This window comes from Ventrimonas faecis, assembly GCF_040096075.1.
GTDB classification, from domain to species: Bacteria; Bacillota; Clostridia; order Lachnospirales; family Lachnospiraceae; genus Brotaphodocola; species Brotaphodocola faecis.
Window position 1 is genome coordinate 1 of sequence record NZ_JBBMFJ010000029.1, and the last position, 52,434, is coordinate 52,434.

51 protein-coding genes, 1 tRNA gene and 2 pseudogenes are annotated in these 52,434 nt (G+C 48.7%); 26 read left to right on the forward strand and 28 right to left on the reverse strand.

Annotated features, from left to right (window positions below):
- Positions 1-129: 129 nt before the first annotated feature.
- A pseudogene (locus WMO41_RS12565) lies at positions 130-291 on the forward strand (relaxase/mobilization nuclease domain-containing protein); the annotation flags it as partial.
- A 26-nt stretch (positions 292-317) separates the two neighbouring features.
- On the opposite strand, the gene WMO41_RS12570 reads toward WMO41_RS12565, so the two are convergent.
- Genes WMO41_RS12570 through WMO41_RS12580 form a run of 3 tightly spaced genes read right to left on the reverse strand, consistent with a single transcriptional unit; the run spans position 318 to position 1,978 of the window.
- Positions 318-500, reverse strand: coding sequence for a hypothetical protein (locus WMO41_RS12570; RefSeq protein ID WP_349230090.1), 183 nt, complete (start codon positions 498-500; stop codon positions 318-320).
- Positions 501-558: 58 nt separating this feature from the next.
- Complete coding sequence (locus tag WMO41_RS12575; RefSeq protein WP_349230046.1) at positions 559-1,254, reverse strand: DUF6017 domain-containing protein; 696 nt, start codon at positions 1,252-1,254, stop codon at positions 559-561.
- 22 nt (positions 1,255-1,276) lie between these two features.
- Entirely contained in the window at positions 1,277-1,978 is a 702-nt protein-coding gene (locus tag WMO41_RS12580; RefSeq protein WP_349230047.1) for a hypothetical protein, read from the reverse strand.
- A gap of 36 nt (positions 1,979-2,014) precedes the next feature.
- Here WMO41_RS12580 and WMO41_RS12585 point away from each other — a divergent pair, with 36 nt between their 5' ends.
- Positions 2,015-2,326: a Fic family protein gene (locus WMO41_RS12585; RefSeq protein WP_349230048.1), complete on the forward strand. Its 312-nt coding sequence runs from the start codon at positions 2,015-2,017 to the stop codon at positions 2,324-2,326.
- 972 nt (positions 2,327-3,298) lie between these two features.
- Here the strand turns inward: WMO41_RS12585 and WMO41_RS12590 are convergent.
- Positions 3,299-3,952, reverse strand: coding sequence for a DUF4230 domain-containing protein (locus tag WMO41_RS12590; RefSeq protein ID WP_349230049.1), 654 nt, complete (start codon positions 3,950-3,952; stop codon positions 3,299-3,301).
- Between the two features lie 14 nt (positions 3,953-3,966).
- Positions 3,967-4,620 (reverse strand): DUF4230 domain-containing protein, encoded by a 654-nt coding sequence (locus tag WMO41_RS12595; RefSeq protein WP_349230050.1) that lies wholly within the window; start codon positions 4,618-4,620, stop codon positions 3,967-3,969.
- A 375-nt stretch (positions 4,621-4,995) separates the two neighbouring features.
- Between WMO41_RS12595 and WMO41_RS12600 the strand changes: the two genes are divergently transcribed.
- Positions 4,996-5,916, forward strand: coding sequence for an AEC family transporter (locus WMO41_RS12600; protein ID WP_349230051.1), 921 nt, complete (start codon positions 4,996-4,998; stop codon positions 5,914-5,916).
- A gap of 60 nt (positions 5,917-5,976) precedes the next feature.
- On the opposite strand, the gene WMO41_RS12605 is transcribed toward WMO41_RS12600, so the two are convergent.
- Positions 5,977-6,636: a YczE/YyaS/YitT family protein gene (locus tag WMO41_RS12605; protein ID WP_349230052.1), complete on the reverse strand. Its 660-nt coding sequence runs from the start codon at positions 6,634-6,636 to the stop codon at positions 5,977-5,979.
- Positions 6,637-6,660: 24 nt separating this feature from the next.
- Positions 6,661-8,019, reverse strand: coding sequence for an MATE family efflux transporter (locus WMO41_RS12610; RefSeq protein ID WP_349230053.1), 1,359 nt, complete (start codon positions 8,017-8,019; stop codon positions 6,661-6,663).
- Positions 8,020-8,413: 394 nt separating this feature from the next.
- Here WMO41_RS12610 and WMO41_RS12615 point away from each other — a divergent pair, with 394 nt between their 5' ends.
- A complete protein-coding gene (locus WMO41_RS12615) occupies positions 8,414-8,788 on the forward strand; it encodes a zinc-ribbon domain-containing protein (RefSeq protein ID WP_177291868.1) in 375 nt (124 codons plus the stop codon).
- A 13-nt stretch (positions 8,789-8,801) separates the two neighbouring features.
- On the opposite strand, the pseudogene WMO41_RS12620 reads toward WMO41_RS12615, so the two are convergent.
- Positions 8,802-9,044: pseudogene (locus WMO41_RS12620) on the reverse strand (helicase-related protein); the annotation flags it as partial.
- Positions 9,045-9,391: 347 nt separating this feature from the next.
- On the opposite strand from WMO41_RS12620, the gene WMO41_RS12625 reads away from it, so the two are divergent.
- Together WMO41_RS12625 and WMO41_RS12630 are read left to right on the forward strand one after the other, a co-directional pair.
- A complete protein-coding gene (locus WMO41_RS12625) occupies positions 9,392-10,642 on the forward strand; it encodes an ATP-binding protein (protein WP_349230055.1) in 1,251 nt (416 codons plus the stop codon).
- Between the two features lie 27 nt (positions 10,643-10,669).
- Entirely contained in the window at positions 10,670-11,197 is a 528-nt protein-coding gene (locus tag WMO41_RS12630; RefSeq protein ID WP_349230056.1) for a hypothetical protein, read from the forward strand.
- Between the two features lie 19 nt (positions 11,198-11,216).
- On the opposite strand, the gene WMO41_RS12635 is transcribed toward WMO41_RS12630, so the two are convergent.
- The 4 genes from WMO41_RS12635 to WMO41_RS12650 all read right to left on the reverse strand — a co-directional run bounded on the left by WMO41_RS12635 (position 11,217) and on the right by WMO41_RS12650 (position 14,367).
- The gene (locus WMO41_RS12635; RefSeq protein WP_349230057.1) at positions 11,217-11,591 is read right to left on the reverse strand and encodes a hypothetical protein; all 375 of its coding nucleotides are present in this window, start codon (positions 11,589-11,591) and stop codon (positions 11,217-11,219) included.
- Positions 11,588-12,472 carry a LysR family transcriptional regulator gene (locus tag WMO41_RS12640; protein ID WP_349230058.1) on the reverse strand — a complete coding sequence of 295 codons (885 nt, stop codon included), beginning with the start codon at positions 12,470-12,472 and terminating at the stop codon, positions 11,588-11,590. The genes WMO41_RS12635 and WMO41_RS12640 overlap by 4 nt, the downstream gene beginning before the upstream one ends.
- A gap of 66 nt (positions 12,473-12,538) precedes the next feature.
- The gene (locus WMO41_RS12645) at positions 12,539-13,702 is read right to left on the reverse strand and encodes an alanyl-tRNA editing protein (RefSeq protein WP_349230059.1); all 1,164 of its coding nucleotides are present in this window, start codon (positions 13,700-13,702) and stop codon (positions 12,539-12,541) included.
- On the reverse strand, positions 13,699-14,367 hold the full coding sequence (locus WMO41_RS12650; protein WP_349230060.1) for a Crp/Fnr family transcriptional regulator: 669 nt from the start codon (positions 14,365-14,367) through the stop codon (positions 13,699-13,701). The genes WMO41_RS12645 and WMO41_RS12650 overlap by 4 nt, the downstream gene beginning before the upstream one ends.
- A gap of 132 nt (positions 14,368-14,499) precedes the next feature.
- On the opposite strand from WMO41_RS12650, the gene WMO41_RS12655 reads away from it, so the two are divergent.
- The 7 genes from WMO41_RS12655 (at position 14,500) to WMO41_RS12685 (ending at position 19,692) form a co-directional block, all read left to right on the forward strand.
- On the forward strand, positions 14,500-15,273 hold the full coding sequence (locus tag WMO41_RS12655; protein WP_349230061.1) for an ATP-binding protein: 774 nt from the start codon (positions 14,500-14,502) through the stop codon (positions 15,271-15,273).
- A 198-nt stretch (positions 15,274-15,471) separates the two neighbouring features.
- Complete coding sequence (trmB, locus tag WMO41_RS12660) at positions 15,472-16,107, forward strand: tRNA (guanosine(46)-N7)-methyltransferase TrmB (protein ID WP_177291859.1); 636 nt, start codon at positions 15,472-15,474, stop codon at positions 16,105-16,107.
- A gap of 286 nt (positions 16,108-16,393) precedes the next feature.
- Positions 16,394-16,702, forward strand: a complete 309-nt coding sequence (trxA, locus tag WMO41_RS12665) for a thioredoxin (protein WP_177291858.1) — start codon at positions 16,394-16,396, stop codon at positions 16,700-16,702.
- 173 nt (positions 16,703-16,875) lie between these two features.
- Positions 16,876-16,948 (forward strand) — tRNA-Lys (locus tag WMO41_RS12670).
- Positions 16,949-17,056: 108 nt separating this feature from the next.
- Positions 17,057-17,740 (forward strand): TIGR01906 family membrane protein, encoded by a 684-nt coding sequence (locus WMO41_RS12675; protein WP_349230062.1) that lies wholly within the window; start codon positions 17,057-17,059, stop codon positions 17,738-17,740.
- 61 nt (positions 17,741-17,801) lie between these two features.
- On the forward strand, positions 17,802-19,544 hold the full coding sequence (locus WMO41_RS12680) for a D-alanyl-D-alanine carboxypeptidase family protein (protein ID WP_349230063.1): 1,743 nt from the start codon (positions 17,802-17,804) through the stop codon (positions 19,542-19,544).
- 4 nt (positions 19,545-19,548) lie between these two features.
- Positions 19,549-19,692, forward strand: coding sequence for a hypothetical protein (locus tag WMO41_RS12685; protein ID WP_349230064.1), 144 nt, complete (start codon positions 19,549-19,551; stop codon positions 19,690-19,692).
- Between the two features lie 65 nt (positions 19,693-19,757).
- Here the strand turns inward: WMO41_RS12685 and WMO41_RS12690 are convergent, their stop codons facing one another.
- Positions 19,758-20,837 carry a 3'-5' exonuclease gene (locus WMO41_RS12690; RefSeq protein ID WP_349230065.1) on the reverse strand — a complete coding sequence of 360 codons (1,080 nt, stop codon included), beginning with the start codon at positions 20,835-20,837 and terminating at the stop codon, positions 19,758-19,760.
- Between the two features lie 161 nt (positions 20,838-20,998).
- On the opposite strand from WMO41_RS12690, the gene WMO41_RS12695 reads away from it, so the two are divergent.
- The 12 genes from WMO41_RS12695 (at position 20,999) to WMO41_RS12750 (ending at position 35,106) form a co-directional block, all read left to right on the forward strand.
- Complete coding sequence (locus tag WMO41_RS12695) at positions 20,999-21,937, forward strand: SH3 domain-containing protein (protein ID WP_349230066.1); 939 nt, start codon at positions 20,999-21,001, stop codon at positions 21,935-21,937.
- 257 nt (positions 21,938-22,194) lie between these two features.
- Positions 22,195-22,506, forward strand: a complete 312-nt coding sequence (locus WMO41_RS12700) for an ATPase (RefSeq protein WP_177291853.1) — start codon at positions 22,195-22,197, stop codon at positions 22,504-22,506.
- A gap of 4 nt (positions 22,507-22,510) precedes the next feature.
- Positions 22,511-23,554 carry a V0D/AC39 family V-type ATPase subunit gene (locus WMO41_RS12705; protein ID WP_349230067.1) on the forward strand — a complete coding sequence of 348 codons (1,044 nt, stop codon included), beginning with the start codon at positions 22,511-22,513 and terminating at the stop codon, positions 23,552-23,554.
- Between the two features lie 60 nt (positions 23,555-23,614).
- Entirely contained in the window at positions 23,615-25,618 is a 2,004-nt protein-coding gene (locus tag WMO41_RS12710) for a V-type ATP synthase subunit I (protein ID WP_349230068.1), read from the forward strand.
- Positions 25,619-25,658: 40 nt separating this feature from the next.
- On the forward strand, positions 25,659-26,090 hold the full coding sequence (locus WMO41_RS12715; RefSeq protein ID WP_118731768.1) for an ATP synthase subunit C: 432 nt from the start codon (positions 25,659-25,661) through the stop codon (positions 26,088-26,090).
- Between the two features lie 3 nt (positions 26,091-26,093).
- A complete protein-coding gene (locus tag WMO41_RS12720; protein ID WP_177291849.1) occupies positions 26,094-26,402 on the forward strand; it encodes a V-type ATP synthase subunit F in 309 nt (102 codons plus the stop codon).
- A gap of 80 nt (positions 26,403-26,482) precedes the next feature.
- The gene (locus WMO41_RS12725; protein WP_494338467.1) at positions 26,483-27,088 is read left to right on the forward strand and encodes a V-type ATP synthase subunit E; all 606 of its coding nucleotides are present in this window, start codon (positions 26,483-26,485) and stop codon (positions 27,086-27,088) included.
- Complete coding sequence (locus WMO41_RS12730) at positions 27,081-28,847, forward strand: V-type ATP synthase subunit A (RefSeq protein WP_349230070.1); 1,767 nt, start codon at positions 27,081-27,083, stop codon at positions 28,845-28,847. Before WMO41_RS12725 ends, WMO41_RS12730 begins: the two co-directional genes overlap by 8 nt.
- Before the next feature lie 12 nt (positions 28,848-28,859).
- Positions 28,860-30,314 (forward strand): V-type ATP synthase subunit B, encoded by a 1,455-nt coding sequence (locus WMO41_RS12735; protein WP_349230071.1) that lies wholly within the window; start codon positions 28,860-28,862, stop codon positions 30,312-30,314.
- 12 nt (positions 30,315-30,326) lie between these two features.
- Positions 30,327-30,944 (forward strand): V-type ATP synthase subunit D, encoded by a 618-nt coding sequence (locus WMO41_RS12740; RefSeq protein ID WP_349230072.1) that lies wholly within the window; start codon positions 30,327-30,329, stop codon positions 30,942-30,944.
- A 394-nt stretch (positions 30,945-31,338) separates the two neighbouring features.
- The gene (locus tag WMO41_RS12745; RefSeq protein ID WP_494338468.1) at positions 31,339-32,880 is read left to right on the forward strand and encodes a C40 family peptidase; all 1,542 of its coding nucleotides are present in this window, start codon (positions 31,339-31,341) and stop codon (positions 32,878-32,880) included.
- A 516-nt stretch (positions 32,881-33,396) separates the two neighbouring features.
- Entirely contained in the window at positions 33,397-35,106 is a 1,710-nt protein-coding gene (locus WMO41_RS12750; RefSeq protein ID WP_349230074.1) for a carbon starvation CstA family protein, read from the forward strand.
- Positions 35,107-35,426: 320 nt separating this feature from the next.
- Here WMO41_RS12750 and WMO41_RS12755 read toward each other — a convergent pair whose 3' ends face one another.
- From WMO41_RS12755 to WMO41_RS12780, 6 genes are all read right to left on the reverse strand, one after another.
- Positions 35,427-35,834 (reverse strand): PTS sugar transporter subunit IIA, encoded by a 408-nt coding sequence (locus WMO41_RS12755; protein WP_349230075.1) that lies wholly within the window; start codon positions 35,832-35,834, stop codon positions 35,427-35,429.
- 64 nt (positions 35,835-35,898) lie between these two features.
- Positions 35,899-37,122 (reverse strand): hypothetical protein, encoded by a 1,224-nt coding sequence (locus tag WMO41_RS12760; RefSeq protein ID WP_349230076.1) that lies wholly within the window; start codon positions 37,120-37,122, stop codon positions 35,899-35,901.
- A 124-nt stretch (positions 37,123-37,246) separates the two neighbouring features.
- Positions 37,247-38,068 (reverse strand): PTS system mannose/fructose/sorbose family transporter subunit IID, encoded by an 822-nt coding sequence (locus tag WMO41_RS12765; RefSeq protein ID WP_349230077.1) that lies wholly within the window; start codon positions 38,066-38,068, stop codon positions 37,247-37,249.
- A complete protein-coding gene (locus WMO41_RS12770; protein WP_021868645.1) occupies positions 38,061-38,831 on the reverse strand; it encodes a PTS mannose/fructose/sorbose/N-acetylgalactosamine transporter subunit IIC in 771 nt (256 codons plus the stop codon). Before WMO41_RS12770 ends, WMO41_RS12765 begins: the two co-directional genes overlap by 8 nt.
- Before the next feature lie 18 nt (positions 38,832-38,849).
- Positions 38,850-39,335, reverse strand: coding sequence for a PTS sugar transporter subunit IIB (locus WMO41_RS12775; RefSeq protein ID WP_349230078.1), 486 nt, complete (start codon positions 39,333-39,335; stop codon positions 38,850-38,852).
- Between the two features lie 9 nt (positions 39,336-39,344).
- Positions 39,345-42,113 carry a PRD domain-containing protein gene (locus tag WMO41_RS12780; protein WP_349230079.1) on the reverse strand — a complete coding sequence of 923 codons (2,769 nt, stop codon included), beginning with the start codon at positions 42,111-42,113 and terminating at the stop codon, positions 39,345-39,347.
- Between the two features lie 310 nt (positions 42,114-42,423).
- Between WMO41_RS12780 and WMO41_RS12785 the strand changes: the two genes are divergently transcribed.
- A complete protein-coding gene (locus WMO41_RS12785) occupies positions 42,424-43,248 on the forward strand; it encodes an HAD family hydrolase (protein ID WP_349230080.1) in 825 nt (274 codons plus the stop codon).
- 216 nt (positions 43,249-43,464) lie between these two features.
- On the opposite strand, the gene WMO41_RS12790 is transcribed toward WMO41_RS12785, so the two are convergent.
- From WMO41_RS12790 to WMO41_RS12830, 9 genes are all read right to left on the reverse strand, one after another.
- On the reverse strand, positions 43,465-45,765 hold the full coding sequence (locus WMO41_RS12790; RefSeq protein WP_349230081.1) for a sensor histidine kinase: 2,301 nt from the start codon (positions 45,763-45,765) through the stop codon (positions 43,465-43,467).
- Positions 45,766-45,774: 9 nt separating this feature from the next.
- On the reverse strand, positions 45,775-46,470 hold the full coding sequence (locus tag WMO41_RS12795) for a response regulator transcription factor (RefSeq protein WP_349230082.1): 696 nt from the start codon (positions 46,468-46,470) through the stop codon (positions 45,775-45,777).
- A gap of 174 nt (positions 46,471-46,644) precedes the next feature.
- Positions 46,645-47,397: a phosphotransferase family protein gene (locus WMO41_RS12800; protein ID WP_349230083.1), complete on the reverse strand. Its 753-nt coding sequence runs from the start codon at positions 47,395-47,397 to the stop codon at positions 46,645-46,647.
- A gap of 184 nt (positions 47,398-47,581) precedes the next feature.
- Complete coding sequence (gene glgB / locus WMO41_RS12805) at positions 47,582-49,501, reverse strand: 1,4-alpha-glucan branching protein GlgB (RefSeq protein WP_349230084.1); 1,920 nt, start codon at positions 49,499-49,501, stop codon at positions 47,582-47,584.
- Between the two features lie 4 nt (positions 49,502-49,505).
- Complete coding sequence (locus tag WMO41_RS12810; protein ID WP_349230085.1) at positions 49,506-50,840, reverse strand: alpha-amylase family glycosyl hydrolase; 1,335 nt, start codon at positions 50,838-50,840, stop codon at positions 49,506-49,508.
- A gap of 37 nt (positions 50,841-50,877) precedes the next feature.
- Entirely contained in the window at positions 50,878-51,120 is a 243-nt protein-coding gene (locus WMO41_RS12815; RefSeq protein WP_349230086.1) for a DUF2508 family protein, read from the reverse strand.
- A 54-nt stretch (positions 51,121-51,174) separates the two neighbouring features.
- Positions 51,175-51,513, reverse strand: coding sequence for an ArsR/SmtB family transcription factor (locus WMO41_RS12820; RefSeq protein ID WP_349230087.1), 339 nt, complete (start codon positions 51,511-51,513; stop codon positions 51,175-51,177).
- Between the two features lie 267 nt (positions 51,514-51,780).
- The gene (locus tag WMO41_RS12825) at positions 51,781-52,038 is read right to left on the reverse strand and encodes a hypothetical protein (protein WP_349230088.1); all 258 of its coding nucleotides are present in this window, start codon (positions 52,036-52,038) and stop codon (positions 51,781-51,783) included.
- A gap of 206 nt (positions 52,039-52,244) precedes the next feature.
- Positions 52,245-52,434 (reverse strand): hypothetical protein (locus tag WMO41_RS12830; RefSeq protein ID WP_349230089.1); only part of this gene is annotated, 190 nt, incomplete at its 5' end.

A 52,434-nucleotide genomic window follows, 5' to 3' on the forward strand; every position in this document is an offset into this window, starting at 1 on the left:
GACAAGCCTGATTCACAAGCTTATCGCTCTTAATTATCATAGAAGAATCTTATTTACAGAGATTTTCTCATACTCTCTGATTTGCGTTCTTGGAAATCTGCTTACAAATGTTGTGTCCTATGTGATTGGCATATCGACAAATCCCACATTCACAACCATATCATTTATAATTCCACCTCGCTGGATGCCACACGGAAATTCAAAAACTTCTTTCTTTCTGGTCTGGCGGTGCAAAGACTTAGTGATATGGTTTGCCTGGAACACGGACTGTCAATTATTACACCGAAGCCGTATCGGGAGCGCCAGAAAAGAACTGTTTATCCTAAGAAGCGTACCCACTGTTGCAATGTCAAAGCAATCACTGCGCACATTATGAAAATTGCATTAATCAAAACCGCTGCCAGATAATGTATTTTCGATAAGATACTGACTGTAAAAGATAAAGCAATCAAAATCACCATTACTGGCAATACAATCAATTTTGCAAATATTTTTAACATTTTATGCATCCTCCTCTTTTCTGATTTATTTCCCAGCTGCTGATCGAACAGCCAATTATTATTTATCATTTGCGGCATACTGCGGCAGATCATGGTTTACTTCTGCCTGATAATAGCCGCTGATGGTACTCGGTGCATTAAACAATGCCGCCAGCAGATATTTTTTGATATTATGTATTTTTGAGGTATTCTTTCTTATGCAGTCCATCGCATATTCCACATGGAACATATTCAGTTTTAGAAATTTGCTTCTGACCAATTCCGCCGGATACTCACTGGATGCAACAACGATGGATTTATTCTTACAAAGAACAGTTTCCAGAATCAGATCAAAGATACCTGTCAGCAGTTCTCTATCATAAGGGTACCGTTCTAAGAGAATATCCAGTTCAATATTCTCTTTGATTATTTCCGTGTATGCTTCCACATCGAATCCCATCCCATCATTTCCCGATATGATATGATTAGATTCAGTATTACTTAACTCAGTATTATTTATATTATTCTTATTAGTGTGTAATTTTTTCACTTCTGGATGTGTAATTTCTTCACTTCTGGACATGTCATTTTTACACTTCAAGACATGTAAATTCTTCACTTCTGAAATTGCTGATTTTTCTCCAGAAATGTAATTATTACACTTCTGAGCATCCTGGATCATAAACTGTTTCAGATAGATCATGGTTGGTTTTCCCTGTCCCTGGCGCTTCTTTTCAATGAGTCCAATTCCAGATTCTATATCCAGTTCTTTCATTATGGAAATGGCTTTTTTATTACTACATCCCATAGGCTTGTTTTTTCTCAACCAACAACCGGTTAAATTCCTCATGCAGAGCCTGACGGGAAGGAACCTTTTGCCCATCCAACTGATCAAAGGCTTGCTTTGCCGCCTTATGGAGCATCAGCTCGTCACGATGTTCTTCAAAGAACTTTTTGCTGTACCCGGACTTGCGGTATGCTTCGTAGGTCTTTCTGGTCTTGGAGTAATTATTGATGTGCGTCTGCAATGCTCCAATCTCAACCATCCGTTTCTCAGCCGCCTTAATGGAATCGGAAAGCTCAGAGAAGCGAGAAGTCAGCTTATCCGTAAGGGCAACCAAATCTTCATAACTGTCCACGCCTTTTTCTTTCAGTAGGATTACCGTTCGGGCAGCTTCTTTTCGGTTGAACTTCTTCGCCCACTTTTCATAACCGACCGTCTTGCCCTCGGCCATCTTTGCCTGAATATCAATCAGCATCTGAAACTGCTTCGGGGCAGGAGCCTTGGCAGAGCTGCCTTTTGATTTGTGCAGGTTCTTGCCGGAGATAACAGCTTGAATTTCCTCTTTGCTATATCCTTCGCCCAGGGAACGCAGCCGAATGAAACGCTTCTGATTCTTACCCTTGAACGCAGGCTGCTTTCCATCCTTGAACTCAAATCCCATGTCAGTCAGAGCCTGAACAAAGCCATCAAAGCTCTTTGGTTTCTGCTTCAGCACCGCATCAATCGCATCACATAATTCATCACGCTGTCGTTGCTTGAAAGTAAATCGAATGAGCTGAGCAGAAGCCAAATCATTGAATTAATTGCAGATATTCACCATAGGATTACGGTTATTCATCCGTTTCCAGATGGAAATGGGCGAACAAGCAGAGGGTTTATGATTAAAATGCTGATCCGCTATGGTATGCCACCGTTCTATATTGATGTTGAGAGAAAAGAAGAATATTATAATGCATTAGAAATTGCCGACAAAGAGAATGATTTCAATGCGTTGTATGAATATATTTTCAAAGCATTGATTAGAGCCCATGTTGAACTGGAGACCCGTCCGAAAACCATATAAGGTATCCAGTGTAAAGGCAAGAAAAAATACTGCATTTGCGGTCAAGTTGTTGTCGACAGTTGACCGCAAGCACGGTATAATAGACATAGATCTAATAAGAAAACCAAATAATCATTACTGTAAAATGTCAGGTAATGGTAGTCATCATTTATAATTGGAAGGAACAGGTTGGCTTTACCCTAATGGTGGAAAATCCACCATTTTTCCACCCAAACTGTAATTCTTCAGATGAAAACAGGTTTTCTTATCTTTTCTGAAATTGACAGAAAAAGCAGTAAAATCAAGGCTTTGAATGACTTTGGTTGACATAGAATGCAAGCTGTTTTCTGTACCAGGATGAACTCCTAAGCGAAAGGCCGCTGGTTCGACTCCAGTCAGGGACGCCAGACCATTATTGCGGAGGATTTTAAAAGAATCTTCCGCTTTTTTTCTAACAAAGATAGAAGTCCGTTAGTTGATTTCTAAAAAAACAGGGTGCTTTTCTAATGGGTAAAACAGCCAGGTCAGAGCACTACTTCTAAAAAAGGCGCATGGTTCCGTGTTAACCGGTGTTTTTCTGGGTTCTCCGGTGCATAATCTGTCAGATTCGGACCGAAATTTCTAAAGGCGTTAGAAATCCGGAATGTGAAAAGTTAGAAATCCAACAACAAAGACCTACGTTAGATAAAATTCATATGATACTTACATAGCCTCATGGTGACGAAAAATCATCATGGGGCTTTTGTTGTTTCTGCAGATTGCAGAAGCAGACTAAACATGTGGAGGTATCGCAATGAGAAAAACCAAAAGGCCAAAAGTTATTATGATTGACGGGGGTAGCTACTATGGCGATGTCATAGATTGGCTGCTTGAAAAATAAACTCCCAATTCCCTTTTGTGTTCCCGGAGTATGGTTAGACTAATCTAATGTAGATTTATTCATTTAGAAACAAAAAAGAGGCTCCACCCGGAAAAAGTGGAGCCTCTTTGAGATTATTCGGTAGCTTCTGGCGTTGCTTCGGGTTCTGGTTCGGTCGTAGAGGTGCTAACGGAATTTCCGTTAGCATCTACATAAATCCACTTGATGGAGTAGTCTTTTCCAACGGCGGTTCCGATGTTGGAAATGTAGCCGTCGAGCAGGTCTTGCGCTCGTTGTTGGGCTCCCGCTAACAAGGCTTTGTCGCTGGACGCCGTTTCCTCTAACTTGCTTTGAGCTACTTCAAACGCCTTCACTTCATCTTCGGCTTCAATATCAGCAGAGTCTTTGTCCACGATGAAGGAGTCCTTGGTAAGGGAAGCAGAGTCAACTTTACAACCAAGAACTTTCGCTTCTGGCAAGGTAATTGTTACTTTAGTATCTTCGATTTCAACGGTGACCAAAGATACATCTATGCCCAGTTTTACAACGCCACTATACTCTATCCAGAAATGCTTGTCCTTTTTCCACCATAGCATCCCTTGGGCGTCTTCCTCTGTAAACTTTGCCACATTATGATAGTAACAATCCATTACTGCCAACTCACAGATCGCTTTCATCTGTGATACTTGTGGTTCCATGTTCAACGGCTCTTCTTCAGCGGGAGCGGCGCAGGATGCACACATGAATGCCATTACTAAAGCTAGTATCACGCTAACGATTTTCTTCATTGTTACGCCCCTCCTCAATCAATCACCAATGTGTATTCTGAGTCTAACTGCTCAACGATTGGTCTGGTTAGGGCTGTCAGTACATTCTCAGCGTTCTGTTGCGCCAACTCAAAGATTGCGGCTTGTTGCTCGCTTTCCCTCCGCACATCCTCTTCACACGCTTTGAATGCCTCTTGGGTGACTGTGGATGTATTGGCTTTCTTGTTATAGAAGATGAAATCTAGCGAAGAAATATCTACATTGACTTCCGTGATATACACTTCCGGAATGTCAATGTTGATTGCTTTTGCTTCACTATCTACTGAAATTTCAATCTTTTCAAAGTCGATACCAGCGTTTACCCTTGCTTCGTATGAAACATAGTAGTCCGTTTCCTCAGGCTTCTTCTCGTTCATCACCTGTGCAATGCCGTTGTAAACGGCGGTGAATGTAGAAAGCTTACTCACATTGATTATCTTTTCCAATGTGGATACCGTGATTACTTCTGGTTCTGGCTTTGAACTGCTAAGTATTTTGGGAACTACCAGTATCCCTGCTACAATCGAAACCAGAACTATGCCCGCTACAACTGCAAGAAACTTCTTGTTCTCCGGAATTTTCTTCTTTGCCTTGTCCCCTGTCTCAGCCGCCTTTTCCAGCTTTTCTTCTGGTATAGTTGTCTTTTCCATGCTCTCATTCTCCTTTGTAGGGTTAACCCCTGTTCTCATAACAGCGATTGTAAATTCTGCGGAAGAACATTGGAAGAATATCACAATTCACATTGTCAGCTTACCATCTTTCGACAGATAATACAAGGCAAAAAGGAAGGCTCAGAAGCCGGTTGACCTCTGAGCCTTGTTATCATTCCATTGATTTGATTGTTTTTTCTATGTAGTCAGTTTCTTCTGGGGTTAGGTCGTATTTCTTATATAGCATTTCATCTGTCCAAGGATGAGAGAAGTCTTGAGTTATTTTTGGCAGCAATGATGAAGAAAATCATTGCTGCTTTTTTCATTTTCATTCATAATAGAAGCAGATGGGTCATACAGAAGGAGGAAAGTCAGATGGCTGGAATTGTTTTAGAAAAGATTATAGAGATGGCGGTGATTCTGCTGGCGGGTGTGCTGGCGTATAAGACCGGGCTGATTGATAAGACGTCAACGAAGAGTTTTTCGAATGTCCTTTTGATGCTGGTGTCACCGCTTTTAGTCTTTCAGTCGTATCAGATGGACTTTGAGCCCAGGCTTTTTTATGGATTGCTACAGACCTTATTTGTTTCGTTTGTGACATTTTTCGTCTGCATTATCCTGGCTGAGATTTTCATGAAAGGGGATCCGGCACGGCAGCAGATCGAAAAAATGACCGCGATTTATTCAAACTGCGGATTTATCGGAATCCCGCTGATCAATGGAATTCTGGGGACTGAGGGCGTTTTTTATATGACGGCTTACGTCACAGTTTTCAATGTTCTGTTCTGGACGCATGGCGTCTGGCTGATGGGAGATCGGGGAAGACTGCGGGATGTCTGGAAGAATCTCTTTACGCCGACGATTGTTGCGGTGGTGTTTGGCCTGATCTTTTTTATCTTTCAGATCCGGCTTCCAACGACGCTGTCTGAGCCGGTCCGCATGATTGGAAGCATGAATACGCCGCTGGCCATGATCATTGCCGGGGCAAATCTGGCCCAGGGAGATGTGCGAAAGAGTTTGAAGAATACCCGTCTGTACTGGATCAGCTTTTTGAAACTGGTGGCATCTCCGATCATTGGCCTTGGAATTTTGTTCCTGATGCGGGTTGATTTCACGGTTGCGTTTACGGTGTTTATCGCAATGGCATGCCCGGCGGGGGCCATGACCATCATGTTTGCGGAGCGATATGGAAAGGATGTATTCTATGCCACGGAAGGCTTTATGATTACCACGGTGCTGTCTGCAGTCACAATTCCGCTGCTGACCCCGCTGGCACTTCTGATTCTGAAACTGTGACGGAATTATCATACAAATGGCGGGTCAGCAAAAAACTGACTCGCCATTTTTTTCAATAATTTATCTGGTTGTTTTCTCTCCCAATGCCCGGATTTTCCCAATCCCCGGCAGGTAACGGTTTACAAAAGAAATCATTGGTCCGATCAGCACGGCAGAAATAATAGTCCCCAGTCCGATTCCGTTTAACCGGTGGAAGAAAAGGAAGGACAGGATCGTGGCAATGATGATCAGAGTCACATCAAAACGGATCTTGACTTTGCCGAATTCCATGTCGGACACTTTGGCCATGGCGTGGACGATGCCCTCGCCCGGGACTTTGATGACATCTGGGGCAACCTCAACACTGATGCCGACAGCAAGGATTGCGCAGCCAACAAGCAGGCTCAGGGTGCGCAGGGGAATGGTCTGCGGGTTCAGGCCGCTTAGCAGAGTCATGCTGACATCAATGAAGAAGCTGAACAGGATATTGGCAAAGACCTGTAAAAACTGGATGGGACGAAAGTCTTTTTTCAGGATCAGGATCTGAATGATGATGAACAGCATATTAAATAAAAATGTGGTCTGTCCAAAGGACAGGTTCGTAAATTTCAGGCTCAGCACATAAGGAATGCTGGAAATCTGGGAAGTGCCAAGGGCGCTTTTGGTGATGAACGCGACACCAAAAGAGTTGATGATGAGTCCCAGGATAAAGAAAAAGTATCGTTTGATCAGTGTTGACATCTGAAAATCCCCCTTATCTTTTGTTTATGCGGTTTCCCCGAACAGCACCTTCAGTTTTTTCATGCAGTGGAAGAAGGCCGGGAGCAGGAATGCATCCGCGAAGATCCATGCGAGCGGGCTGGCAAAGCATGCCGGAAGAAATCCGAACACCGGAACCAGACAGAATCCCACCAGAGATCTTGCTGCCATCTCGCAGACTCCGGCAAGGATCGCAAACGTGGAAAAGCCCATTCCCTGGATGGTGAAGCGGACGACGTTGACAAAGGTCAACGGGATATAGAACATGCTGTTTCCAGTCAGGAACATGGCTACCCGGCCGATGATCTCGGTCTGGTCTGCGTCCATGAAGAGGAGCGCAATGTATTTGCCGCCAAAGAACAGGATCACAAACGCAATTACAGAATAAATAATTCCGATCAGGCTTGCGGCTTTCAGTCCCTCTTTTACGCGGTCTAATTTCTTAGCGCCGACATTCTGGCCTGCGTAGGTTGCCATGGTGCCGCCCAGTGCGTCAAACGGGCAACAGAAGAACATGCTAACCTTGCTTCCGGTTGATACCGCCGCTACAGCCATGGAACCAAGGGAGTTTACCGCTGTCTGAAGCACGACACTTCCGATGGCCGTGATGGAATACTGAAGGCCCATGGGGATGCCCATGCCGCAGAGGGCACGAAGCATCCGGCTGTCCGGCTGCCATTCTCCCTGTTTCATATGAAGAATCGGATAATGCCGGATCATATAGATCAGGCAGAGCACGGCAGAGATTCCCTGGGAAATGACGGTGGCCAGTGCCGGTCCGCGGACTCCCATGCCCAGCACCAGGATTGTGAAGAAATCCAGGGCAATGTTCATGAGAGAGGAAAGCAGCAGAAAATAGACCGGAGTCTTGCTGTCGCCTAGGCTTCGAATAATGCCTGCAAGTATATTGTAAAGGTATGTGACTGGAATTCCAAGGAAAATTACAAATATGTAATCATAGGCACCCTGGATGATATCCTCCGGCGTATTCATCCACTGTAAAATGTGCATGCACAGGAAGCCGACAATGGTGGTCATGACGGCTGCGAATACGGCGGACAGCCATCCGGCGTTGGCCACGAATTTTCGCATGCCTTCATAATCACCGGCACCGAATTTCTGCGCCACCGGGATCGCGAAGCCGCTGCAGGCGCCGGTGCAGAAGCCGATGATCATAAAGTTGATGGAACCCGTGGATCCAACCGCTGCCAGAGCCGACACGCCCAGGCATTTGCCGACAATGATGGTGTCCACCATGTTGTAAAACTGCTGAAACAGGAATCCAAAAAGCATTGGAATTGCAAAACCTAGGATCAGCTTCATCGGAGATCCGACGGTCAGATCTTTTACTTCATTCTTTTGCATGAGAGTCTCCTTGTATGTATCGTTTTGAAATCATAATGTAGTCAGTGATAAAACCTGATGTATTATAAAACAGGTAGGAAGAAATGTATAGATGACAAAATACCGAAAAGATAAAAAATAAAAAGGAAATCGAGGCGCTGATTTACAATATGGACCATGCTCTAAAATGAGGTTGCGTTTGTGCGTGGAAAACAGCTATAATATAACGAGCGCAAGAGAGCCAGAAACGTGCTTGCACGGTTATGGCGAACGGCGAGGCAATTGAGTGACGCGAGTCACGAGAACGAGCGCAAGAGAGCCAGAAGCATGCTTGCATGGTTATGGCGAACGGCGAGGCAATCGAGTGACAACGTCACGAGAACTACATCATGACGAGAAAAGAAAGTGTGACATTATGTTTTTTATGATGGGAATTACAGACGGAAGAAAGCAGCTTGATTTCACACAGACTGTAATCTGCGGAGTATGCGGAAAATACGGGCGGTATCAGGTATTCATGACCTATACGGTACTGTCGCTGTTCTTTATTCCATGCTTCAAATGGAACCGGCATTATTACGTGCAGATGAGTTGCTGTAATACTCTGTATGAGTTGGATCCAGAAGTTGGAAAAGGCATTGCCCGTGGGGAGCAGGTGGAGATTCTGCCACAGCATCTGACGCTGGTAAATCAGGGCCGGAGTGGATACGGATACCGGCGCTGCTGTCACTGCGGGTATGAAACGGCAGAAGATTTTGAGTATTGCCCGAAGTGCGGGAAACGGTTTTAGAAAAATGGGTGGCAGATCTGTTTGATAATGATCTGCCGCTGATGCTTTCACCAGATAGAATCTCTTCGGCCAGATCCTGTTTGCTTTTCTGTAGTTTCTGGATCTGTTCTTCAATTGTGTGTTCCGCAATCAGTTCGTAAACTGTCACGGTGTTTTCCTGTCCGATCCGGTGTGCGCGGTCAGTAGCCTGATTCTGCGCGGCTACATTCCACCATGGATCGAAGTGGATGACGATGTCCGCGGCGGTCAGGTTTAAAGTATAAACGTTCATAAGGAATAGGCTCCTTTATCTGTTATCGTGTCATTGGTAGAATATCATGAAGTGGAAAAGATAACAAGAACGGATGGAGTTCTTCATTTACTTTTCAATAAAAAATAAAACCATATGAGGTTGAGATACGAGGAGAATGAGGAATGAAACGATTTGTGTGCGGCATGACTGCAGTTTTGCTGACAGCAGCCGCGATGATGACGAGCTGTGGAGTTGGTGGACATGCTGATTGCAAATAGACAATAAATGAAGCGCAAATGGAACGTAAAATTTTACGTTCCATTTGCGCTTCATTTATGATATGATAAAGAAAAACGGACAGGGTGATTATTGTGAAAGAAAAAAAGAATCTGGAATTTAAATCTACAATTACAAACACATTTTTAAAAACAGTCAGTGCGTACAGTAATTTTGGAGATGGCGAAATCTGGTTCGGAATTAACGATGATGGATCGGTATGTGGTATTGAACATCCAGAGACGGTATGTATCGATATAGAAAACCGAATCAATGATAGTATTTCACCTAAACCAGAATTTGAAATGAAAGTTGATACTTCAAAGAATATCATTTGCCTTACCGTTCGGGAAGGAGCGTATAAACCATATTTATATAAAGGCAAAGCGTATAGAAGAAGTGATACCGCATCCATTGAGGTAGATCAGGCTGAATTAAAAAGGCTGGTTCTGGAAGGCAGTAATCTGTACTTTGAGGAATTGCCATCGGAAAAACAGACGTTGAGATTTGAAGAATTGAGCAAAAAACTGATAGAAAAGTTGGAAATCCAGACCGTTTCAGAAGATGTACTGCGTACACTTGGCTTTTATACAAAGAACAGGGAATACAATAATGCGGCGGCATTGCTTTCGGATGAGAATACATTTTATGGAATTGATATGGCGCGTTTCGGAAGTTCTATTAATGAAATTATGGACAGGGAAACATTTTCACGTATATCGATACTGAAACAATATGATGCGGCTGTTAATATGATAAAACGGTATTACCAGTATGAGGAAATAAACGAAATAGAACGGAAAAAAGTGGACCTGATCCCGGAAACAGCTTATCGTGAAGCGATTGCAAATGCTTTGGTTCATCGGGACTGGAGTATTCCGGCACATATTCGTATTCTCATGTTTAAAGACAGAATTGAGATCAAATCACCAGGTGGACTGCCGAAAGAAATTACAGCGGACGAGTATTTGAATGGAGAGATTTCCTGTTTGAGAAATCCAATTTTGGGAAATTTGTTTTTCAGACTGCAGTATATAGAGATGTTTGGGACAGGTATCCGGCGTATTCAGTATTCATACAGAAATGCATTGATAAAACCGAAGTTTGAGGTTACAGATAATGTAATCAGTGTGGTATTGCCTGTGCTCAACAGCCAGTACCAGGTAACGAGTGATGAACGAAAAATCATAAATGAACTGGGGCAGGGAGGTCAATTGTCCAGCAGTGAAATTGCAAAACGTACAGGTATGAAAAAATCAAAAACATTGCGATTAATTGAACATTTGAAAGAAAAGGGCTGTGTCCGGGTAATTGGAAATGGACGAGGAACAAAATATACATTATAACAAAGGGATTAGAGAGTGAGTGATTATATGAATAAAATGGAAAATACCGGCAGCCAGCTGGAACTTACCAGCCTGATGACGGAATACGAAAACCAGTTTGACCGCAGCAACAAGCTGGACAACAAGGTGTACATCACCATCACGTTCTGCGGTTTCCTGTTTGTGTTTATCATTGGGCTGTTTAACGGCATTTCCCAGCTGGTAAAGCCGGAGGACAGGCTGCAGCTGTTTGTGTCGGCGCTGTATATTCTAAGCTGTATTGCAGTGATGGGGGCGTATGCCTATGTGCTGGTGTTCTTCATGCGGCTTTTGCAGCCAGAGCAGATTGCCCGGATGGACCCGGAGATTATGCAGCGAGAGCACCTGGAAGAGATGGAGGAGGAAGCAGCAAGACTGCGCCTCATTGCGCTGTACCGGGAGACGGTGAATGGGAATCTGGTGAAGCTTCACAGACGGTGCGATGAGTTTGTGAAGGGACTGAAATTCATTGTACCGACGGTGCTGCTGGCATTTGTATGTTATGCGCTGCAGATCATTTTACAGATTGCGTGGTAGTCTAAGGGCAGAATAGCGGTTATGCCGCGAGGGGCGGCATGGAAGGAAAAGCGGACAAAGCAGGAGTAATAGGATGGCTGGAATCAAAATTGTGGCGGGACAGTTTGGCGATGAGGGCAATGACTGGGTCCGCAGACTGAAGAAAAACTATGCGGATCGCAAGTCCGTGGCCGCCTACCAGCCAGTTCTCCTGATGCAGGGCGCTTGCCTTGTCACCGTAGAGGGTTAAGTAGTTCATGGCGGTGAAGGAACCGGAGATGCCGATCTCCATCGGGCATACCTTTGCGCAGTAGTTGCAGGTGGTGCACGGGATCAGCGGGATGCGGTTTAACTCTTCCTGAGCCTTGCCAAGGGTTTCTTTCTGTGCAGCGGTCAGGCCGGTGAAGTCTTTCATGTAAGATAAGTTATCCTGCAAGAGCTTTTTATGAGCTGGTGAAATAGTGCGGCGGTTTCCGTTTTGGGGTCTGTTTTGCAGCAGGCCAGATAAAATCTTTTCGTGGATGGCAGCACCAGCGTCCGGTATTCCGGATTTTTACAGCCGCGGCACCAGGCATGGGTGAGATATACCCCTTCATCCTGTGCAGTCAGGTCCAGAATTGTGGATAAATTGGCTGCAAAACGGATTTTTGGTGCAAAACCGAAGCGTTGGAAAAGCGGGTAGAGATTCTGGCTGCTTTGCAGGGAGGTATCGGCTTCGGAAAACAGGAAGGTGTCGTTTCGGAAGTCGGAAATGTCCGGGGCTTCGGGGCGGGTTGATGCGTAAAGCAGAACATGCGGAACCTCGGGAAATGGGTACACGGACAGTGGATGGCCCGCTTCATCCGGGCGGATGCCAGTCAGAATCAGGTCAGCTTTCCCATCGTTCAGCAGATTTGCCAGTTCTCCTTCTGGATAACAGGAAAAATCCAACCGGACCGGCTTTTCCATAGAAGCTGCGGCAGCCTGAATTTTATCACGGAAATAAGACGGATCCACATCGTCCGGATATGCCACCTGGATGATGATGGTGCCGTCTTTTTTCTGTCCTTCCAGCCGGTTTTTCAGAAGGTCGAGTTGAAAGCGGCATTGCTGAAAGTAGGCATGGTATGCCTGTCCGGCTTCGGTCAGGGAAAGTGCACGGCCGGAGCGGGCAAACAGGCTGCAGCCAAGCTCCGCCTCCAGCTGCCGGATCTGTTTGCTGATGGCTGGCTGGCTGACAGAGAGTGCCTGGGCAGCTTCGGTAAAGCTGCCATATTTGACAATGGTGAGAAAATACTGTATTTCCAGACTGTTCATGAACGTCCTCCGGGATTATTTTCGTTAATTCGTAACTGTTCAGTACCCTCACAGTTACGTTAATTCTTATTTTAAGGCAGATTCCATATAGGTCCGGATCATTTCTTCCGAACCGGTCACGGTTCCCTGAATCATCTCCGGTTTGCCGCCGCCTTTGCCGCCAAGCGTTTCATGAAAACCTTTGGAAAATACCTTTAAATCTACGGATTCACTGCCGAGAATGTAGCGGTAGCCATCTGTATCATTTCCAAGGAAGATTCCGCAGATACCGTGGCATTTGCCTTTTCCTTCATCCACGAAGCGGCGTGCCACGTTCTTATCCACATCTTCTTCAAAAAGAAAATAGTTTTCCACATCCCCGGAAAGGTTATCCAGAATCTGCTCCATGGCGTGGATCTGGACGCGGACAAGTTTTTCTTTCCACATGCGTGCCTCGTCCTGAAGGCGGTGTACGGCCTGGGCGCTTTCTTCCGGTTTGGCGGAGAGCTGGCGGGAGATTTCGCGCATATTGTCTTCCTTCATGCGGTAGTCCTTCAAGGCGCGAAAGCCGCATACCATGGTCACGCGGGTGCCGCCTTTGTATTTTACAGCATCGATCAGGCGGATGATTCCGACCTCGCCGGTCAGCTTTACGTGGGGCGCGCAGCAGGCACAGACATCGTATCCGGGAATCTCTACGATACGAATCTGGCCGCTCAGTTCCTTTTTGCTGCGGTAATCCAGCTGGTCCAGTTCCTCTTTGGACGGATAGGTGACAACGATTGGAAGGTTTTTCACTACTGCCTCGTTGGCTTCGTATTCTACCTGCTGGAGCTGTTCTGGTGTGAAGGTGCCGTTAAAATCCATGGTCACCAGCTCCTGGCCCAGATGAAATCCTACATTATCGTATCCGAAGGTGCGGTGCACAATGCCGGAAACGATGTGCTCTCCCGTGTGCTGCTGCATTTTGGAGAAACGCTCTTCATAGTTAATGCTTCCGTCCACCTCTGTGCCGGGCTGCAGTTCTCCATCTGTGTAGTGGATGATGAGATTGCCTTTTTCCTGCACATCCAGTACCTTCACGCCGCCCAGAACACCGGTGTCTGCGTACTGGCCGCCGCCTTCTGGGAAGAATACGGTCTGGTCCAGAACCACCTCATAGCACTGTTTTTTTTCATTCCACTCGCAGGACAGTACCGTTGCGTGACAGCTGTCCTGATGACTGTCTTCATAATATAATTTCTTTGTCATTTGTCCTCCTTTGTTTTTAACACAAACTGGTTTTTCCAGAAATCCAGCAGTCCTTCTTTTTTCATTTTGCCAAGTTCCGCTGACAGCGCACTCCGGTCCACTTCCAGATAATCGGCCAGCTGCTGGCGGTTAAAGGGAATCGAAAAGCTCTGGCTTCCCTGTCTGGCCGCCTGGGCCGAAAAGAAAGAAACCAGCCGTCCGCGGATGGACTTCGGTGATGTATGCATGATCCGCTCGGAAAGACCGAGATTTTTGCGGGCCGATGCCAGAAGCAGGTTCTGGATCAGCATGCTGTGATGGGTGCAGGTGGTCTGGCAGGTGGTCAGTACCCGGCCAATATCCAGAAACAGGATATCCGTTTCCTCGTCGGCCACCACATTCACCATGAGCGGTTCCCCGGGAACGCAGGCATAGGTTTCCGCAAAGATCTGTCCCGGCCCGGCATGACCGAAAATGCTGCGGTTTCCCAACAGGTCATCCCGCTCAATGGTCACGCTTCCCGACAGCACAAGTCCAAGATCCTTTACCAGATCTCCCATATACAGGACAATCTCGCCCTTGTGGTAATGTTTTTCCCTTGCGTAAAAGCACTTCATCATTTCTTTTACCTGATCCGGTTCGCTGCCCTGAAACAGCGCCGTCCGGGAGAGAAACTGATAATCCATAGCGCCACCTTTCTTAAAACGTTGTTGAAACAACATATTTATCAGATTCATTATAGTATAATCAGCTTGTACAATCAAGAAACCGCGAAAAGAACATTCACATATTTATTTTTTATCAGGAGGAAGAGTTTTATGGTTCGAAGAGTCATTCACATTGATCAGGAGAAATGCAACGGCTGCGGCATCTGTGCCAATGCCTGCCACGAGGGAGCAATTGGTATTGTAGATGGAAAGGCACAGCTTTTGCGGGACGACTACTGCGATGGCCTGGGCGACTGCCTGCCGACCTGTCCGACCGGTGCCATCACTTTTGTGGAGCGTGAGGCAGCGGCTTACGATGAGGAAGCCGTAAAGGCGCATATGGAGCGCAGAAAGCAGGAGCAGGCCGCTGGTCACGGCAGTGTTTCCCATACAGAGCCAGCAAAGGAGGCTGTAGCATTCACGGGATGTCCGGGAAGCCGTGCCCGGCAGATTAGCCACGAGGAGACTGACGCAGCGCAGAATGAGGCACCGGCAGCTCCGCTCCACTTACAGTCCCAGTTGACGAACTGGCCGGTACAGATTAAGCTGGCTCCGGTCCGCGCGCCGTACTTTAATAAGGCACGCCTGCTGATTGCCGCAGACTGCACCGCTTACGCTTACGCAAACTTCCATCAGGAGTTTCTGAAGGGCAAGGTTGCCCTGATCGGCTGCCCGAAGTTAGACGATGTGGACTACAGCGAAAAGCTTACCGAAATTATCCAGAACAATGATATCCAGAGCGTGACCATTGTCCGCATGGAGGTTCCGTGCTGCGGCGGACTGCAGCATGCAGCCATGACCGCGCTCCAGAACAGCGGTAAATTCATTCCGTGGCAGGTTGTGACGATCTCTGTTGATGGAAAGATTCTGGATCAGGCCTTTTAACGAAACTTTTTGCTCAGTCCGGCCGGCGGCTTCTCCTTGCAAACTGTCTGGCACGATGATAGAATGAATGCAGATGCCGCAGAAATGCGGTATCTGCAAATGACTGCCTGTACAATCCGGGAGCAATGCAGCTGTTCCGCATCTTTGCAGTTACAGAGCAGTCATATATCAGTAACAGACAAAACGGAGGAAAAAACTATGAGATTACGCCACATCCGGGGCGCAGAGGAAGCCATTGAGACCAGTCCTTTCGTCATCCAGAATCCGAAAGAGCACCGCGGCCATTTCTGCGATCTGTTTGGCAATACAAACCCGATTCAGATTGAAGTTGGAATGGGAAAGGGAAAGTTCATCATGGAGCTGGCCCAGAAACATCCGGAGACGAATTTCATCGGCATTGAGCGTTACTCCAGCGTGCTGCTGCGGGCGCTTCAGAAGCGGGAAGAGCTTGAGATTCCCAATATATATTTCATGTGTGTGGACGCGAAAGAGCTGGGGGAGATCTTTGCGCCGGGCGAGGTCGAGAAGATTTACTTAAACTTCTCTGATCCGTGGCCAAAAGACCGCCATGCAAAGCGCCGCCTGACTTCACCGGATTTCATGAAGGTGTATGACCAGGTGCTGGCAAAGGACGGACGCGTGGAATTTAAGACGGATAATCAGGATCTGTTCACCTACTCTCTGGAGGCAATTCCGGAGGCCGGCTGGACCATTGAAGCGTTCACCCGCGATCTGCATCACAGCGATATGGCAGAAGGCAACGTCATGACCGAGTACGAAACCAAATTTTCCGCTATGGGAAATCCCATCTGCAAACTGATCGCAAGCCGTTAGGTGAGTGGAAAAAAGTTCATCTGCATATACTACCGGTAAGAAAACCCATCTGGTGATGTATATGACGCTGAAACAAAAAATTGTCCGGTGCCTGCGCTGTGCTACCTGCGACAAGGAATCCTTAAACCGCTGCCTTTTAAAGTGGTGCAAATGCTTTAAGGAAGTGGAAAAGGAACTGAACCGCTGTAAAAAATGCTGATGGTGCGATTCCAAAGCGGAAGTCTGGCGGAAAATCCCTGCATGCAGAAGGCCGGGGGCGGACCGGAAGAAAAGGAGAACGTAACTTATGGAAAAGAAATTTACATCTGAGAATTTTGAAGCTGAGGTATTAAAATCTGAAAAGCCGGTTCTGGTAGATTTCTACGCAGACTGGTGCGGTCCGTGCAAGATGATGGCTCCGGCTGTTGAGGAACTGGCAAATGAGCAGGATGATGTGATTGTCGGTAAACTGAACGTAGACTTCGCACCGGAGCTTGCCCGTGCATATAAAGTAATGTCAATTCCGACCCTGATTCTGTTTAAAAACGGAGAAGCAGTGGAAAAACGCATCGGCGTTCAGAGCAAGGCAGAGCTGGAAGCACTGATTAAGCAGTAGCTGTAAATCGCAAAAACCGCATAAAATAAGGCTTTGCGGCCCCATCAAAAGTCAATTGAAAAATTTTAAAAAAAATTTTAAAAAAAGTGTTGACTTTTGATGGGACATGCGATAGAATAATGACCGTGCCGCTGATACAGCAACACACAAGCGGGACAGAAAAAAATAAATAAGCGCCTTTAGCTCAGTTGGTAGAGCAGTAGACTCTTAATCTATTTGTCCAGGGTTCGAGTCCCTGAAGGCGCACTATAAAGGCACTGATTTTGCAGACAGAGAGCTGCGGGGTCGGTGTTTTTTGCTATATAGATTTTTACTATATGAATTAAACGGCATTTGAGAAAGGACCTTTTATTTATGAAGATTCTGCACAACTTTCTGGGTATCCTGTGCGGCTTTGCGCTGATGATCATTCTGCTCATCACCTCTATTGAAGCTGTCACCTACTGGACGCCCGGCTACTACGAAAAAGAATACGCGAAATATGGAGTTTTAAACGATGTCCACATGGAAATGGATGACCTTCTGGACGTGACAGACGAGATGATGGCATATCTGCGGGGCAACCGGGAAGATCTTCATGTTCCGACCATTGTGAATGGCCAGCCGAGAGAATTCTTCAATGACCGGGAGATTGCCCATATGGAGGATGTAAGGGGACTGTTTGTAGGCGGACTTTTACTGCGCCGCATCAGTATTGGGCTGATTGTGGCCTGCGTGGCTTTGCTGGTGGCCCTGAAAGCAGATATCCGCCGGGTGCTGCCGAAGATGATCTGCGCAGGCTCAGCACTGTTTTTCGCGATTCTGGCCGTGCTGGCGGGCATCATATCCACAGACTTCAATAAATATTTTATCATTTTCCACCATATCTTCTTCAACAATGACTTATGGATGTTAAATCCGGACACGGATCTTCTGATCAACATTGTTCCGGAGCCATTCTTTATGGATACGGCCGCGCGCATTGCCGCAACTTACGGCGTATCGGTTCTCGCAGTATTTGCAATTTGTCTCATTATCCTGTATTATAGAAAAAAATAAAAACATTGCCGGATCCGGGAGCACACAAAGCTCCGGACCGGCTTTTTCAGGAGATATCGATATGAAACGAATTCTGACCCTGCTTTTGTGTATTGTGCTGATCACGGGCACGCAGGTCACCCCGGCATATGCAGCTCCGGAATGGCCGTCCAATGTCTCGGTGGAAGCGGAAGGCGCTGTCCTGATGGACGCCCGCTCCGGCGCTGTGATCTACGGAAAAAATCTGCATTCCGTGTATTATCCGGCCAGTATCACCAAGATCCTGACGGCGCTGATCGTCATTGAACACTGTAACCTGGATGATATCGTGACCTTTTCTCACGATGCCATCTACAACGTGGAGCAGGGCAGCAGCAGCGCAGGTATGGATGTGGGCGACAAGATGACCGTGCGGGACTGCCTGTATGCTATGCTGTTAAAGTCGGCCAACGAGGTGGCGAACGCCCTGGCAGAGCACACAGCGGGTTCTGTGCAGAACTTTGCGGTGCTGATGAATGCCAAGGCAAAGGAGCTGGGCTGCCAGGAGAGCCATTTCAACAATCCCAGCGGCTTAAATGACCCGCAGCATTATACCTCAGCTTATGATATGGCCCTGATCGCGCAGGCGGCCTTTCAGAATGAGACCTTTGTTACCATTGATTCCAGTCTGTACTATGATCTTCCGCCGACCAGGCACAATCCGGACGGTTTCCGGGTGTACCCGGGCCACCGGATGTTAAAAAAGAACGCGCCGCAGTATTATCCCGGAGTCATTGGCGGTAAGACCGGTTATACCATGCTGGCGGGCAACACGCTGGTGACCTGCGCGGAGAAAAATGGCATGAAGCTGATCACGGTCATTTTAAACGGACATCAGACTCATTACAGTGATACGAAAGCGCTTCTGGATTTTGGATTTTCCAATTTTCAGTCGGTGAATATTGCGGATGCGGATGGCACATACTCCTCCGTTTCCAACGACATGACCATTGCCGGACTTCCGGCGGCGGATCTTTCGGTGCTGCATATGCAGAAGGATTGTTATGTGACACTGCCGAAAACAGCGGATATTTCCGATGCCCAGTCTGCCATCAGCTATGAACTGCCGGAATCTGCGCCGCCGGCGGCAGTGGCACGCATCACGTACCAGTACAATGACCGGCAGATTGGTGCCAGTTATCTGCTGCACAAGGTGGCAGGCGAGGATTCGGATGCTGCGGTGAGTGTACAGGCGGATGACGCGGCAGCAGGCGGGCAGGCAGTGCGTGTGGCTGAAGGAGCCGGAACAGGCGCTCAGGCGGATTTGGCAGGAGTGAATGCGGGGGCGGCATCCGGTGAGTCCGGAGCTGACGGCTCTACGCCGGAAAACGGTGCGGAGTACGGCACAGATGCCGCTTTGTCCGGCGCGGTAGATGGAGAATCATCCTTCAACCAGGACCCGCTGGCTCTGGCACAGGCCGATCCGTTGGCTTCCTCAGAAAGCGCAGAAAAGAAAACGCTCTCCGGAGTCCGGAAGCCTGGCATTCACCTGAATATTCCGCCTGCATTCTGGATCATTGTGGGTGTCGCTGCGGTGGCGGCTATCATCGGTTCAGGGCTTCTCACGGCGAAATACCGCATTGAAAAGCGGGAAGAGGAAGAACGCTCCGAGCGCTATGAGCGCCGGAAACAGCGCCTTCAGGATATTGGCATGACGACATCGGAATTTGATATGATGCTTCAGCAGAAGCGTTCGGATTCCGCCCTGAAACAGACGAAACCGCATAAGCGGCCCAAAAAGCATAAATCATTTTTAGACAATAAAAACTTCCGTGACCACGAGTGATACCATGTTTAAAGGCGCAAAGATTCTGAAGGATGAAGTCATGACCGATGTGGATGTTCTGTCCGACTACATCAATACGCATCTGGGCGGTAATGTAGGCGCAGAGTACGCGAATCCGGCAGGTCAGGGCCGCATTACATTTAAGTAGGAGTTTGTGAAGACAGGCAATATGGTTTAAAATAAGAAAGACGTGTGAAACATGATGGTTCATTTTCACACGTCTTTTGTTGTTATGGAAGATTTGGATTTTCGTCTGCGGCGGCTGGAAGCAGAACGTCCGTCAGCAGGCAAGGCAGTGGCCGCTTTTTTGACAGCCTGCTTCTGCTTACGCTTCATGCGGTTGCGCTCCGCACGTTTTTTACGGACATCCTCTTTCCGCTGGATAATGGACTGGGCACCTTCTTCATCGGTCAGCTTCAGGGTCTTGACTACAAATACGGATTCGTCCTCCACCTTTTTCATGCGGATCCTTCCTTTTAGGTAGCCGTGATCCGGGCAGCAGGCCAGAGCAAAGTAAGTTTTCTGGTTTGGGGTAAACCAGCGGATCTTCTTGCGTAGCATGCGTCCGCATCGGTAGCACATCATCTCCGTAACGCCCTTGTCTGCCATGGCATCTTCCTTGGAGTCAAAGACGCGGGAGACATACTTGGAATATCCCGGGAAGGTCATACGGATCTCTTCTTTTTTGTCGGATGGAAGCCGGTAATAGTCCACGGACTTAAACGGCAGGATAGCATCCGGTCCGGGCGTTTTCCCCAGCATAGTGAGAAGCTTTCCGGTGTAGTAGGCATCGTCCAGGGCGCGGTGGAAGGGACGGTCTTCCATGAGGTTCTGTTCTTCCACGGCGGAATCCAGGGAGATTCGTGCGTTCTCCCGGCAGAAAAGGCCGTAGAGCTTCTGCACATCGTAGTAGAGAAGTGGCTTGGGAAATGGATTTTCCATGTGGTAGTGATCCATGTTCCGCTGCAATTCTAAAAGATCCATGTTGCCCCAGGTACAGAACACGGCATCCCCGCCGCACCAGGCAAGGAATTCGGCTGCGGCATCCGGGAAAAGCTCCCCGCTGCTTCGCAGTTCCTTCATATTCATATGGGTCACCTCGGAGATGGCATGATGCATCTGGGTGTATACCTGCGGGCGGACAAGGCGGTGGAACTCACCGGTCATCTGAAAGTTTTCGTTCAGCTTTACCGCGCCGATTTCAATAATTTCGAATGGAAAATGCGGAACAGACCGCTCTTTTCCATTGGCACTCTGATTCCATTCTAAGTCAAATACAATGTAGTTCTTCATAATGGAGATATTATAGCATATGGACTGCGGTTTGCCTAGAGTCGGGACAAGTCACCTTACAGTTTCCTTACAATATAAAAATATCCTCTTTTTTGAGTGCGCAATTTCAAAGATTATAGTATAATTGTAGAAGAAACGTAACTGTACAAAGGAGGATCTTTATGGCATTGGGTGGAAACAGCAGCTGGGATAAGATCCAGCAGGGCGTAAAAGATACCGAGCGGCTGATTGTTCAGAGAGAATACAATGCGTCTATGATCAAGGCGCGGCAGACTCTGGAATTTATGGTAAAGAACCTGGCAGATCAGGCCGGTATCATGGATGAAAGCGATTTAAAGGGCATGATCGATGTGCTCTACGAAAACCGGTGGATATCCAAGGCCACCTGTGAGCACTATCATAAGATCCGCATGATCGGCAACAAGGCGGCCCATGAGGGAGACGCCAATGCCTATAGCGCAAACCAGGCATATCATATGCTCTCTCAGGAGGTTTACACGTTCGCGGATGATTACCGCAATGCCAAAAAGGGAAGAAAGCCGCTTACCAGACCGGCGGTACCGGGCAGCAGCCAGAACCGCACCGGCGGTACCCGGGAGAATGGCGCAGGAGCACCCCAGCGGAGTCGAACGGGCAGCAATTACAGTGGAAACCGTGCAGGCGGAAGTTACGGTGCAAACCGCGGCAGCGGCTCTGCGGCGGCCCGGAGCCGGAAACGTTCCGGCAGCCAGAGCTCTTCCTTCTCCTTATATACTCTGTTAAAGCTTCTGGTGCCGGTGCTCTGCATTGTGCTGCTGATCCTGGTGGTGAAGCTTGCAAAGCCGGGAAGCGAGACAAAAGAGACCGAAGGCCCGACTGCAGTGGAGACCATGGAATCAACGGAAGCGGCAGAGCAGGAAACCGAAAGCACCGGACCGGTTTACCGTACTACCGATGTACTGAATGTGCGGCCGGAGCCGAGTACTTCTTCTGAACGCATTGGCCAGCTGAATGCGGGAGTGACCGTGGAATATGTACGTGCCCATGACAGTGACTGGGCGGTCATCCTCTACAATGGCCAGGAGGCATATGTGGCCAGCCAGTATCTGACAACGGAATAACGAGATAATGAATAAACAGGGACCGGAAAAATCTGCCACAGCAGGTTTTCCGGTCTTATTTTCTATATGCGCGAAAATTCATTTCGTCATTGTGACAAAAAAAGATCGTTAAAAAATTGTTATTCTTTCATTTTTCACCATGACTTTCGTGGGAAACGGGAGTATGATGGTAGCTGAAAGCTTATATGCCGTATAATTTCACGCTTATGGTGGAATGGCTAAGGCATACGCTTACCAGATGGACAAGGAGGACAACGATGGATACCGTAATCAAACGGATATCGGAGATCGAAAAAGCGGCTGTGACAGTCATGGACGATGCCGCCGCCCGCAAGAAAGCCTTTGCTGCCGAGATGGAAGAAAAGACCCGGCAGTTTGACCAGACCGCAGAGGAAGAGACCGAAAAAAAGGTGAAAAGTCTTCGCCAGGAGATGGAAACCCGGATGAACTCTGAATTGTCTGAGCAGAAGGCGGAAGCAGAGGAGCAGCTTGCGCGGATGGAAAAAAACTATGAGCTTCATCACGAATCTTACGTGAAGAAGCTGTTTCAGGAACTGATAAGGGAGTGATCGTATGGGGCTTTTGGCCTACAGCGGTATTACGACAAAGGTGCGGGCCATGGAGAGCCGCCTGTTAAAGCCGGAGCAGTTTCAGCAGATGGCGGAGCTGGAGGATGTCCGCAGCGCGGCGGATTATCTGAAGGGGCAGCCGGCGTACGCGGAAGTCTTTGATGGTCTGGATGACACCAGGCTGCACCGTGGTTATATCGAACAGATCCTGACCCAGTCGGAATACCGGGACTTTACCAAGCTTTACCGTTTCTCCAGCGTGAAACAGAGAAAGTTCCTGGATCTTTATTTTAAGCATTATGAAGTGGAAGTGATCAAAAAGCTTCTGCGGCATATGCTGGGAGGACGGGAAGGACAGCCGGATCTGTCCATGTTTCAGGAGTTCTTTGAGAAACATTCCAGTCTGAATCTGGAGGCGCTCTGTAAGGCCAGAAACTTTTCGGAATTTACGGAAGCGCTGGAAGGAACCGTATATGGGGAACTGTTAACGCAGATGCAGGAAAAGGGCCAGACCGGTTTATTTGACTGCGAACTGCGGCTGGATCTTTTCTATTTCCAGTCTCTCTGGAAGCTGCGGGGAAGGATTTTAGGCAAAGAGGAACGGAAAATTCTGGATACCTGCTTTGGAAGCCGTCTGGATCTGTTAAATATCCAGTGGATTTACCGGGCGCGCAGTTTTTACCGGTTATCCCCGGCTGAAATCTATGCGCTGCTGATTCCGGTTCATTACCGACTCCGGGCAGACAAGGTGAAGCAATTGGTGGAGGCGGATGATGACGCAAGGTTCTTTGCTGTGTTAAAGGAAACGCCTTATGGAAAGCAGGAAGAACTTCAGGCTGGAAAGATGCCGGATATCCAGCTTTTGTCAAATCAGATGTTAAACCAGATTTATGGAAAGACCGGGCGGTGTTATCCGCATTCTCCGGCGGTGCTGGATTCGTATCTGTACCGGAAGGAACTGGAGATGCGAAAGATTATTACGACGCTGGAGGGGATCCGGTACGGACTTCCGGCAGCAGAGATTATGGGGTTGCTGGCAAAGCAGTAAAATTGAAGCAGCGGTTTGACGCGATGAGCGCCAGGCCCCTGCAGACAGGAGGAGTTACTTGTGATAGAGAAAATGAAGTTTTTAAGTATCACAGGTCCGAAGGATGATATTGACCGGGTGGTGGAACAGTATCTCTCCAAGTATGAGATTCAGCTGGAAAACGCTCTGTCGGAGTTAAAAACGGTGGCGAATCTGCGGCCGTATCTGGAGATCAATCCTTACAAAGCGGAGCTGCAGACGGCAGCGGCGCTGATGGAAGAGATTCAGGGAGCTGTGGATGTTCATGATGCACAGGAGGGCAAAGCCGCTGGAGCTTCGAAGCAGGCTGGAAGTCAGGGGATTTCGGCACTGCAGGCCGATCAGACCGGGCTCTCCGTGGAGGATGCGGTAAGCACCATCCACAGCCTGGATGAGCAGATCAAATCTCTTCGGACGAAGAAAGAAGCGCTGGAAACGCAGGCCCAGGACATCGAACAGTCCATGGACCGGGTGATTCCCTTTACGGATCTGAATTATGACCTGAAAGACATCATGCATTTTCAGTACATCAAATTCCGATTCGGACGCATGACCCACGAATATTACAACAAGTTCATGGATTATGTGTACGACACCATCGATACGGTGGTGCACAAGTGTCAGGAGGACGCCGACTATGTGTGGCTGGTGTACTTTGTGCCGGAGCCGCTCTGCGACAAGATCGACGCAATCTACGCATCCCTGCATTTTGAGCGGTTTTTCCTTCCGGATGAATACGAAGGAACGCCGGTGGATGCCACCCACGAGCTGGAATATCAGCTTGCCGGAATTTATGAGCAGATTCGTGGAATTGATGAACAGATCCGGACCGTGCTGGAGTCCCACACGGAGGAACTGCGGGCAGCGTACCGGAAACTGGAAACCTACTCAAAGAACTTTGATGTGCGAAAACTTGCGGCCTGCACGAAGGATAAGGACCACACCTTCTACATCCTCTGCGGCTGGATGAGCGAGACGGACGCGAAGGCATTCCGAAAGGAACTGGAGCAGGATGACAAGACCTTCTGTTTCGTGGAAGAGGATCATGACAACATCATCAGCAGACCGCCGACCAAGTTGAAGAATCCGGGGCTGTTTAAGCCCTTTGAGATGTTTATCCGCATGTACGGGCTTCCTTCTTATGAGGAGATTGACCCGACCATCATTCTGGGCCTGACGTACTCGTTTTTGTTTGGTTTCATGTTCGGTGATGCCGGGCAGGGCCTGTGCCTGATGCTTGGCGGATACCTGCTGTACCGGGCAAAGAAGATGAACCTGGCAGCCATCATTTCCTGCTGTGGGTTCTTCTCCACGATATTTGGTTTCCTGTTTGGAAGCGTGTTCGGCTTTGAAAATGTGATCAAACCGCTGTGGCTGCATCCGAAGACCGCCATGACGAACCTTCCCTTTGTGGGAAACTTAAATACCGTATTTATTGTGGCCATTGCCATGGGTATGGGAATTGTTCTGATGACGATGGCGCTCAATGTCATCAACAGCCTGAGAAGCCACGATACGGAGAAAGCATTCTTTGACACCAACGGCATTGCGGGCATCGTATTTTACGGCGCGCTGGCTGCAACCATTGTCCTGTATATGAGCGGCCATGTGCTTCCGGCCACCGCGGTTTTAGTGGTGATGTTTGTGATTCCGCTTCTGGTGATCTTCTTTAAGGAGCCGCTTACGGCGCTGGCGGAGAAGCATGCGAAGATCATGCCGGAGGAAAAGGGCATGTTCTTTGTGCAGGGCGTGTTTGAACTGTTTGAAGTATGTTTGAGTTATTTTTCCAATACCCTTTCCTTTGTCCGTGTGGGAGCCTTTGCGGTGAGCCACGCAGCTATGATGGAAGTGGTTCTGATGCTGGCCGGTGCCGAGGCGGGAACGCCGAACTGGCTGGTGGTCGTACTTGGCAACCTGTTCGTGTGCGGCATGGAGGGACTGATCGTGGGCATTCAGGTACTTCGTCTGGAGTATTATGAGCTGTTCAGCCGTTTCTACCGGGGAACCGGACGGGAGTTCAAGCCCTATGGAAAGCAGAATGGATGACAAAATACACAGAATTTAAAATAAAAAGGAGAATCCGATCATGACAGTATTAGCAAAAATCACACTGGCAGCAGCCTTACTCTTAAGCATTGCAGTTCCGTTTGGCGCATTTGCGGCAGGCGAGAAGACAAAGGGACGTTATAAAACCGCCATCGGCGTGAACGTGTTCCTGTTTATGGCCACCATCGGCGTGGCAGCGGGTCTCATGTTCACCGGCCATGCGTTTGCGGCAGAGGAGACAGCCAAGGCCGTGAACAGCGCGGCTGGCTGGGGCTATCTGGCAGCAGCACTTTCCACCGGTATGAGCTGCCTGGGCGGCGGTATCGCCGTATCCGCAGCAGCATCCGCAGCGCTGGGAGCCATCAGCGAAGACGGCTCCATCCTTGGTAAATCCCTCATCTTCGTAGGTCTTGCCGAAGGTGTCTGCCTGTATGGACTGATCATTTCTTTCATGATCCTTGGTTCCCTGTAAGATATGAAGATGTATCTCATCAGTGACAACATCGACACCTGGACCGGCATGCGTCTGGCTGGAGTAGAGGGTGCGGTGGTGCACGAAAAAGAGGAACTGAAGGCGGAGCTTGATAAGGTCCTGGCCGACAAGACCATCGGAATCGTCCTGCTGACGGAAAAATTCGGGCGGAAGTTCCCGGAGCTGGTGAATGAGGTGAAGCTTAACCACCGGCAGCCGCTCTTTGTGGAGATTCCGGACCGTCATGGAACCGGCCGCAAGCCGGACTTTATCACGGCCTATGTAAATGAAGCAATCGGACTGAAGTTATAGAAATAACAGTCGGGCTGCGCATTGACCGGAAACGGGTGCGGCAGCAGGACTGCGAGAATCGAAAAAGGAAGGTGACCAACTTGACCACCGAGGAAAAATTACAGCATTTTCTGGACACCTGCATGGAGGATGCCAGAGTCCGCAGCGGGCGGATGCTGGATGAATATATGACAGCTCTGGAAAAGACATTTGAGGAACATAAGGCAGATACCCGGAGACGGGAGAAGCTGCAGCTTTCACAGGAAACAGAGAAGATTGAGCGCGAGATCAACAAGCAGCTGGCCGTGGGCCAGATTGACATCCGCCGGACTCTGGGCAGAAAGCAGGAAGAGTTAAAGGATAAGCTGTTTGTGGAGCTTCGCGATATGCTGGCAAACTACCTGGAGACCCAGGATTACCAGAGGCTTTTGGAGCGGCAGGTGAAGCATGCCGTGGAGTTTGCCGGAGACGACCAGGTGATCATTTATCTGGATCCGGTGGATGAGGATAAATTAAACCGGCTTGCCCTCCACAATGGCAACGCGGAGCTTCGCATCAGTGAGTATTCCTTTACCGGGGGAACCCGCGCGGTGATTCCGGCGCGGCACATCCTCATTGATAATTCGTTCCAGACCAAGCTGGAGGAAGCCAGAGAGAAGTTCCACTTCGATCTGAGCCTGACAGAAGGAGGAAACGGCCATGTCTAAGACGGGTGTGATCAGCGGGATCAACGGCCCGATCGTCCACGTAAAGGGCAATCCGGGCTTTACCATGAATGAGATGGTCTATGTAGGCCATGACAATCTGGTGGGGGAGGTCATCGGCTTAAAGGCCGGGGACACTATCATCCAGGTGTACGAGGAGACGGCCGGAATCCGTCCGGGCGAAGTGGTGACGGGAACCGGAGCGCCGGTGTCAGTAACGCTGGCACCGGGAATTCTGACGAATATTTTTGATGGCATCGAGCGGCCCTTAAGCGAGATCGCGAAAACCGGCGGCGCCTACATCAGCCGGGGCGTGAATGTCAGCGCCCTGGATACGGAAAAGAAATGGCAGACCCACATGACGGTGAAAAAAGGTGACCGGGTTTATGGGGGCACCATCATCGCAGAGGTGCCGGAGACTCCGGCTATCCTGCACAAGGTCATGGTTCCGCCGGACAAAGAAGGTTATGTGCTGGATGTAGTGGAGGATGGAGAGTATACCATCAGTGATCCGCTGGTAACGATCCAGCATCTGGATGGAACCGAGGAAAAGCTGACCATGACCCAGAAGTGGCCGATCCGTGTGGCAAGACCGACGGCAAAGCGGTTCCCGGCTACAAAACCGCTGGTAACCGGCCAGCGTATTCTGGATACGCTGTTTCCGCTGGCCAAGGGCGGCACGGCGGCGATTCCGGGCGGATTTGGTACCGGAAAGACTATGACCCAGCATCAGATCGCCAAGTGGTCGGACGCGAACATTATCATTTATATCGGCTGCGGTGAGCGCGGAAATGAGATGACCCAGGTTCTGGAGGAGTTCTCTGAGCTGATCGACCCGAAGACGGGTAACCCGCTGATGGATCGCACCACGCTGATTGCCAACACGTCCAATATGCCGGTGGCGGCCCGTGAGGCGAGCCTGTATTCCGGCCTGACTCTGGCGGAGTATTACCGGGACATGGGCTATCACGTTGCCATCATGGCGGATTCCACCTCCCGATGGGCAGAGGCGCTGAGGGAGCTGTCCGGACGTCTGGAGGAGATGCCAGCGGAGGAAGGCTTCCCGGCCTACCTGGCCTCCAAGCTGTCGGCCTTTTATGAGCGGGCAGGCATGATGCAGAATCTAAACGGCACCGAGGGCAGCGTGACCATCATCGGCGCGGTATCGCCCCAGGGCGGTGATTTCTCAGAGCCGGTGACCCAGAATACGAAGCGTTTCGTGCGCTGCTTCTGGGGCCTGGATAAGAATCTGGCTTATGCGAGACATTTCCCGGCCATTTCCTGGCTGACCAGTTACTCGGAGTACTTAAATGATCTGGGTTCCTGGTACACGGAAAACGTGGACAAAAAGTTTGTGGACTACCGCAACCAGATCGTTTATCTGCTGTCCCAGGAGAGCAGCCTGATGGAAATTGTTAAGCTGATCGGCGGCGATGTGCTGCCGGATGACCAGAAGCTGATCCTGGAGATTGCCAAGGTGATCCGAGTGGGATTTTTGCAGCAGAATGCCTTCCACAAGGACGATACCTGCGTCCCAATGGAGAAGCAGTTTAAGATGATGGAGATCATTCTGTACCTGTACCGGAAGTCCCGGTCGCTGATTTCCATGGGCATGCCGATGTCGGTGCTGAAGGAAGATCCGATTTTTGACCAGGTCATTGCCATCAAGTACGATGTGCCGAATGACAATCTGGCGCTGTTAGATGACTATAAAACAAAGATTGACGCCTTTTATGAGGGTGTCATTGAGCGGAACGCGTAGGAGGGCTGTGAAATGGCAATTGAATATTTAGGTTTGAGTGCGATCAACGGCCCGATGGTGGTTCTGGAGGGCGTTTCCGGCGCGGCTTACGATGAGATCGTGGAAATGACCGTGGACGGAAACAAGCGGAAACTGGGCCGTATCATTGAGGTATATGAGGATAAGGCCGTGATCCAGGTGTTTGAGGGCACCGAGGGCATGGGCTTAAACAACGTGCACACCCGTCTGACGGGGCATCCCATGGAGCTGGGAGTGTCCACAGAGATGCTGGGGCGCACCATGAACGGTATCGGTGTGCCGATTGACGGACTGGGTGAGATTCTGCCGGAGAAGATGCTGGATGTAAACGGTAAGCCGTTAAATCCGGTAACCCGTGAGTATCCGCGAAACTATATCCGTACCGGCATTTCTGCCATTGACGGCCTGATGACCCTGATCCGGGGCCAGAAGCTGCCGATCTTTTCTGGCAACGGACTTCCCCACGACCAGCTGGCGGCACAGATCGTCCAGCAGGCATCCCTGGGGGATGATTCTGACGAGCAGTTTGCGATTGTCTTTGCGGCCATGGGCGTGAAGCACGATGTGGCAGAATTCTTCCGCCGGACCTTTGAGGAGAGCGGCGTTTCCTCCCATGTGGCCATGTTCATGAACCTGGCCAATGACCCGGTGGTGGAGCGTCTGATCACGCCGAAATGCGCGCTGACGCTGGCTGAGTACCTGGCTTTTGAGAAAAATATGCACATCCTGGTTATCTTAACGGATATGACCTCCTTTGCGGAGGCCATGCGTGAGGTATCCTCCTCCAAGGGAGAGATTCCGTCCCGAAAAGGCTTCCCGGGATATTTGTACAGTGAACTGGCGGCGCTTTATGAGCGCGCGGGCATTGTAAAGGGTGTGAATGGTTCCGTGACCCAGATTCCGATCCTGACCATGCCAAACGATGACATCACCCACCCGATTCCGGATCTGACCGGTTACATCACCGAGGGGCAGATTGTTCTGGACCGGGAGTTAAACGGCCAGTCGGTTTATCCGCCGATTAACGTGCTGCCGAGCCTGTCCCGTCTGATGAAGGACGGCATTGGTGAGGGCTACACCCGGGCAGATCACCAGGCGGTGGCGAACCAGTTATTCTCCTGCTATGCGAAAGTGGGAGATGCGAGGGCGCTGGCATCGGTTATCGGTGAGGATGAGCTGTCACCACTGGATAAAAAGTACCTGGTGTTTGGCCGGGAGTTTGAACACCGCTTTGTGGGACAGGACCCACACGATAACCGGAACATCATCACCACGCTGAATATTGGCTGGCAGCTTCTGGGCCTGCTTCCGAAAGAAGAGCTGGACCGGATCGATACGAAGATCCTGGCGCAGTATTATAAGGCAACGAAGCTGGACGAGAACGGGGATCTGGTGGATGCAGAGACCGGAGAGAGCGCGGCTGACGCCGGGGCTGCGGCGCAGCGATAAGGAGGGATCCGTATGAATCTGAATACTTTCCCGACAAAGGGCAATCTGATCCTGGCGAAGAATTCCCTTGCGCTGGCCAGCCAGGGCTACGAGCTGATGGACAAGAAGCGAAATATTCTCCTGCGGGAGCTGATGGGGCTCATCGATCAGGCCAAGGACATTCAGGCAGAGATCGACACCACCTTTACCGAGGCCTACAAGGCGCTGCAGAAGGCGAATATTGAGCTGGGAATCGGCTTTATCCAGGATATTGCCGGGACGATTCCGGTGGACGATACCATCTGCATCAAGACCCGCAGCATCATGGGAACCGAGATTCCGCTGGTGCAGCATGAGCCGGTGCCGCTGACGCCCGGTTATGCGTTCCTTAGCACCAGCCCGGCCCTGGACGAGGCCCGGATGCACTTTGAGAAGGTAAAGGAGCTGACGGTGAAGCTTTCCATGGTGGAAAACTCCGCCTACCGCCTGGCCTCCAGTATAAGAAAGACCCAGAAGCGGGCCAATGCGTTAAAGAACATCACGATTCCGACGTACCAGAATCTGGTAACGACGATCGGGAATGCGCTGGAGGAGAAAGACAGGGAAGAGTTTACGCGGCTGAAGGTAATTAAAAGGTCAAAAACAGGATAAGACGAAAAGTCCGGGCATGAATGACAACGGCTTCCGGCATTTTCAGCATATCTGGTTGTTTGCATCTTGAACACAGATGTCCGAATGCAGCGGATAAAAATCCGATGCAGGCGAACATCTGTTGTGAAAGCAAGCAAACAACGATATGTGAAAATATTAGGAAGCCGTTGTCATTCATGCCCTGCGTTTTTGGCGGTACTTTACAGGTTGTTTGCGCGAAGCACTTCACAGAAATTGTGAACTGTGATAAAATATAGGTCAACTGGGGGTTCGAAAGGGAACCCCTTTGACATTTAACACAGGAAGTGAGGTCAGAATTTTGACAAGTGGAAATACACACAGAAACTGGAAAAGAAAGGTACAGTGCTTTGGCGCAGCGCTTCTGACAGTGAGTATGCTGGCGGGCTGCGGCGCATCCCAGACCGCAAACCAGGCGGAGAGTGAGAGCACCGAGGAGAACCTGGTGCTGATGGAGGAAACGCTTCCGCAGACTGCGCCAGATGAGACCGTTATGGCGCTTTCGCCGGATGGTCCGCTGCTTCCGTCTGTTGCAGGTGTGGACGCAGAGTATAGTGAGCCGATTCCGGATTATCTGCGTATCGGTGAGAAGCATCCAATCGTCTTAAAGCTGCAGCAGCGCCTGATGGACTTAGGCTTTATGGATAACGATGAACCGACGGATTATTATGGTGAAGTAACCCAGAGTGCGGTCAAGATCTATCAGCGTCAGAATCAGCTGGCGCAGGATGGCATCATCGGCCCGGATACCCTGGAGGCCATTCTTTCCCCGGATGCGAAGTATTACGCAGCCCAGAAGGGCGATGAGGGTACCGATATTACCCGTATCCAGAGCCGTCTGTATGAGCTGGGCTATCTGGCCAGTGACAGCCAGGTAACAGGAAGTTTTGGTGACGCCACCGAGGAAGCTGTCATGAAGATGCAGAGCGTCAATGGCCTGGACCAGGATGGTAAAGTGGGAAGAAAGACCATGAACCTCCTCTACAGCGAGGATGTAAAAGCAAACATGCTGGCTTATGGTGAGAAAAGTGATCTGGTTCTGGCAGCGCAGAAGCGCTTAAAAGAGCTGGGGTATATGACCACAGAGCCGGATGGCAGCTACGGAAATGATACGATTATTGCGGTGAAGCAGTTCCAGTCCAGAAACGACCAGATCGTGGATGGTTACTTAGGACCGGCAACCCGTGTGGCCTTAAACAGCTCTGACGCAGTTCCGAACGGCTTAAGCCTGGGCGACAGCGGAGACAATATTCAGCGGGTGCAGAACCTGTTAAGCCAGCTGGGATACTTAAAATCTGCCAATGTCACCGGTTATTACGGCGAAGTGACAGAAGACGCGGTGAAACTGTTCCAGCGCACCAATGGACTGAGTGCGGATGGTACCGTGGGCGTAATGACCATGGCGAAGCTGACTGGTGGAGATGCCAAGAAGGCACCGGCCCAGCCGAAGACCAATACCAGCAAGAATAACAGCAAAAACAACAGTAAGAATAATTCTGGCAGTGGCAATAAGGGCAGCTCTGGCGGCAGTTCGGTTCCGAATACCGGCGGTGCCAGCGGCGGCGCAAGTGCTCTGCTTGCAGTGGCAAGCTCCAAGCTTGGCTGTCCGTATGTATGGGGGTCCAAGGGCCCGAACTCCTTTGACTGCTCCGGTTTCGTATACTGGTGCTTAAACCAGGTTGGTGTGCGCCAGAGTTACATGACTTCTTCCGGATGGAGAAATGCAGGAAGATATACCCGGATCAGCAGCTTCTCCAACCTGCGCGCCGGTGATATCATCGTTGTAAGCGGCCATGTCGGAATCGTGGCAGGCGGCGGAACGGTTATTGATGCTTCCTCCGGTAACGGCAAGGTTGTGCATCGTTCTTTAAGCTCCTGGTGGGCAAATAACTTTATCTGCGGATGGAGAATTTTCTAAATAACAGGATTGAAAAGCCGGAAATCTGAAAAGGGTTTCCGGCTTTTTGATTGTACCAAATCAAAAACTTTTCAAAAAAATAATTGACAAATGAAATAATGGTACTATAATGGCAGTTATTCAAAGATTCACATCCAAATGCGTTGAACAGGACAAGGCTTTTTTGTCAGATGCGTTTTCAGAGAGCTTCCGGCCGGTGTGAGGAAGCAGCGCGGCAGATCAGTTATCCCCTGCAAGCAGATTGTCTGAAATGCAAAAAGTAACTTCGGTGATACCGGGCGAAAGCAGACAGTAGGACAGTACGGAAACCCACCGTTAACAGGGCTCGTATTCATCCGGACTGAGAGACGGAGGATATGGTCAGAGAGGCTGGCACATGGTCAGCAAGGGAAGTGGTAACGCGGAGCGCGTATTTTATGATTAGCATATATGCCTTCGTCTTCCTGCGGAGAAATTCTGCGGGAAGACGGAGGTTTTTCTTTTTTCCGCGTTATGGTTTTGGGAGGAGAGATAATTATGAACACACTTGTTATTGTATTGATCGCGGCTGTGTGTCTGTTCTGTGGATACACATTTTACGGCCGCTGGCTGGCAAATAAATGGGGCATCGACCCGAAGGCAAAGACACCGGCAGTTGCGTTAGAGGATGGACAGGATTACGTGCCGACCGATGGCTGGACTGTTTTCGCCCATCAGTTTTCGTCCATCGCGGGCGCAGGCCCTGTCACCGGTGCCATTCAGGCAGCCGCATTCGGCTGGGTTCCGGTGCTTCTGTGGGTTATCCTTGGCGGCATCTTCTTCGGTGCGGTAACCGACTTCGGCGCACTGTATGCCAGCGTCAAGAATGAAGGCAAGTCCATGGGACTTCTGATTGAGAAATACATCGGCAAGACCGGACGGAAGCTGTTCCTTCTGTTCTGCTGGTTATTTACCCTGATCGTTATCGCAGCATTTGCTGATATGGTTGCAGGTACCTTTAATGCCTACACGGTAGCAGATGGTGTTACCTCCCTTTCCCCGGCGGCACAGACCAACGGCGCGGCAGGTTCCATCTCCCTGATGTTCATCGTATTTGCTATGGTATTTGGTGTAGTACAGAAACATCTTCACCTGACCGGCTGGAAAGAAACCCTGGCCGGACTGGCATGCACCGTTGCAGCCTTTGCAATCGGTATGGCATTCCCGGTTGTAGCAGGCAAGGACACCTGGTCTTATCTGACCTTTGCTTACATCTTCCTGGCAGCAGTTATGCCGATGTGGCTCTTAATGCAGCCGCGTGATTTCATGACCACCTTCATGTTCGCAGGCATGATCATCGGTGCGGTTGTTGGCCTGGTGGTTGCACATCCGACCATGAACCTTCCGGCTTACACTGGATTTAAGAACGCCAAGATGGGCGATATGTTCCCAATCCTGTTCGTTACCGTAGCGTGTGGCGCGGTTTCCGGATTCCACAGCCTGGTATCCTCCGGAACCTCTTCCAAGACGGTTTCCAATGAGAAAGATATGCTGAAGGTTGGCTACGGCGCTATGGTATTAGAGAGCCTGCTGGCTGTCCTGGCTTTATGTGTAGCCGGTGCGGCTGCTGCAGCAGATGGTACCGCAGCAACCGGAACTCCGTTCCAGATCTTCTCCGCAGGTGTTGCCGGATTCCTGGAGATGTTTGGCATTCCGGTTTATGTGGCACAGTGCTTCATGACCATGTGCGTATCTGCCCTGGCTTTAACCAGCCTGGACTCCGTAGCACGAATCGGACGTATGTCCTTCCAGGAGCTGTTCTCCACTGATGATATGGAGCATGCAGAGGGCTGGAGAAAGCTTCTTTGCAACAAGTACTTCTCCACCGTTGTAACCCTGGCCTGCGGCTTCATCTTAACCAAGATCGGTTACTCCAACATCTGGCCGCTGTTCGGCAGCGCAAACCAGCTGTTAAGCGCACTGGTACTCATCACCCTGTGTGTATTCTTAAAGGTAACCGGCAGAGAGAATAAGACCCTGTTCCCGCCGCTCATCATCATGCTGTGTGTAACCTTTACCGCACTGGTAGAGAGAACCATTGCTCTGGTACATGCTTTTGGCGCTGGAACCGCAGTCTTCATGGTAGAGGGATTACAGCTGATCATTGCAATCCTGCTGATGGTACTGGGTGTCATCATTGTGTATACATCCGGTAAGGAACTGTTTCAGAAGAAGAGTGTGAAGAACGCGCAGGTAAAGAATGCGTAAGAAAAGATAAAATCGTATGAACGTGGTGTCTGGCTGTTAGGCCAGGCACCATTTTTTCGTTCGTGCTACAATCTGAGATTCCATTTTATTTACGGGATTACCTGGGTATACAGCTGTCGCGGCACTACCCGTTTTTTTGTTTCATGTATATCCCTTCTTTCGTTCCCTGTTTTATCATTTTTTTCAAATAAAATCAATTTGTGTTTTTCACACTTCTGACTTTATATATTCCTGCTTTTTCTACGAAAAAAGCAGCTGTTGGAAAAAATGGTCAGCTGCTTCTTTTATGTCTGTTCAATGAAGTGGATTTTTACAATTTTTTACTCATCATCCTCATTTGATCCATCATTATACTCATTTACATAGATCAGATGGTTTCTGGATTCTTCTACAATAGTCCGGATGGTCTCTGCAGTAAGAGGCATATCCTGAGGCTGTAATACCAGGCTTAAGGCACATGGAAGATTAATACCACAGATCAGGTGACGATGATCGTTTACATATGGGCAGAACTGTTGGTTTACACTGCCACCTAACATATCAGTCATCATGACTACTTCATCCTCCGGGTCAAAGGAATCAAATAATTCTTTGATCTGGGTTGGAAGATCGGTGTCATCCATATAGGCACTGATATCAATGATGCCGTCCATGGAAGTAAGAAAATTTAATGTGTCTTTCAGGCCGTGGGCCAGTAAATGATGGGAGGCGATAATATATCTTCTCATAACGCTTCTCCTTATAGTTTTATAGTTATAGTTATATTTATAATAGTGTGGCGGGGATCAGATACTATAGGGATTTGATCAGATGATCTACGTAAAGTTCTGCTTCTCCCTGGAGGAAAGGAGTCTGCATGCTTTCATAACCTTTTCCGAATTCATCTTTCTCTACGATATAACCTGCACTGTAGTTTGCATAACCCCATACGATGCGCATAGGAGCATTAAAGTTCTTTTTGATCTCCATTCCGAAGGTGGAGAACAGCTCTCCGGGGATCGTGATCATTTCCAGGTCGCCTAAATGGAAGATAACAGAGCGGAGCGTAACATTGATGCCGCCTGACTGGATCTTTCTTCTCATATGGCGGACACCGGACCAGAGAAGCTTTTTATCATCCTCTGTAACAGCAGCAGCCAGCTTCTTTTCATCTTCAGCTAACTGTGCCTTCATGGCATCCAGATCATAAGTCTGGTGGATGGTGTATTCTGCAGTTTTTACAGAGCCAGCTTTTAACTCCATAGGAGTTTCCGCTTCTGCGAAAACATTTACCTGCTTCATTACTTCATCACGTACGCGCCACAGCTCGTTTTCGTCATTTCCCTGACGGTACTGGCGGTTGCCCATATCACCGCAGGCTCCCTGCATGGTAATGAAAATAGTATTGTATTTTTCATCTAGGGCCTTTCCTACATTTCCTAAAAGATCAGAGCTGAGCTTCATGTTGTGGATGCCAAGGACAGTTGGATGGCAGGTAAACTGGAACATACCTGCAACTACATGGTTTTCATTGCGGAACAGGATCATGTTGATATCTTTATCACTTGGTTTGTCAATATAATTGCGGTTTCCGTATACACCTTCTATTGTTCCCTTTACCATATAAGGTGTTACCTCTAAGAAACCACGGTCAAAGCATTCATCTACAGCGTCAAAAAGCTGTTTCATTACCAGTTCCCTGTAAACTGCCTTGCAATGATTTCTGTCTTCCCCTTCATCTTCAAAGCTGATATCAGGGCCAGAGTGTGTATGAATGGTTCCGATAATGATATTTTCCTTTGGAATAGAATATTTTCCGGCAAGGACTGTGCGGGCATAATCAGAGATCAGTTCTTCTAACCGGCACAGATCCAAGGTGGACCATATAAAAATCTCCCCGTCAATGCGCAGGACTAAAGTCCTGCAGTAAAGTTCATCTAAAACACCAATAGATTTTCCTGTTCTCATGGCATAACCGCGCATGTACATAGGAAATGGAGGTGTGATATTACGTTTTGCTGCGCTTACTTCAACCATATGATAATCTCCCCTTAGTTGAATAAAAAATGGCTCTGCCTGCCAAATAAGACAGGCAGAACCGTCATTATGGTGATGTCACCATCAGGCGACATGTCCGTTTAGTTATGTTAGTTATAAATGATCAAGCCAGGATTCCCAGTGCAGAGCAGATCATGGAGAAGATGATAACAATGAGGATCAGGGTAGTGATCTTCATGCCCTTCTTTCCAAGGAGCTTATACAGTACCAGGACAGTAGCCACAGAGATCATAGAAGGCATGATCTTGTCTAACAGATCTGCAACTGCCAGATTGACTTCACCCATCTGGAATGCCAGAGGTGTTTTTGCAGTTACAACAGTTGCGGACAGAGCACCTACAACAGTAAGTCCCAGAACAGAAGCAGCATCTGTGATGCGGGCAAGTTTACTGCCCACTTTGGTGATCAGTTTGGTACCTTCACGGTATCCGATCCACATTAACTGCGTACGGATGCAGATGAAGATAAGGTTTACGATGAGCCACAGGATAACACCGATAGGGTTGCCTTCCAGAGCCATATATCCTGCGATGGAGCCCATGATAGTAGGAAGCAGTGTCCAGAATAAGGTATCACCGATACCAGCTAAAGGTCCCATTAAGCTGACCTTGATATTTTGTACAGCATCCAGGGAAGTGATACCTTCTTTGTCTTCCAGAGCCAGAGTAGCACCAAGAACGATATTTGCCAGCCATGGCATGGTGTTGAAGTATTTATAATGGTTGTTTAATGCTTCAACGTATTCGTCATCATCTTTATAGATCTTACGCAGCAGAGGCCCAATACCGAAAACAACGGCTGGAGCAAGCTGGGTATCGTAGTTAAAGGTTGTTACTGCCATTAAGGACCAGCGGATGGCGCCTTTCACACAGTCTTTTTTTGTTAAAACGGGAGCTTTTTCCATTACTGCATTCTCATTATTCATCTTCAAGACCTCCTGCAAATCCTACATTTTCCTTTGCTTCTTCATCCATATAGAACTTGTAAGCTAAAGCTACACCAAGGAATGCGATACCAAGGATCGGTACGCCCATGTATGCGCTGAGTACAAAGCCGATCAGAATGTAGTTGAAGTACTTCTTTGCCGGCATGTAGTGGAGCAGCATGGCAATACCAAGACCAGGAAGAAGCTTTCCTGCTACAGACAGACCGCCTGTTACCCAGGAAGGAAGCACATCCAGGATAGCCTGGACTAAAGGAGCGCCTGCTGTTAATGCAACAGCGGTTGGGAATGCCATGAATACAGCTACCATAACAGGGCAAAGGTAAAGGATAGCATACATTTTACCAAACTGTTTTTCATTGGCATATTTCTGGGATTTCTGGGCAATGAAGGAGTTGCAGATCTTGTATAAAACGTCCATCTGTACGCCCAGCATACCAACAGGAAGACCAATGGTCATACCAACTTCCGGTCCCTGTCCGGTTGTTTTTGCAAATGCGCATGCAATAATGGTTGCAACGCCATAATCAGGTACAGAAGAACCGCCAAGAGCGGCAACGCCTAAGGACATCAGTGTGAAAGTACCGCCGATGTAAAGACCGCTGTTCATGTCGCCTAAGATCAGTCCGCACAGGAAACCTACGATAACAGGTCTTGCATGTGTCAGTGATAATCCGCGGCGGTCAACGTTGATCTCAGCAGCCACCAGAACAAGCAGTACAATTTGTAAAGCACTTAATTGCATAACAATTTCCCCCTTTGGTTATTTCAGAAATTCGTCAATAGAAACTTCTGCGTCTGCAGGTACATACTGTGCATAGAGCTTGGTTCCCGCAGCCTTTAATTTCTTGTAAGCCTCAATGTCATCCGGCTTTGCAAATGCTCTCTGGGAAAGCTTTACAGCTTCTTCGCCTTCAGCAGGCTTTACAGTTCCGCCAATGACCAGTTCCGGGATCTTTACGCCGATCTCAGACAGCTTAACCAGTGTTTCCGGCTTCTTAACCAGTACAAATACAGTGTGGTCATTGTATTTTCCGGCTTTGAAGTTATTTAAAGCTGTTTCCTCGGTAATGATGGAAATAGCCATTCCGGTAGGTCTGGCAAGCTTCATGCTGGCTTTGGTCAGTTCATTATTGGCAACAGTATCATCAATGATCATGATACGCTGTGCACCGGAACGTCCGGCCCACTGTGTAGCCACGATACCATGAAGAAGACGGTTATCAATTCTTGCAAGTACAATACCCATATTTACCTCCTATTCGTCCTCACGGACGGCCGGGCTTTCTGCCTGCCCGGAAAGCTTATTTTTTGAATTCAAATGCATGTAATCATAAATGTAAGCAATCTCACTTACAGGCAGATCCACCCGATAATGCCGGGAGATATCCTGAAAGCTGTCCTTTACCTGCCTGATAAAGTCGGCATGTTTTTGTTCAAATTTTTCCAGATCCTGATAATTATCAATCGGTGTTTTTGTGACCAGACGTTCCACCAGACAACACAGGTGGACATAAAGCCCGATCATGATACGTCCTGCAATCTTTCTTCCTGTGATCTTCTGAAGCCGTCCCACTGCCTGTTCCACTTCATCTAAAAGCTTATCAGGATTTAAAATGGTAATGGATTCAACTACATTCTGCAGGGAGAAATTCTTTACCAGGTTCTGGTTAAATATTTCCATTTGTTCTTCATCCAGATACTCTGAGAAAATGTTTGTCAGCTTTTCTGCGGAATTCATGGAAATAATGTCCTCCAGTGAGATAAAAGGAATTCCCTCGATCTCCGGATTGAAAAGCCCGATGATGCATTTTACATGGTATTGCTGGAAAATCTCATCATGGCTGCCGTTTTTCATCAGCCGGTAATAATCATAAGCCACAAATTTTACAGGAATGGAAGTGGCGGAAGTCTTTAAGATCAGCTCTTTTAGCTTTTCCGTTGTGTCAATGCCGTTTTCTCCGCTGAAGATCACGGCGTCTTCCTTCTGTACATTGTGGATGATACGGTAGGTGCAGACATTGCTTTCGCTGGCCCGTTTCAGGATGTCTTCCAGCTTCTGGTTCCCACAGATGCCAAGGCCGATATCAACAGCTAAGGCAGTGGAAATATTGTTGATGATGCCGATATTTAAGTTTCGCAGGCCGCCCATCTGGCTGTGGATTTGCTCTAAAGAACCCATATCCACCAGAAGTACTACGTCCTGACAGGTGATAAATCGTTCAATGTGTTTTTCCAGCAGCCCGGTGATGTCGCTCATCTGCATGTCAAGAGGCATATCAATGGCATCGAATACCTTTCGCCCGATGATCTGGTTAGCGGCATCTGCAATACTGGAAGCTGTTGCATAGCCGTGGCTTAAGATAATACCGGCTGCGGAAAGTCCCTGGATCTTCTGGTTCTGGTTTTTTATATCTAAAAGCAAAAACAGCTGGTTTAAACTGTCTGCTTCAATGTCCAGATTCAGTTTGATCAGGTTTATGATCCTGGAACAGATGACTGATTCTTTTTCAAGAACAGCGCTTACAGCCTGAAACATTTTTTCAATCTCGTTATGGTTTTGTTTCATCCAGTTGTCGATCAGATGGTCGCCCTGAAGCTGTATATATAAGCGGCGGGCAAGTAAGTGGCTGTATTTTTTGGAAAGGCTGATACCATACATTTCACTTACATTTTCAAAAATCTGATTGATCAGCTGTTCGTAAGTGGAGATCTTGATGTTTACAAGCTTCTGTCCGTAGATCAGATAGTCGTAATAATCATTTAATTGTTTCCGGAATTCCATCATCAGGACGTCAAAACTGAGCATATCCTGACGGTAATCTTCAAAGACATCTAACATGATCTGGAAATACTGTACCGTCTGCCCCAAAGAGGTGTCACGGCTGTAACTGTTTAAGTGGATCATCCGTTTGTCTTTGTCTTCAACCTCCAGTTTTAAGGAGGAGAGCATATATTCCGGAAGGTGATAACTGTGGATAGCGATACCATCGCTGGTTTTTTCCAGATAAGCTCCGGCACAGCTGCTGGTAACGCAGGTTTTTAATTCGTCGATGTTGTTTTCGTAGGAAAATTCCAGCATACAGTGGAAGGCGTTCTGGCTGATGCTTACATCTACGCCCATGCGCCGCCCTTCTGCTTTTAAGAAGGAGACTAACATTTCCTCTTTTTCATCGGCTGTGCGTTCATGCAATGTTGGGACCGGGATCACAATGGGAATCATCCTTGCAAGTGGCTTATAAAGTGTTTCCGCCGGTACTTTTGTGGTGGAAAATACCAGTCTTGCATTGGACTCAAAAACATGTTCGTCATCATGATATCCTTTATATTGTCCCGAAATTAAGTATGAATAGATCAGTTCCTGTCCTGAAGATGGAAGCCTGTCAATTTCATCAAAGAAAAGGATGCCGCCGTTTGCCTTTGCAAGCCAGCCTTTTCCGTCTTCGCTGCCGCAAAGGGAAATAGCAAATTTTTCTTCATTCTGGGCATATTCGGAGCAGTCTACTGTGATGTAAGGCGGGAGAGAAGCTGCGCCTGCAGTTCCTATTACCCGTTCATTTATAGCATATTCATACATCAGCCTGGAAAGAAAAGCCTTTCCTGTTCCGCCAGCTCCGTTAAACAAGGCCGGAAGACCATTTGGCGGGTATTTAACAGCTGCTTTACACTGTTCGATGCAGGAACTTAAACTCAGGTAATAACCGATGGCTTTCTGAAAATCTCTTTTATTTTCATCGCTTCGGCATTTCCGCTGAAAATCGTCCATACCGGAGAATACGCAGGTTTCCAGGGCGACCTGGGCCTCGCGTTCAACATTTTTCTTATGGAAGAAATAAACAGGGCGGGAGTTGACCTTAATGGCCCGCTCTTCTTTTACCAGCTCGTTCAGATACTGACTGGCCAGATTACGGGAAATATTCAGTGATTCGCTGATATGGTTCGCCGTAAAATATTTCAGATCTTTCAGGGCATAGCCCCGGCTTATTTTTTCCAGGTAAAGATAGAGTTCTTCTTTTGTGCTGAGCATGTACATGATTCTCCTGTTTGTTGATTTAACTTGAATTCTTTTCGCGCGTGTTTTATTTCTACCTGATTACAAGTGTAATTATACAAAAAATAGTCTGAAAAGAAAGATGTTTTGAATGATTTCGCCAGTTTGAAAAGGGTTTCGGCAGTAGCGGTGAGAAAAAAGGGGAGGTGTCCAGAGTGGGGGAATGGGATTCGACACTAGGATTGACACTTTTATGGGGGAAATATGTGCTATACTTAAAATCAGGTGTCAGGATCAAGATCGGGCACAAAAAGATCCCGAGAGAACATTATAGGAGGAAATCAATATGCATAGTGAAAAAACAACTATCCGGCTGGCAGCCGTAGATATGGACGGAACTCTTCTTCATGATGATAAAAGCATATCAGACTATACATTAGATATTTTAAGAAAGATTGTAAAAAAAGGTGTGATCCTGGTACCTGCCTCAGGAAGACCGATCGGAGGAATGAAAGAAGCAGTATTAAATAACGTAGACGGCATTCAGTATGCTATCTGCTCCAATGGTGCCATGCTTATGGATGTACCGGAGGAAAAAAGTATCTGTGAAACAGGGATATCCACAGAAAAAGCAGTGGAAGCCATTGCGTATCTGGAACAATTCCCAGTAGCTGTATATGTCCATACAGACAGAGGTACTTTCCGGGCAGAGGGCTGGGAGAAAACAGGGCTTTCTGAAAAATATCCTTATATCAGGTTCAGCGAGGGAAATGTAAAAGATCTGGGAGAGTTTTTAAGGACCAGCGGAGTAAAAGTGATGAAAATGGGTGCTTTTGTCTTAAAAGATGGACTGGCACAGGAACTTCTGGAAAAAGGAAGCCCCATACCGGGTATCGTATTTCTGCGCACCGGAGATGGGATCATAGAATTAAACTCTATCCATGCCTCCAAAGGAAATGCACTGTGTACACTTTGTAAAAAATTGGGGATAAGTATGGAAAATGTGCTGGCTATTGGGGATAACGAAAACGATATTTCCATGCTTCAGGCTGCAGGCATCTCCGCAGCAATGGAAAACGCAGAAGATGATGTAAAGCAGGCTGCGAAATTTGTGGCCGGGCATAATGAAAAGGACGGGGCAGCTCATTTTCTGGAGGAATGGGTGTTGTAAAACAGAGAACAAAAAATGGACGCGCCGGCTGCCATTGAGGAAATTGAAGCTTTTCTGAATATCGAAGAACGTGCCAATCATGATGTTTCGATTGCTTTCAGTAGCAGAGAGGAATTGAAAGGCCTGCCGGATACAGATATTATTACGGCAGGCATACCTGGTAGAATTAGTAAAAAAGCATTTATCGAATTAAAAAAAACAGACTGGCCAAAACGGCTAGTCTGTTTTTTTTATCCCAAATCCCACGCGCACCTTGAACAGATCCCCATCAATTAAGATCTCGAAGGTTCCGCCCTGGAGCTTTGTGAGGCTTTGGGCGATGGAGAGGCCGAGGCCGCTGCCTTCGGTGGTGCGGGAGACGTCTCCGCGGACGAATCGCTCAGTGAGCTCTTCGCCCTGCACATTTAATGGGTTTGCTGATATGTTTTTAATGGTAAAGTAAACTTTGTCGTCTTTCAGTTCCAGATCGGTGTAGACCCGGGTGTGTTCCATGGCGTATTTGAATGCGTTGTTGTAGACGTTTTCCAGAACGCGCCACAGGTGACGGCCGTCGGCCTCGATGAGGATGCTGCTTTCCGGAAGCGTGGATACCAGTTCCAGGCTGCGGGTAGCAAATTTCTCTTCGAATTCGCCGTTGGTCTGCCAGATCATCTCCACGATATCCAGGGTAGTCATCTCCAGTTTGACATTGCCGGAGCTTGCTTTGGAGGCTTCTACCAGGTCTTCCGTCAGATTTTTTAACCGCTGGGATTTCTGGTCCAGGACCTTTAAATATTCCTGAGCCCGCTCTCCCGGAATCTGCTCCCGCTTTAACAGGTCTACATAGTTAATAATAGAAGTAAGCGGAGTCTTGATATCGTGGGACACGTTGGTGATCAGGTCCGCTTTTAGGCGCTCGCTTTTAACCTGCTCCTGAAGGGCACGTTCCAGTCCGGTACCAATGCTGTTGATCATGTTTCCGACTTTCAGCTCCTTGCCTTCCAGTCCGGCCAGGTTCATCTGGTAGCTGGTGTCGCCGCCCGCAATCTTTTCGATGGCGTCCGCAATCTGGTCTTCCTGACGGGACTGTAAGAACAGCCGGTGGAAGGTCATATAATCCAGGCCGGCCAGCAGGATAAACAGTACAATGCCGACGACTTTTGCGGGCATATGGGAACGGAAGCAGACGCACACAAAAATCAGGCCGATGCCGATGGCCTGTGCTGCAAGGAAGGCAGTGAACAGACAGAATAACCGCCTGGAATAGGTGCGGTCCTCAAAGTACAGGTTCAGGTTCTCAAGGAAACGATGGAGCATGCTGTTGGTCCAGAGCTGGCGGCTTTTGTAGCGCCGCAGCATGCTGAAGGCTCCGGTCATGCAGCAGGCATAGATGATCAGGGCCCGCAACATCCGCTCCGTAAAGCTCCAGTCTTCGGCCAGCGCTACGAGATGGATCAGCGGATAGCCGATCTTTTCCCCCAGAAACAGCATGAACATGGTGCTGACCGCAGTCAGCAGGATTCCGCTTTCGGTGGTGATCATGTCAAAACCGTGAAGATAAGGGCTGGTACGGTCCTCGGTGCGGTAACCGGATACCAGGATCAGGTAGTACAGGGTGACCAGACAGCCGATGATGCCAAGAGCCAGACAGAACATGGCTTCCACAAAGCGGCCGCGCAGATGGCGGTAATCGGCAGCCTGACGGGCATAGGCATCGTCCGCGCTGTAACTGGTGTCCACGGCAACGGTCATGTGATAGCGGTCCGCGTCATTTAAATTGAGCTGCTCCAGCTGGGACATGACATTTTTGGGAAGTTCATCCAGGTTGCTGTCAATGAGGATGGAGCTGCTGTCTACGAAACAGTAGCGGCCCAGGGATTTTAACTGGGCATCGGTTAAGTCTCCGGCGTTGGAGTACTCGGAGAGGACCGTTTCATCATCCAGATAATCAATCCGGAAACGGAAGTTGGATGGATTTGACAGCAGCCGGTAATTGACGATGTAGTATTCGCTTAAACAGTTTAATACTTCTTTGGACAGATCCAGCAGGGAAGAAAACGCGTCACCCGGTTCCTTTAAGGTGGCATCCGGGTCGTAAGCACGCCAGTAAACCAGCTGGTCTCTTACGGTGGAGGCATCGTCATAGATGAAAAGATCATTGACCACCTCAAACTGGTCGTTTAAGTAGAATCCCTGGCTCTTTGCGTAGCGCAGGACTTCTTCCAGAGTGTAGGTAATCTCCGGGCCATTGTCACGGCTTACCGCGAACATTTCTTTGGAAAGGTCCAGATTGCCGTCAGTCTCAAAGACATCCCGGTAGGCAACATATTTGAACACATGGTCCAGATCCTCCTGAAACTGCTGGCGGAAGGCTGCGGAATCATCGTATTTGCGGTCCAGGATCCAGGAAATGCCGGAGCCGACATTGGTATTTAAATACATGACGCTGATGGAAAGCACCGTCATAAGCACAAACAGGATATGCAGGAACACGGCAATGTTCTTTTTGATCCGCATGGAATAATCTTTCAGTCTCATGGGCGGCTCCTACTGTTTCTCAATCTTGTAACCGACACCCCAGACTACTTTTAAGTAGCGCGGCTCCCGCGGGTTGATCTCAATTTTTTCACGGATGTGGCGGATATGTACGGCCACCGTATTGTCGGCGCCGATGGCTTCCTCATTCCAGATCTGTTTGTAGATTTCATCGATGGAGAAAACCTTGCCGGCGTTTTTGGTCAGAAGAAGCAGGATGTTGTATTCAATAGGAGTCAGCTTGATGGGTTCGTCATCTACAAATACTTCCTTGGTGTCGTCATTGATGGTGAGACCGCCGCATTTGTATACATTTTCGTTGCTGCCCTGGCTCATGTTGCCCAGCTGGGTGTAGCGGCGCAGCTGGGATTTGACCCGGGCCACCAGCTCCAGTGGGTTAAATGGCTTGGAAAGGTAATCATCCGCGCCAATGTTTAAGCCCAGGATCTTGTCGGAATCTTCGGATTTGGCGGAGAGGATAATGATCGGGATGCTGCTGGTCTCGCGCACCTTTAAGGTGGTGCGGATGCCGTCAAGCCCCGGCATCATGACATCGATGATCATGAGATCCGCATGTTCCGTTTCCAGAATTTTTAAGGCATCGTAACCGTCATAGGCCTTTAAGATGTGAAAGCCCTCTCCGGTTAAGTAAATATCTATCGCATCGACGATCTCTTTGTCGTCGTCACACACTAAAATAGTCTGCATGATTGTCCTCCTTTGGCAGGTATGCTATGGTATGGTAGCTGCGTGCTGCTTCCGCGTTTCGTCACAGAAGCGGTACGTCTTTTAGTATATATCAAAAAGGGCCTTACCGCAATCGGCAAGACCCTCTTCTTTTTGGTTCCTGTTCACACACAGTGCAGACAGGAACCGTTTGACCTACTGATAATCACATACATTCAGCCAGCTCTGAAGCAGTTCTTTTTCTTCCGGACGTTTCTTCGTGAGCTGTGCCGCAGCTACCAGAGGCAGCCACTGCTGTACATAGCGTTTGGCGGTACCGGTCTTTTCGCAGAACAGATCCATGTATTTTTCTGCCGCTGCCTGATCGGTCAGGCAGAACAGAAGATACGTTCTGGCCACGTCTGCGCTGGCGTTACCCTGGGTTGCGTGAACCCAGTCAACCACATACATGGTGCCGTCTTCCTTCACGATGATGTTGTCCGGCTGGAAATCTCCGTGACACAGCTTGATGTGCTTTGGAGTGCTGTCAAGGCGGGTAAGAAGATCGTAACGGTTGACAGGATCTAATTCTTCCATCTCAGAGATCTGCCGCGCCATTTTGTCTTTTAACTTGTTCAGTAATGGACAGGTCTTGGAATGAATCATCAGCTGCAGTTCAACCATCTGATTCAGATATTCGTCGCGCTTATCCGGTTTTTCCTTCATAAGCTCTGTGAGTGTCTTACCTTCGATGTAGTCCCGGGTGATGGACCAGCAGCCGTCTTCTTCGACAGAGACTGCCTGGATAGACGGAATGTTGATGCCGCCAATGGCCTCAACTCGTGCGCTGATCAAAGCTTCATTTAAAACCTCTGCTTTCGGGAAGCCCTTGCAGAAAACTTTTACCGCTTTATCGCCATCGCGATAGACACTTTTGGTCGCGTTTTTGGAAATTAACTCTCTTGCCATACGAAACTCTCCTTCCTTATATTATGTTGCTGATGCTTACCGTCAGTTTTAATAACCGGATCATCAGGTAGGTCGTTTCCTATTTTACTACGAAATGGAAAGAATGTCATCCACTTTTTGATAATTTTTTAACGAAATACAAGACCTGTTTTTGCCATTTTCAAACAGGATGTGTTCCTGCTTATTATGAGAAGCGGAGAATTGCGGTTCCATATGCCGGCAGCGGCAGGGATATGGAATACGGCTGGCCGTCGCATTCGGATTTGACTGCTTTTAAGACAGGAGCCTTCTCGCCGGTTTTGTAAGCGCCGTGTTCATTGTCCAGAATCAGCGTGTAATTGCCGCGTTTCGGTACGCCGACCCGGTAATCCGGCCGTGCCACCGGAGTGAAGTTGCACACGAACAGCAGGCTCTTTTTGTGATTCTTTGCGTAGCGCACGAAACTGTAGATGCTGCGGTCGCCATCGTTGGCATTGATCCAGGAAAAGCCGTCCCAGTCATCATCGGACTCGTAGAGCGCCGGGTGTTTCTGATAAATATGTAACAGGTCGCGCACATAGTTCTGGAGATCCTTGTGCAGGTCTTCCTCTGTCAGATGCCAGTCCAGACTGACTTTTTCATCCCACTCATGAAGCTGACCGAAATCCTGGCCCATGAATAAAAGCTTCTTGCCCGGATGTCCCAGCATGAAGGTATAACCGGCCTTCAGGTTTGCAAATTTATCTCCGAAGAGGCCCGGCATCTTGTTGATCATGGAGCACTTTAAGTGAACGACCTCATCGTGGGAGAGTACCAGGATGAAGTTTTCACTGTTAAAGTAGGTGAGGCCAAAGGTCATCTTGTGGTGGTTGAATTTGCGGAAGTACGGATCTAATTTCATGTACTCCAGGAAATCGTGCATCCAGCCCATATTCCACTTGAAGGTGAAGCCCAGTCCGCCTTCTTTTGGATCGTGGGTGACGAGCGGCCATGCAGTGGATTCCTCGGCAATGACCATGGCGCCGTGTCCGCGCTGTGCCACAACGCTGTTTAAGTGACGGAAGAATTCGATGGCTTCCAGGTTCTGGTTGCCGCCGTAGCGGTTCGGGACCCATTCACCGTCCTTGCGTCCGTAGTCCAGATACAGCATGGAAGCCACGGCATCGACGCGCAGTCCGTCTACGTGGAACTGCTCGATCCAGTAGAGAGCGTTGGCAATGAGGAAGTTAGAGACCTCATGTTTCTCATAATCAAAAACCTTGGTACCCCAGTCCGGATGTTCGCCCTTGCGCGGGTCTGCGTACTCGAAGAGGGCCTGTCCGTCAAAATCCGCAAGGCCGTGGGCATCCCGCGGAAAATGGGCCGGAACCCAGTCCAGGATGACGCCGATACCTTTTTTGTGCATGTAGTTTACAAAGTATTTGAATTCCTCCGGGGTGCCGTAGCGGGAGGTGGGAGCGTAGTAGCCGGTTACCTGATAACCCCAGGAGCCATCGTAGGGATGCTCCGCGATGCCCATCAGCTCTACATGGGTGTAGCCCATTTCTTTCACGTAAGCAGCCAGCTCAGCGGCCGCTTCCTTATAGGTATAGTAACCGTCTTTCTCCGGGCGGTTTTTCTTTTTCCAGGAGCCTAAGTGCACCTCGTAGATACTCATGGCCGCTTCTCGTGGGTTGGTGGCCTCACGCTTCTGAACCCAGATGCTGTCACTCCAGCGGAACGAGTCGTTGAAGGCGGTAATGGAGGCAGTTCCCGGACGGTACTCGGCGTACTGGGCAAAGGGGTCTGCCTTGAAGATTACCTTGCCGGTCTGGGTGGTGATGGCGAATTTATACAGCTCACCCGGCTTGATGCCCGGAACGAAGCGCTCGTAAATGCCGGAGGTCTCTAACACCTGCATGGGGCATGCATCCGGATCCCAGTTATTGAAGTCGCCAACTACACTGACGGATGCGGCATGGGGAGCCCATACAGCGAAATAATAGCCGGTTTTGCCATCGAAAGTTTTCGGGTGGGCACCAAGTTTGTTGTAGATCTCATAGTGGGTGCCCTCTCCGAACAGGTAACGGTCACCGGCGGTGATAAAGCCGGTCTCGGTCTGCTTTTTCTTATCTCTGACTGCCATAAGGTCAATCCTCCCTGATCTTTAAGACAACACTGCTGTTGCCCGGTAATGTAAGGTTTAATTTTCCGTTCTCAACTGGAATGATGGAACCATCCATCAGATTTTCTGCCTGGGACGCGCGCAGCGGGACCGGAATGGAAAGGAAGCTTTCCTGGTCGTCACTGTTGGCTGCGGTAATGCAGACACTTTCCTGTGCGTGTCTGGCGAAAGCATACTGCCGGTTGGTGAGCAGAAGCTCCTGATAACGCCCACCGTGGAATTCCGGCTGCTCCGTATGAATACGGGCAAGCTTTGCAATCAAATCTGTAAGATCACTGTGTTTTGCCTCGCCCTCTTCCAGGGTAATGCAGGGCCGCAGGGCTGCATCGCTTTCGCGGGTGCGGGTGCCTTCCAGCGCCCATTCGCCTCCGTAATAAATAGAAGGAATGCCGGGAAGGGTAAAGAGCAGTGTCCATGCCAGAGGCAGATGCGCTTTTTTATTCAGTTTGCTGGCAATACGGTTTTCATCGTGATTGTCCAGAAACGTGTAGAGCTTTGTGCCGATGGCTTCCAGTCTCCGTACATTGTGGGCAATCTCAAAGAAGTTATGGTCATTGAGCCCGGAATAGAGGCTCTTATGTAATTCGTAGTTGGTGACGGAATGGAGCATGCCATCGTTCACCCAGCGGTCATATTCGCCGTGGATAACTTCGCCCATGAGCCAGAAATCCGGTTTCATGGAAGCGGTCTGGGCGCGCATCTCCTGCATGAAGCCGAAGTCCATGACGTTGGCACAGTCTAAGCGGATGCCGTCAATGTCAAATTCAGAGATCCAGAAGCGGATGACATCAAACAGATACTGCTTTACTTCCGGATTCTGTAAATTCAGGCAGGGCAGCTCGAAATGCCCCTGCCATGCCTCGTAGCCGAAGCCATCATTGTAAGGGCTGTTCCAGCCAAAGTTTACACCCTTGTACCAGCCGCAGTAACGGGAGCCTTCGCGGTTTTTCTGAATATCCTGGAACGCGAAGAACTCGCGGCCGGTATGGTTAAATACTCCGTCTACGACTACTTTGATACCAGCTTCGTGGCAGAGCTTTGTGAAATGCCGGAAACCTTCGTTGGTGCCAAGCCGGCGGTCCACAAGCTTATAGTCTCTGGTGTCGTAGCCATGGGAGGAGGACTCAAAGAGCGGTCCGATGTACAGGGCGGTGCAGCCTAAGGCTTCCATGTGGGCAACCCATTTGTCCAGCTCCGGAAAGCGGTCGGCTGCGGCGTCTTCGGTGTTGGCGAATGGCGCCCCCAGCATACCCAGCGGGTAGATGTGATAAAATACTGCTTTTTCATACCATGATGCCATAGATATCAAGTCCTCCTGATTGCATAGTTTCGTTTTGCTAAAAATCCAGCCGTTCCAGAAGCTTGAAGCGCCGGAGCAGAAACTGATAGCGGAGCCAGACTGCGTTCAGCTCGTAGATACAGCAGTCGATCAGCGGCGGGTCTGTCACCTGGTCGAACTGGTTTAATAAGGATTCCATTTTGTGCTGTGTCTGATGGATCTCTGCTTTTAGTTTCATGTTTTCACGGGCCGCTGCCTGGCGGCAGTCGTTTCGCGAAAAGAATGGTCCGTTGTTTTTCATAGATTTACACTCCTTTTGGAATGTAGTATCTGGAATGAGTGGAAAAAATATACGTTATTTCTGTTCCTGGCTGAAAATCTCTTCGACCAGGTAACCCAGTTTCATCAGCTGTCTTGTGCAGTCCAGAAAGGTGAGGCGGTAGTAGTTGGAAGTACCGGACTGGGTCACCTCCACCAGCCCGCAGCTCTTCATAATCTTTAAATGATGGGAGATAGCCGGTCTGGACAGATTGGTCTGCCGGGTGATCTCGTTGACGTTCAGCCCTTCCGTGTGGCCGTTCTGGGAGGCAATGCACAATGCTTCGATGATGCTTAAGCGGACCTCATCTCCGAGGGCGATAAACAGCGGCATACAGCTGTGAAACAGTTCCTGTAGTTCTTTGGAGTCCGCCATAAAAACCTCCTTTGGTTTAAAAAATTGAACTAAGTTCATTCTATCACGATTGATTGGTAACGTCAACCAAAAACAAAAGGATGAAAACAACATTTTTCGTCAAAATGTCCTATAAAATGCACAAAAAAAGGCTGCCGCAAAATTGTCTCCGACACGTTCACATATCGTTGTTCGCGTGCTCTCACTTACACATGTTCGAGATGCGTACAACCTGATATGTGGAACGTTCTGGAGACAATTTTGCGGCGGCCCTTTTCCAATATGCCTTTACTGATCGAAGTCGGTTTCAAAGACACCTTCCGGGGTGCGCATGGTGAGGATGCCCAGATTAAATTCCTCATCGGAGATGGTGATGTGGTACTCAAAAACCACATCCTCTTCAAATTTGGAGAGGACAACATACTCGCCGTTTTCTTTTCCCTCAATCTGGTCGCAGATGTCGTTGTAGACAGCCTCGCCGGAGATTTCCCGCGGGTAGCCGGATGCCTTGATTTTTGCCTCAATGGCTTCATATAATTCGTTCATGGTGATGATACTCCTTTTTTTGCTTTCAAGTGTTTTTAGTATAGCATTTCGGACGGTCCATGTCCAATTGTTTCCGTGGTGGAACTGCTGCTGTCGAACCCTGTCGTTTTATGCAGATGCTGTGCATTGACGGACAGCGGAATCTTGGATATGATTAGTCCACAATCAACGCATCATTCCGATGCAGAATCCTTTGGACGTTCCTTTTATTCTGGTCCGTCCAAAGGGTTTCTAATAGTATTGTTTCTGAAAGCATGGGGCTTTTGGATATCAGCCGTTTCGGCAGAGTTTTCATTTTTTGTGAGTTTTTTAGAGCACACGTAACTGTTCAGTAGGTCTGCGCATTCACTGCGCTGACCGTATGAAAACATGGGCTTGCAGGCAAAAATCCCATTG

Coding starts and splice junctions, on each gene's coding strand:
- WMO41_RS12570 (WP_349230090.1), bottom strand. CDS start 500: ATGTTAAAAATATTTGCAAAATTGATTGTATTGCCAGTAATGGTGATT.
- WMO41_RS12575 (WP_349230046.1), bottom strand. CDS start 1,254: ATGAAAGAACTGGATATAGAATCTGGAATTGGACTCATTGAAAAGAAG.
- WMO41_RS12590 (WP_349230049.1), bottom strand. CDS start 3,952: ATGAAGAAAATCGTTAGCGTGATACTAGCTTTAGTAATGGCATTCATG.
- WMO41_RS12595 (WP_349230050.1), bottom strand. CDS start 4,620: ATGGAAAAGACAACTATACCAGAAGAAAAGCTGGAAAAGGCGGCTGAG.
- WMO41_RS12600 (WP_349230051.1), top strand. CDS start 4,996: ATGGCTGGAATTGTTTTAGAAAAGATTATAGAGATGGCGGTGATTCTG.
- WMO41_RS12605 (WP_349230052.1), bottom strand. CDS start 6,636: ATGTCAACACTGATCAAACGATACTTTTTCTTTATCCTGGGACTCATC.
- WMO41_RS12610 (WP_349230053.1), bottom strand. CDS start 8,019: ATGCAAAAGAATGAAGTAAAAGATCTGACCGTCGGATCTCCGATGAAG.
- WMO41_RS12615 (WP_177291868.1), top strand. CDS start 8,414: ATGTTTTTTATGATGGGAATTACAGACGGAAGAAAGCAGCTTGATTTC.
- WMO41_RS12630 (WP_349230056.1), top strand. CDS start 10,670: ATGAATAAAATGGAAAATACCGGCAGCCAGCTGGAACTTACCAGCCTG.
- WMO41_RS12635 (WP_349230057.1), bottom strand. CDS start 11,591: ATGAAAGACTTCACCGGCCTGACCGCTGCACAGAAAGAAACCCTTGGC.
- WMO41_RS12640 (WP_349230058.1), bottom strand. CDS start 12,472: ATGAACAGTCTGGAAATACAGTATTTTCTCACCATTGTCAAATATGGC.
- WMO41_RS12645 (WP_349230059.1), bottom strand. CDS start 13,702: ATGACAAAGAAATTATATTATGAAGACAGTCATCAGGACAGCTGTCAC.
- WMO41_RS12650 (WP_349230060.1), bottom strand. CDS start 14,367: ATGGATTATCAGTTTCTCTCCCGGACGGCGCTGTTTCAGGGCAGCGAA.
- WMO41_RS12655 (WP_349230061.1), top strand. CDS start 14,500: ATGGTTCGAAGAGTCATTCACATTGATCAGGAGAAATGCAACGGCTGC.
- trmB (WP_177291859.1), top strand. CDS start 15,472: ATGAGATTACGCCACATCCGGGGCGCAGAGGAAGCCATTGAGACCAGT.
- trxA (WP_177291858.1), top strand. CDS start 16,394: ATGGAAAAGAAATTTACATCTGAGAATTTTGAAGCTGAGGTATTAAAA.
- WMO41_RS12675 (WP_349230062.1), top strand. CDS start 17,057: ATGAAGATTCTGCACAACTTTCTGGGTATCCTGTGCGGCTTTGCGCTG.
- WMO41_RS12680 (WP_349230063.1), top strand. CDS start 17,802: ATGAAACGAATTCTGACCCTGCTTTTGTGTATTGTGCTGATCACGGGC.
- WMO41_RS12685 (WP_349230064.1), top strand. CDS start 19,549: ATGTTTAAAGGCGCAAAGATTCTGAAGGATGAAGTCATGACCGATGTG.
- WMO41_RS12690 (WP_349230065.1), bottom strand. CDS start 20,837: ATGAAGAACTACATTGTATTTGACTTAGAATGGAATCAGAGTGCCAAT.
- WMO41_RS12695 (WP_349230066.1), top strand. CDS start 20,999: ATGGCATTGGGTGGAAACAGCAGCTGGGATAAGATCCAGCAGGGCGTA.
- WMO41_RS12700 (WP_177291853.1), top strand. CDS start 22,195: ATGGATACCGTAATCAAACGGATATCGGAGATCGAAAAAGCGGCTGTG.
- WMO41_RS12705 (WP_349230067.1), top strand. CDS start 22,511: ATGGGGCTTTTGGCCTACAGCGGTATTACGACAAAGGTGCGGGCCATG.
- WMO41_RS12715 (WP_118731768.1), top strand. CDS start 25,659: ATGACAGTATTAGCAAAAATCACACTGGCAGCAGCCTTACTCTTAAGC.
- WMO41_RS12720 (WP_177291849.1), top strand. CDS start 26,094: ATGAAGATGTATCTCATCAGTGACAACATCGACACCTGGACCGGCATG.
- WMO41_RS12730 (WP_349230070.1), top strand. CDS start 27,081: ATGTCTAAGACGGGTGTGATCAGCGGGATCAACGGCCCGATCGTCCAC.
- WMO41_RS12735 (WP_349230071.1), top strand. CDS start 28,860: ATGGCAATTGAATATTTAGGTTTGAGTGCGATCAACGGCCCGATGGTG.
- WMO41_RS12740 (WP_349230072.1), top strand. CDS start 30,327: ATGAATCTGAATACTTTCCCGACAAAGGGCAATCTGATCCTGGCGAAG.
- WMO41_RS12745 (WP_494338468.1), top strand. CDS start 31,339: ATGCTGGCGGGCTGCGGCGCATCCCAGACCGCAAACCAGGCGGAGAGT.
- WMO41_RS12750 (WP_349230074.1), top strand. CDS start 33,397: ATGAACACACTTGTTATTGTATTGATCGCGGCTGTGTGTCTGTTCTGT.
- WMO41_RS12755 (WP_349230075.1), bottom strand. CDS start 35,834: ATGAGAAGATATATTATCGCCTCCCATCATTTACTGGCCCACGGCCTG.
- WMO41_RS12760 (WP_349230076.1), bottom strand. CDS start 37,122: ATGGTTGAAGTAAGCGCAGCAAAACGTAATATCACACCTCCATTTCCT.
- WMO41_RS12765 (WP_349230077.1), bottom strand. CDS start 38,068: ATGAATAATGAGAATGCAGTAATGGAAAAAGCTCCCGTTTTAACAAAA.
- WMO41_RS12770 (WP_021868645.1), bottom strand. CDS start 38,831: ATGCAATTAAGTGCTTTACAAATTGTACTGCTTGTTCTGGTGGCTGCT.
- WMO41_RS12775 (WP_349230078.1), bottom strand. CDS start 39,335: ATGGGTATTGTACTTGCAAGAATTGATAACCGTCTTCTTCATGGTATC.
- WMO41_RS12780 (WP_349230079.1), bottom strand. CDS start 42,113: ATGCTCAGCACAAAAGAAGAACTCTATCTTTACCTGGAAAAAATAAGC.
- WMO41_RS12785 (WP_349230080.1), top strand. CDS start 42,424: ATGCATAGTGAAAAAACAACTATCCGGCTGGCAGCCGTAGATATGGAC.
- WMO41_RS12790 (WP_349230081.1), bottom strand. CDS start 45,765: ATGAGACTGAAAGATTATTCCATGCGGATCAAAAAGAACATTGCCGTG.
- WMO41_RS12795 (WP_349230082.1), bottom strand. CDS start 46,470: ATGCAGACTATTTTAGTGTGTGACGACGACAAAGAGATCGTCGATGCG.
- WMO41_RS12800 (WP_349230083.1), bottom strand. CDS start 47,397: ATGGCAAGAGAGTTAATTTCCAAAAACGCGACCAAAAGTGTCTATCGC.
- glgB (WP_349230084.1), bottom strand. CDS start 49,501: ATGGCAGTCAGAGATAAGAAAAAGCAGACCGAGACCGGCTTTATCACC.
- WMO41_RS12810 (WP_349230085.1), bottom strand. CDS start 50,840: ATGGCATCATGGTATGAAAAAGCAGTATTTTATCACATCTACCCGCTG.
- WMO41_RS12815 (WP_349230086.1), bottom strand. CDS start 51,120: ATGAAAAACAACGGACCATTCTTTTCGCGAAACGACTGCCGCCAGGCA.
- WMO41_RS12820 (WP_349230087.1), bottom strand. CDS start 51,513: ATGGCGGACTCCAAAGAACTACAGGAACTGTTTCACAGCTGTATGCCG.
- WMO41_RS12825 (WP_349230088.1), bottom strand. CDS start 52,038: ATGAACGAATTATATGAAGCCATTGAGGCAAAAATCAAGGCATCCGGC.